Annotated in this window: 45 protein-coding genes and 2 tRNA genes (1 of these 47 cut by a window edge); 21 read left to right on the top strand and 26 right to left on the bottom strand. The window is 71.6% G+C overall.

What is annotated here, in order from left to right:
- The 7 genes from mreD to A4V12_RS13375 form a co-directional block, all read right to left on the bottom strand.
- Window positions 1-384 (bottom strand): rod shape-determining protein MreD (gene mreD, locus A4V12_RS38640; RefSeq protein ID WP_234372169.1); only part of this gene is annotated, 384 nt, incomplete at its 3' end.
- A gap of 2 nt (window positions 385-386) precedes the next feature.
- On the bottom strand, window positions 387-1,337 hold the full coding sequence (mreC, locus tag A4V12_RS13400; protein WP_064069524.1) for a rod shape-determining protein MreC: 951 nt from the start codon (window positions 1,335-1,337) through the stop codon (window positions 387-389).
- A 123-nt stretch (window positions 1,338-1,460) separates the two neighbouring features.
- A complete protein-coding gene (locus tag A4V12_RS13395; protein ID WP_064069523.1) occupies window positions 1,461-2,480 on the bottom strand; it encodes a rod shape-determining protein in 1,020 nt (339 codons plus the stop codon).
- A gap of 263 nt (window positions 2,481-2,743) precedes the next feature.
- Complete coding sequence (ndk, locus tag A4V12_RS13390; RefSeq protein ID WP_064069522.1) at window positions 2,744-3,157, bottom strand: nucleoside-diphosphate kinase; 414 nt, start codon at window positions 3,155-3,157, stop codon at window positions 2,744-2,746.
- A 99-nt stretch (window positions 3,158-3,256) separates the two neighbouring features.
- A complete protein-coding gene (locus A4V12_RS13385; RefSeq protein WP_064069521.1) occupies window positions 3,257-3,592 on the bottom strand; it encodes a DUF4233 domain-containing protein in 336 nt (111 codons plus the stop codon).
- Window positions 3,593-3,600: 8 nt separating this feature from the next.
- Window positions 3,601-5,109 (bottom strand): bifunctional tetrahydrofolate synthase/dihydrofolate synthase, encoded by a 1,509-nt coding sequence (gene folC / locus A4V12_RS13380; RefSeq protein WP_064069520.1) that lies wholly within the window; start codon window positions 5,107-5,109, stop codon window positions 3,601-3,603.
- Between the two features lie 93 nt (window positions 5,110-5,202).
- A complete protein-coding gene (locus tag A4V12_RS13375) occupies window positions 5,203-7,824 on the bottom strand; it encodes a valine--tRNA ligase (protein WP_064069519.1) in 2,622 nt (873 codons plus the stop codon).
- Window positions 7,825-7,962: 138 nt separating this feature from the next.
- On the opposite strand from A4V12_RS13375, the gene A4V12_RS13370 reads away from it, so the two are divergent.
- Window positions 7,963-8,913: a hypothetical protein gene (locus tag A4V12_RS13370; protein WP_064069518.1), complete on the top strand. Its 951-nt coding sequence runs from the start codon at window positions 7,963-7,965 to the stop codon at window positions 8,911-8,913.
- 79 nt (window positions 8,914-8,992) lie between these two features.
- Here the strand turns inward: A4V12_RS13370 and clpX are convergent, their stop codons facing one another.
- The 5 genes from clpX to A4V12_RS13345 all read right to left on the bottom strand — a co-directional run bounded on the left by clpX (window position 8,993) and on the right by A4V12_RS13345 (window position 13,641).
- Window positions 8,993-10,276 (bottom strand): ATP-dependent Clp protease ATP-binding subunit ClpX, encoded by a 1,284-nt coding sequence (gene clpX, locus A4V12_RS13365; protein ID WP_031070473.1) that lies wholly within the window; start codon window positions 10,274-10,276, stop codon window positions 8,993-8,995.
- A gap of 136 nt (window positions 10,277-10,412) precedes the next feature.
- Window positions 10,413-11,087, bottom strand: coding sequence for an ATP-dependent Clp protease proteolytic subunit (locus A4V12_RS13360; protein WP_031070475.1), 675 nt, complete (start codon window positions 11,085-11,087; stop codon window positions 10,413-10,415).
- A gap of 45 nt (window positions 11,088-11,132) precedes the next feature.
- Window positions 11,133-11,750, bottom strand: a complete 618-nt coding sequence (locus A4V12_RS13355; RefSeq protein ID WP_079137019.1) for an ATP-dependent Clp protease proteolytic subunit — start codon at window positions 11,748-11,750, stop codon at window positions 11,133-11,135.
- A gap of 253 nt (window positions 11,751-12,003) precedes the next feature.
- Window positions 12,004-13,389 carry a trigger factor gene (gene tig, locus A4V12_RS13350; protein WP_064069516.1) on the bottom strand — a complete coding sequence of 462 codons (1,386 nt, stop codon included), beginning with the start codon at window positions 13,387-13,389 and terminating at the stop codon, window positions 12,004-12,006.
- A 175-nt stretch (window positions 13,390-13,564) separates the two neighbouring features.
- Window positions 13,565-13,641: transfer RNA gene (locus tag A4V12_RS13345), tRNA-Pro, on the bottom strand.
- A gap of 136 nt (window positions 13,642-13,777) precedes the next feature.
- On the opposite strand from A4V12_RS13345, the gene A4V12_RS13340 reads away from it, so the two are divergent.
- Window positions 13,778-13,851, top strand: a tRNA-Gly gene (locus tag A4V12_RS13340).
- Window positions 13,852-13,914: 63 nt separating this feature from the next.
- Here A4V12_RS13340 and A4V12_RS13335 read toward each other — a convergent pair.
- Both A4V12_RS13335 and A4V12_RS13330 read right to left on the bottom strand, forming a co-directional pair.
- Window positions 13,915-14,280: a hypothetical protein gene (locus A4V12_RS13335; RefSeq protein WP_064069515.1), complete on the bottom strand. Its 366-nt coding sequence runs from the start codon at window positions 14,278-14,280 to the stop codon at window positions 13,915-13,917.
- Between the two features lie 73 nt (window positions 14,281-14,353).
- Window positions 14,354-14,548: a hypothetical protein gene (locus A4V12_RS13330; RefSeq protein WP_064069514.1), complete on the bottom strand. Its 195-nt coding sequence runs from the start codon at window positions 14,546-14,548 to the stop codon at window positions 14,354-14,356.
- Window positions 14,549-14,947: 399 nt separating this feature from the next.
- On the opposite strand from A4V12_RS13330, the gene A4V12_RS13325 reads away from it, so the two are divergent.
- Window positions 14,948-16,060 (top strand): acyltransferase family protein, encoded by a 1,113-nt coding sequence (locus A4V12_RS13325; protein ID WP_199831271.1) that lies wholly within the window; start codon window positions 14,948-14,950, stop codon window positions 16,058-16,060.
- Here A4V12_RS13325 and A4V12_RS13320 read toward each other — a convergent pair.
- Window positions 16,047-16,496 carry an HD domain-containing protein gene (locus tag A4V12_RS13320; RefSeq protein WP_064069513.1) on the bottom strand — a complete coding sequence of 150 codons (450 nt, stop codon included), beginning with the start codon at window positions 16,494-16,496 and terminating at the stop codon, window positions 16,047-16,049. The two genes, A4V12_RS13325 and A4V12_RS13320, sit on opposite strands and share 14 nt — an antisense overlap.
- Before the next feature lie 28 nt (window positions 16,497-16,524).
- Complete coding sequence (locus A4V12_RS13315) at window positions 16,525-17,670, bottom strand: PP2C family protein-serine/threonine phosphatase (RefSeq protein ID WP_064069512.1); 1,146 nt, start codon at window positions 17,668-17,670, stop codon at window positions 16,525-16,527.
- A 107-nt stretch (window positions 17,671-17,777) separates the two neighbouring features.
- On the opposite strand from A4V12_RS13315, the gene A4V12_RS13310 reads away from it, so the two are divergent.
- Window positions 17,778-19,010, top strand: a complete 1,233-nt coding sequence (locus tag A4V12_RS13310) for a GNAT family N-acetyltransferase (protein ID WP_064069511.1) — start codon at window positions 17,778-17,780, stop codon at window positions 19,008-19,010.
- Here A4V12_RS13310 and A4V12_RS13305 read toward each other — a convergent pair.
- Window positions 18,998-19,807 carry an Fpg/Nei family DNA glycosylase gene (locus A4V12_RS13305; RefSeq protein WP_064069510.1) on the bottom strand — a complete coding sequence of 270 codons (810 nt, stop codon included), beginning with the start codon at window positions 19,805-19,807 and terminating at the stop codon, window positions 18,998-19,000. The genes A4V12_RS13310 and A4V12_RS13305 overlap by 13 nt on opposite strands.
- A 307-nt stretch (window positions 19,808-20,114) precedes the next feature.
- Window positions 20,115-20,603 (bottom strand): ribose-5-phosphate isomerase, encoded by a 489-nt coding sequence (locus A4V12_RS13300; protein ID WP_064069509.1) that lies wholly within the window; start codon window positions 20,601-20,603, stop codon window positions 20,115-20,117.
- 149 nt (window positions 20,604-20,752) lie between these two features.
- Here A4V12_RS13300 and A4V12_RS13295 point away from each other — a divergent pair, with 149 nt between their 5' ends.
- On the top strand, window positions 20,753-22,186 hold the full coding sequence (locus A4V12_RS13295) for an amino acid permease (RefSeq protein WP_064069508.1): 1,434 nt from the start codon (window positions 20,753-20,755) through the stop codon (window positions 22,184-22,186).
- 123 nt (window positions 22,187-22,309) lie between these two features.
- Here A4V12_RS13295 and A4V12_RS13290 read toward each other — a convergent pair whose 3' ends face one another.
- Entirely contained in the window at window positions 22,310-22,894 is a 585-nt protein-coding gene (locus A4V12_RS13290; RefSeq protein WP_064069507.1) for a biotin transporter BioY, read from the bottom strand.
- A 251-nt stretch (window positions 22,895-23,145) separates the two neighbouring features.
- Here A4V12_RS13290 and A4V12_RS13285 point away from each other — a divergent pair, with 251 nt between their 5' ends.
- The 4 genes from A4V12_RS13285 (at window position 23,146) to A4V12_RS13270 (ending at window position 28,070) form a co-directional block, all read left to right on the top strand.
- Complete coding sequence (locus A4V12_RS13285) at window positions 23,146-24,567, top strand: amino acid permease (protein ID WP_064069506.1); 1,422 nt, start codon at window positions 23,146-23,148, stop codon at window positions 24,565-24,567.
- Window positions 24,568-24,730: 163 nt separating this feature from the next.
- Entirely contained in the window at window positions 24,731-26,143 is a 1,413-nt protein-coding gene (locus A4V12_RS13280; RefSeq protein ID WP_064069505.1) for an amino acid permease, read from the top strand.
- Window positions 26,144-26,287: 144 nt separating this feature from the next.
- Entirely contained in the window at window positions 26,288-27,349 is a 1,062-nt protein-coding gene (locus tag A4V12_RS13275) for a glycerophosphodiester phosphodiesterase family protein (RefSeq protein WP_064069504.1), read from the top strand.
- 76 nt (window positions 27,350-27,425) lie between these two features.
- Window positions 27,426-28,070: a superoxide dismutase gene (locus A4V12_RS13270; RefSeq protein ID WP_064069503.1), complete on the top strand. Its 645-nt coding sequence runs from the start codon at window positions 27,426-27,428 to the stop codon at window positions 28,068-28,070.
- A 122-nt stretch (window positions 28,071-28,192) separates the two neighbouring features.
- Here A4V12_RS13270 and A4V12_RS13265 read toward each other — a convergent pair whose 3' ends face one another.
- Window positions 28,193-28,834, bottom strand: coding sequence for a mycothiol-dependent nitroreductase Rv2466c family protein (locus A4V12_RS13265; RefSeq protein WP_064069502.1), 642 nt, complete (start codon window positions 28,832-28,834; stop codon window positions 28,193-28,195).
- Window positions 28,835-28,978: 144 nt separating this feature from the next.
- Here A4V12_RS13265 and pepN (A4V12_RS13260) point away from each other — a divergent pair, with 144 nt between their 5' ends.
- Together pepN (A4V12_RS13260) and A4V12_RS13255 are read left to right on the top strand one after the other, a co-directional pair.
- Window positions 28,979-31,528, top strand: coding sequence for an aminopeptidase N (pepN, locus tag A4V12_RS13260; RefSeq protein WP_064069501.1), 2,550 nt, complete (start codon window positions 28,979-28,981; stop codon window positions 31,526-31,528).
- Window positions 31,529-31,760: 232 nt separating this feature from the next.
- Window positions 31,761-32,747, top strand: coding sequence for a hypothetical protein (locus A4V12_RS13255; RefSeq protein ID WP_064069500.1), 987 nt, complete (start codon window positions 31,761-31,763; stop codon window positions 32,745-32,747).
- Window positions 32,748-32,766: 19 nt separating this feature from the next.
- Here A4V12_RS13255 and A4V12_RS13250 read toward each other — a convergent pair whose 3' ends face one another.
- The 3 genes from A4V12_RS13250 to A4V12_RS13240 are packed head-to-tail and all read right to left on the bottom strand — an operon-like array spanning window position 32,767 to window position 34,617.
- A complete protein-coding gene (locus A4V12_RS13250) occupies window positions 32,767-33,222 on the bottom strand; it encodes an NUDIX hydrolase (RefSeq protein WP_064069499.1) in 456 nt (151 codons plus the stop codon).
- 9 nt (window positions 33,223-33,231) lie between these two features.
- Window positions 33,232-34,125: a pyridoxamine 5'-phosphate oxidase family protein gene (locus A4V12_RS13245; RefSeq protein WP_064069498.1), complete on the bottom strand. Its 894-nt coding sequence runs from the start codon at window positions 34,123-34,125 to the stop codon at window positions 33,232-33,234.
- A 24-nt stretch (window positions 34,126-34,149) separates the two neighbouring features.
- Window positions 34,150-34,617, bottom strand: a complete 468-nt coding sequence (locus A4V12_RS13240) for a VOC family protein (RefSeq protein ID WP_064069497.1) — start codon at window positions 34,615-34,617, stop codon at window positions 34,150-34,152.
- Between the two features lie 130 nt (window positions 34,618-34,747).
- On the opposite strand from A4V12_RS13240, the gene A4V12_RS13235 reads away from it, so the two are divergent.
- From A4V12_RS13235 to A4V12_RS13195, 9 genes are all read left to right on the top strand, one after another.
- Window positions 34,748-35,299 carry a CGNR zinc finger domain-containing protein gene (locus A4V12_RS13235; protein WP_064069496.1) on the top strand — a complete coding sequence of 184 codons (552 nt, stop codon included), beginning with the start codon at window positions 34,748-34,750 and terminating at the stop codon, window positions 35,297-35,299.
- A gap of 196 nt (window positions 35,300-35,495) precedes the next feature.
- Window positions 35,496-38,810, top strand: coding sequence for a S8 family serine peptidase (locus tag A4V12_RS13230; protein ID WP_079137032.1), 3,315 nt, complete (start codon window positions 35,496-35,498; stop codon window positions 38,808-38,810).
- Window positions 38,811-38,987: 177 nt separating this feature from the next.
- A complete protein-coding gene (locus A4V12_RS13225; protein ID WP_064069495.1) occupies window positions 38,988-40,007 on the top strand; it encodes an aspartate-semialdehyde dehydrogenase in 1,020 nt (339 codons plus the stop codon).
- Between the two features lie 146 nt (window positions 40,008-40,153).
- Window positions 40,154-42,718: an aminopeptidase N gene (gene pepN / locus A4V12_RS13220; RefSeq protein ID WP_064069494.1), complete on the top strand. Its 2,565-nt coding sequence runs from the start codon at window positions 40,154-40,156 to the stop codon at window positions 42,716-42,718.
- Window positions 42,719-43,015: 297 nt separating this feature from the next.
- Window positions 43,016-44,587 (top strand): sensor histidine kinase, encoded by a 1,572-nt coding sequence (locus A4V12_RS13215; protein ID WP_064069493.1) that lies wholly within the window; start codon window positions 43,016-43,018, stop codon window positions 44,585-44,587.
- Window positions 44,584-44,991 (top strand): roadblock/LC7 domain-containing protein, encoded by a 408-nt coding sequence (locus A4V12_RS13210; protein ID WP_064069492.1) that lies wholly within the window; start codon window positions 44,584-44,586, stop codon window positions 44,989-44,991. Before A4V12_RS13215 ends, A4V12_RS13210 begins: the two co-directional genes overlap by 4 nt.
- Window positions 44,988-45,365 carry a DUF742 domain-containing protein gene (locus A4V12_RS13205; RefSeq protein ID WP_064069491.1) on the top strand — a complete coding sequence of 126 codons (378 nt, stop codon included), beginning with the start codon at window positions 44,988-44,990 and terminating at the stop codon, window positions 45,363-45,365. Before A4V12_RS13210 ends, A4V12_RS13205 begins: the two co-directional genes overlap by 4 nt.
- Window positions 45,346-45,966, top strand: a complete 621-nt coding sequence (locus A4V12_RS13200) for a GTP-binding protein (RefSeq protein ID WP_064069490.1) — start codon at window positions 45,346-45,348, stop codon at window positions 45,964-45,966. The genes A4V12_RS13205 and A4V12_RS13200 overlap by 20 nt, the downstream gene beginning before the upstream one ends.
- A 124-nt stretch (window positions 45,967-46,090) precedes the next feature.
- Entirely contained in the window at window positions 46,091-46,717 is a 627-nt protein-coding gene (locus tag A4V12_RS13195) for a TetR/AcrR family transcriptional regulator (protein ID WP_064069489.1), read from the top strand.
- A 37-nt stretch (window positions 46,718-46,754) separates the two neighbouring features.
- Here the strand turns inward: A4V12_RS13195 and A4V12_RS13190 are convergent, their stop codons facing one another.
- Genes A4V12_RS13190 through A4V12_RS13180 form a run of 3 tightly spaced genes read right to left on the bottom strand, consistent with a single transcriptional unit; the run spans window position 46,755 to window position 49,587 of the window.
- Window positions 46,755-47,657: a LysR family transcriptional regulator gene (locus A4V12_RS13190; RefSeq protein ID WP_064069488.1), complete on the bottom strand. Its 903-nt coding sequence runs from the start codon at window positions 47,655-47,657 to the stop codon at window positions 46,755-46,757.
- A gap of 10 nt (window positions 47,658-47,667) precedes the next feature.
- On the bottom strand, window positions 47,668-48,606 hold the full coding sequence (locus A4V12_RS13185; RefSeq protein WP_064069597.1) for a DMT family transporter: 939 nt from the start codon (window positions 48,604-48,606) through the stop codon (window positions 47,668-47,670).
- Between the two features lie 54 nt (window positions 48,607-48,660).
- Window positions 48,661-49,587, bottom strand: coding sequence for an EamA family transporter (locus A4V12_RS13180; RefSeq protein WP_064069487.1), 927 nt, complete (start codon window positions 49,585-49,587; stop codon window positions 48,661-48,663).
- A 105-nt stretch (window positions 49,588-49,692) separates the two neighbouring features.
- On the opposite strand from A4V12_RS13180, the gene A4V12_RS13175 reads away from it, so the two are divergent.
- Window positions 49,693-49,822, top strand: partial view of a MarR family winged helix-turn-helix transcriptional regulator gene (locus A4V12_RS13175; protein ID WP_064069486.1) — the 5' end (the start) only. It continues 383 nt past the right edge of the window; 130 of the gene's 513 nt are visible here — the first part of the coding sequence; its start codon is at window positions 49,693-49,695; the stop codon falls past the right edge of the window.

The following is a 49,822-nucleotide window of genomic DNA, read 5'->3' as shown; positions in this document are numbered from 1 at the left end:
GTCGCCGACGAGGGCGCCGACGCCCGCGTACAGCAGGGTCGAGCCGACGGCCGCGACGACCACCATGGCCATGGGGCCGGTCGCGGAGCGCAGCTGGCCGTTCTCGGGCTTGGCGAGGCCGACGAGGTAGCCGATGACGCAGAGCACCAGGGCGTACCGTCCGGCGGCGTGGTCGGCGGGCGGGGCGAGGTCGACGAGGAGGCCGGCCCCGAAGCCGATGAGGGCGCCGCTGACGTGCCCGTAGACCAGGGCGAGACCGACGACGACGAGCAGGAGCAGGTCGGGGACGGCGCCGGGGAGCTGGAGGCGGGCCAGGATGCACACCTGGACGACGAGGGCGACGACGACGAGCGTCGTGGAGAGCAGGATCCGGTTGAAGCGCATGGTCACTCCCCCTCCGGCTGCCCGCTCGGGGCACCGCTGGGCGCCCCGGTCGGGGACGGGGTCACCGTGACCGTGACGGTCGGCTCGGGCGCGGGCTTGGGCGGCAGGACGGCGTCGCGGGGATCGGTTCGCGGGGCTTGGACGACGACGCCGACGACGTCGAGCTTGCTGAAGCCGACGTACGGGCGCACGAAGATGTTGCGGGTGAGGTTGCCGGTGGAGGGGTCGACGCGGACGACCTCGCCGACCGGGACGCCGGGCACGAACGGCCGGTCGGCCCGCGAGCCGAAGGTGACGAGCCGGTCGCCCGGCTTGACCTTGGCCTTGCCGTTGAGGAGCTGCACGGACAGCGGGCGGTCGCCCTGCCCGGTGGCGAAGCCCAGTTCGTCGGAGCGCTCCATGCGGGTGCCGACGGTGAAGTCCGGGTCGCTGGCGAGGAGCACGGTGGAGGTGCCGGGGCCGACGGTGGTGACGCGGCCGACGAGCCCGTCCCCGTTGATGACCGTCATGTCCCGCTTGATGCCGTCGTCGGAGCCGGCGTCGATGGTGACGGTCCAGGAGAAGCCCTGGGCGGCTCCTATGGCGATGACCTCCGCCGCCTTGATGCCGTACTGCCCGGCGCCTGCCTTCTTCAGCAGGTTGTCGAGTTCGCGTACGCGGCTGCGGTTGCGGTCGTCGCTGCCGAGTTTCGCCTTGAGCGCGGCGTTCTGCCGTTCCAGTTCGGCGATGCGGTCGTGGCGTTCGCCGGAGTCCCGTACGGCGGCGATGGCGTTGCCGACCGGGTTGACGGCGGACGCGACGCTGTTCTCGACCGGGCCGAAGACCGTGGCGGCCGCCCGTCGGGCGCCGTCGACGGGTGACTCCTCGCCGCCGCGGATGTCCACCGTGATCAGCGCGAACGCGATGGCGACCAGCAGCACCAGGAGCAGCCGGCTCTCTCGTGTGTCCCTCACGTGGGGCGGCCGTGCCTTCCTCGTAGGAATCTCGTAGGAAATGTTTGTGCCGTTATACCAACCGGATCAACGATCAGCCGTACGGGTCCGACAGCACCCGTACGGCTGACCTGTGGGGCTCCGCTATCTGCGGGGCTGGGCGTCCAGCACCTGCTGGAGCGCCTCGAACTCCTCGACGCACTTGCCGGAGCCGAGCGCCACCGAGTCCAGCGGGTCCTCCGCGATGTGGATCGGCATGCCGGTCTCCCGGCGCAGCCGCTCGTCGAGGCCGCGCAGCAGGGCGCCGCCGCCGGTGAGGACGATGCCCCGGTCCATGACGTCGCCGGACAGCTCCGGCGGGCACTTGTCGAGGGTGGTCTTCACGGCGTCGACGATCGCGTTGACCGGCTCCTCGATGGCCTTGCGGACCTCGGCGGCCGAGATGACGACCGTCTTGGGGAGCCCGGAGACCAGGTCCCGGCCGCGGATCTCGGTGTGCTCGTCGGTGTCCAGGTCGTACGCCGACCCGATGGTGATCTTGATCTGCTCGGCGGTCCGCTCGCCGAGGAGGAGGCTGTACTCCTTCTTGACGTGCTGGATGATCGCGTTGTCCAGTTCGTCACCGGCCACCCGGATGGACTGTGCCGTGACGATTCCGCCGAGCGAGATGACGGCGACCTCCGTGGTGCCGCCGCCGATGTCGACGACCATGTTGCCGGTGGCCTCGTGGACGGGGAGGCCGGAGCCGATGGCGGCGGCCATGGGCTCTTCGATGATGTGCACCTGACGGGCGCCCGCCTGGGTGGACGCTTCGATGACGGCGCGGCGCTCGACGCCGGTGATGCCCGAGGGCACACAGACGACGACACGCGGGCGGGCGAGGTAGCGGCGCTTGTGGATCTTGAGGATGAAGTAGCGGAGCATGCGCTCCGTGATCTCGAAGTCGGCGATCACGCCGTCCTTCAGTGGCCGGACCGCCACGATGTTGCCGGGCGTCCGGCCGATCATCTTCTTCGCTTCGGCGCCGACCGCCAGGATGCCGCCGGTGTTGGTGTTGATCGCGACGACGGACGGCTCGTTGAGGACGATGCCGCGACCCCTCACGTACACCAGCGTGTTGGCGGTCCCGAGGTCGACAGCCATGTCACGGCCGATGAACGACATTGAGTTCCCCTTGTTTCCCATGAGGATGCGTCGGGCCTTCCCAATTAGAGCGTTGACGGCTTCTCAGGTCGGCGAGGTGGGTGGTGTGGCGAGGAGATTCACATCGTAGTCCCGCCTGCGCGGACACGGCGCGGTGGCCCGCCTCTGTATAGGTGACGAAGTGTCGGAGCGATGCGTTCCCGGTCGTGGCGTTCATATGCCGAAGGGCGACCGAAATTCCTTCGGTCGCCCCAGGTCATGAGCGCTGTATGGCTGACAGCGGGTCAGGAAATGCCGGGGAAGAAAATCTTCAGTTCCCGAATGGCGGACTCCTCCGAGTCCGAGGCGTGAATCAGGTTCTCCCGGACGATGGTGCCGAAATCACCACGGATGGACCCGGGTGCCGCGGCAATCGGGTCGGTCGGTCCCGCCAGCTGGCGTACGCCCTCGATGACCCGCTCGCCCTCGACCACCAGCGCGACGACCGGCCCGGAGGACATGAAGGCGACCAGCGGCTCGTAGAAGGGCTTGCCCTTGTGCTCGCCGTAGTGCTGCTCCAGCGTGTCCTGGTCCAGGTGGCGCAGCTCCAGCGCGGTGATGGCCCATCCGGCCTTGCGCTCGATACGACCGATGATCTCGCCGATCAGGCCGCGGCGGACGGCGTCGGGCTTGAGAAGGACGAGCGTGCGCTGGGTCATGTGTTTACGGCTCCTTGCAGGCATACATGTGCGGTGAGCCGAGGCTACAGGGGCCGTACGGCGCAACGGCACCCGGTCCCGCGTTCCCCGGCCGCCCGGTCAGGGGGTCTGGGCCGCCCACCTGGCCTTGGCCTCGTCGATCTTGCGGCCGAAGTGGACCGACGCCCACCACAGGCCCGCGAACACGGCGCCCAGGAAGAACATCACCGGCACGACGAAGCCGCTCAGGACCAGCGCCACCTGGAGCGCCCATCCGAGTGCGGTCCCACCCGGCCGGGTGATCATGCCGCACAGCAGCACGCTCAGGGCCATCAGGATGCCGCAGACCGTCCAGACGGTGCCCATGGAGAGGCTGTCGTCCTTCATGGCCACCAGCCCGGCGAAGCCGATCACGAAGAACTCGCCGATCAGGGTGGACGCGCAGAGCGTACGCATCAGGAACCTCAGCCCTTTCCGAGCAGCAGCCGGGCCTCGCCGACCGTGATCACCGAACCCGTCACGAGGACGCCCGCCCCCGCGTACTCGTCCTCCTCCTCCGCCAGGGTGATCGCCGCCTCCAGCGCGTCGTCCAGCCGCGGCTCGACCACCACCCGCTCGTCGCCGAACACCTCGACGGCGATCGCGGCCAGCTCGTCGGCGTCCATCGCCCGGTGGCTGGAGTTCTGCGTGACGACGACCTCCGCGAAGATCGGCTCGAACGCCTCCAGCAGGCCCCGCACGTCCTTGTCGCCGCTCGTGCCGACGACGCCGACCAGCCGGGAGAAGCCGAACGCCTCGCTGATGCCCTCCGCCGTGGCCCGCGCGCCGGCCGGGTTGTGCGCGGCGTCCAGCACCACGGTCGGGCTGCGCCGCACCACCTCCAGGCGGCCCGGGGAGGCCACCGAGGCGAACGCCGCACGGATGCGGTCCAGGTCCAGCGTCCGCGCCTCCTGGGCGCCCACGCCGAAGAACGCCTCCACCGCCGCCAGCGCCACCGCCGCGTTGTGCGCCTGGTGCGCGCCGTACAGCGGGAGGAAGATCTCCTCGTACTCGCCGCCGAGCCCGCGCAGGGTGAGCAGCTGGCCGCCGACGGCCACCTCGCGGGAGACGACACCGAACTCCATGCCCTCGCGGGCCACCGTCGCGTCGACCTCGACGGCCTTCTTCAGCATCACCTGCGCCGCGTCCACCGGCTGCTGCGCCAGGACGACGGTGGCGCCCTGCTTGATGATCCCGGACTTCTCGCCGGCGATCTCGGCGTGCGTCGAGCCCAGCCGGTCCGTGTGGTCCAGGTCGATGGGGGTGACGACGGCGACGTCCCCGTCGATCACGTTCGTGGCGTCCCAGCTGCCGCCCATGCCGACCTCGACCACCGCCACGTCCACCGGCGCGTCCGCGAACGCGGCGTACGCCATACCGGTGAGGACCTCGAAGAAGGAGAGCCGGTATTCCTGGGACGAGTCGACCATCTCGACGTACGGCTTGATGTCCTGGTACGTCTCGATGAACCGCTCGTGGGCGATCGGCGCGCCGTCCAGGCTGATCCGCTCGGTGATCGACTGCACGTGCGGCGAGGTGTACCGCCCGGTGCGCAGGTCGAACGCGCCGAGCAGCGCCTCGATCATCCGGGCGGTGGACGTCTTGCCGTTGGTCCCGGTGATGTGGATCGAGGGGTACGCGCGCTGCGGCTCGCCCAGCACGTCCATCAGCGCCGCGATGCGCGTCACCGACGGCTCCAGCTTGGTCTCGCCCCAGCGGGTGGCCAGCTCCTGCTCGACCGTGCGGAGCGCCTGGTCCACCTCGGGGTCGGCGGGGCGCCCGGGCACCGCCTCGGCGGCCGCGGGCGGGCCGGCCTGGGCGCGCAGCGTACGGCTGCCGGCCTCGATCACCGCCAGGTCGGGGTCTCTGTTGGTCTCGACGTCCACGATCTCGTCGAAGTCGTCGCTGTCGCTGGACGAGGGCTGCTCACTCACAGGGCCAGTCTACGGAGCCCCACCGACAGCGCCGGGACCGGTGCCGGTACGGCGGGGGTGCGGGGCACATGCCCCGCGCCCCCGCCGTCCGGGTCACGCCTCGGGGAGGTTCGCCAGCTGGTTCTCGATGCGGGCGATGTCCTCGTCGGCCTTGGCCAGACGCGTGCGGATCTTGTCCACGACGTTGTCGGGCGCCTTGGCGAGGAAGGCCTCGTTGCCGAGCTTGGCCGTCGCCTGGGCCTTCTCCTTCTCCGCCGCCGCCAGGTCCTTGGCGAGGCGCTTGCGCTCCGCCGCCACGTCGATGGTGCCCGACAGGTCGAGCGCGACGGTGGCGCCGGCGACCGGCAGGGAGGCGGTGGCGTGGAAGCCCTCGCCCTCCGGCTGGAGCCGCAGCAGCTGGCGGATGGCGGCCTCGTGCGGCGCCAGCGCCGTGCCGTCCAGGTCCAGGCGGGCCGGGACCTTCTGACCGGGCTGGAGGCCCTGGTCGGAGCGGAAGCGGCGGACCTCGGTGACGACCCGCTGGACGAGCTCGATCTCGCGCTCGGCGGCCTCGTCGCGGAAGCCCGAGTCGGCGGGCCAGTCGGCGACGACCAGGGACTCGCCGCCGGTGAGGGAGGTCCACAGCGTCTCGGTGACGAACGGGACCACCGGGTGCAGCAGCCGCAGCGTCACGTCCAGGACCTCGCCGAGGACGCGGGCCGAAACCCGGGCCGGCTCGCCGCCGCCGAAGAAGGTGGTCTTCGACAGCTCGACGTACCAGTCGAAGACCTCGTCCCACGCGAAGTGGTACAGCGCGTCGGAGAGCTTGGCGAACTGGAAGTCCTCGTAGAACGCGTCGACCTCGGCGACCGTGGCGTTCAGCCGCGACAGGATCCACCGGTCGGTGGCGGACATCACGGACGGCTCGGGCAGCGGGCCCTGAACCGTGGCGCCGTTCATCAGCGCGAAGCGGGTGGCGTTCCAGATCTTGTTGGCGAAGTTCCGGGAGGCCTGGACCCAGTCCTCGCCGATCGGGACGTCGGTGCCGGGGTTGGCGCCGCGGGCGAGGGTGAAGCGGACGGCGTCGGAGCCGTACGCGTCCATCCAGTCCAGCGGGTCGACGACGTTGCCGAAGGACTTCGACATCTTCTTGCCGCGCTCGTCACGGACGAGACCGGTCAGCGCGATGGTCTTGAACGGGACCTCGCCGTCCATCGCGTACAGGCCGAACATCATCATCCGGGCGACCCAGAAGAAGATGATGTCGTGGCCGGTGAGGAGGACGTCGGTGGAGTAGAACTTCTCCAGGTCCGGCGTCCGCTCCGGCCAGCCGAGCGTGGAGAACGGCCACAGGCCGGACGAGAACCAGGTGTCCAGGACGTCGGTGTCCTGGGTCCAGCCCTCGCCGGTGGGCGCCTCGTCGTCCGGTCCGACGCAGACGACCTCGCCGTCCGGGCCGTACCAGACGGGGATGCGGTGGCCCCACCACAGCTGGCGCGAGATGCACCAGTCGTGCATGTTGTCGACCCAGTCGAAGTACCGCTTCGACATGTCCTCCGGGTGGATGCTCACGCGGCCGTCGCGGACGGCGTCGCCGGCGGCCTTCGCCAGCGGGCCGACCTTGACCCACCACTGCATCGACAAGCGCGGCTCGATGGTGGTCTTGCAGCGCGAGCAGTGGCCGACGGAGTGGACGTACGGCCGCTTCTCGGCGACGATCCGGCCCTGCGAGCGCAGCGCGCCGACGACGGCGCTGCGCGCCTCGAACCGGTCCAGGCCCTGGAAGGGGCCGTGGACGGTGAGGACACCGCGCTCGTCCATGATCGTCATGGACTCCAGGCCGTGGCGCTGGCCGATGGCGAAGTCGTTCGGGTCGTGCGCCGGGGTCACCTTGACGGCGCCGGTGCCGAACTCGGGGTCGACGTGCGTGTCGGCGACGACCGGGATGGTGCGGTCGGTCAGCGGCAGCTTGATGCGCTTGCCGACGAGGTGCTTGTACCGCTCGTCGTCCGGGTGGACGGCGACCGCGGTGTCACCGAGCATCGTCTCGGCGCGGGTGGTCGCGACGACCAGCGACTCGTCGCCCTCGCCGTACCGGATGGAGACGAGCTCGCCGTCGTCCTCCTGGTACTCCACCTCGATGTCGGAGATGGCGGTCAGGCAGCGCGGGCACCAGTTGATGATGCGCTCGGCGCGGTAGATCAGCTCGTCGTCGTAGAGCCGCTTGAAGATGGTCTGGACGGCCTTGGACAGGCCCTCGTCCATGGTGAACCGCTCGCGCGACCAGTCGACGCCGTCGCCGAGGCGGCGCATCTGGCCGAGGATCTTGCCGCCGTACTCCTCCTTCCACCGCCAGACGCGCTCGACGAACTCCTCACGCCCCAGGTCGTGGCGGGACTTGCCCTCCTCGGCGAGCTGCTGCTCGACCTTGTTCTGGGTGGCGATGCCGGCGTGGTCCATGCCGGGCAGCCACAGCGACTCGAAGCCCTGCATCCGCTTGCGGCGGGTGAGGGCGTCCATCAGCGTGTGCTGGAAGGCGTGGCCCAGGTGGAGGCTGCCGGTGACGTTCGGCGGCGGGATGACGATGGTGTACGGGGGCTTCTCGCTCTTCGCGTCGGCCGTGAAGTAACCGCGCTCTACCCAGCGCTCGTACAGCTTCCCCTCTACCTCGGCCGGCGCGTACTGGGTCGGCAGTTCGGGGACGGATGCTGGCTGCTGCTGAGTGTTCTCGGTCACGGGCCACAGTTTAGAGGTGTCACAGGCCCGTACTGAAACGGGAATGTTCGGTAACGGTGTGACCCCCGCCGTGCCGTAAGACGAGGGTTTCGGCCAGGATGTGAGGAACGCATAAGCATTCGGAGGGGGAACCCCTTAATGAGTTACAACCAGCCGGGCCCGTACGGCGGACAGCCCCAGCAGCCCGGACCGTACGGTCAGCCGGGTCCTTACGGCCAGCAGCCGCAGGCACCCCAGCCCGGCTACGGCTACCCGCAGCAGGCCCCGCCCCCGCAGGGTGTTCCGCAGCAGGGTTACGGCTACCCCCAGCAGCCCGGCCAGCCGGCCCCCTACGGCCAGCCCCCGCAGCAGCCCCCGTACGGCGCCGGCCCCGGCGCGTTCCCGCCGCCCCCGCCGGCCGCGGGCGGCGGCAAGAAGAAGACGGGCCTGATCCTCGGCGCGGTGGCGGCGGTGGCCGCGATCGGCGTGGGCGCCTACTTCGTCCTCGGCGGCTCGGGCGGCGGCGCCGACATCGCGAACGACGGCCCGCACAAGCTGGTGACCCCGGAGACGGTGCTCGGCGAGTACAAGAAGGGCAAGGGCGACAGCGGTTCGTCGTCCGGCGACGAGGACCTCCTCAAGGAGGCCGAGAAGTGGGGCGTGAAGAACGCCAAGGAGGTGGAGGCGGGTTACCAGTCCGGCGACGAGAGCAACCCCTTCGCGTCCAAGATGCTCCAGTTCGGCGGCGTCTACGGCGAGATCGAGGACCCCGAGAAGGTGGTGGACGCCTTCTTCGCGCACATGAAGACGGAGTCGGAGAAGGACGCCGACTCGGAGGCGAAGCTCGTCGGCAGCCCGAAGGCCTACGAGCCGGCCGGGCTGGAGAACGCCGTCCTCAAGTGCCAGCAGATGAAGGGCCCCACCGGCGCGTCGGCGGGCCAGGGTCCCAAGGACGTCACGCTCACCGTCTGCGTCTGGGGCGACCACAGCACCCTCGGCATGGTGATGCCGATCGACATGGCGGGAGCCCTGACCGGCAAGGGCGGCGACCCGTCGGCGGCCGCTGACACGACCGTCAAGCTCCGCAAGGAAGTCCGCGTCAAGGCCTGACGCACCAGCAGGACGCGGAAAGGGCGCCCACCGGTTCGCGGAACCGGGTGGGCGCCCTTCTGGCGCGCGGTGGGTGCTGTCAGGCGGACTTCTCGTGGCGGCCGGGGTCCTTGACGACCCGGGGCACCAGCGTCGGGTTGACGTTGTTGTGGACCACGTCCTCCGTGATGACCACGCGGGCCACGTCCTTGCGGGAGGGGACCTCGTACATCACCGACATCAGGACCTCCTCCATGATGGCGCGCAGGCCGCGCGCGCCGGTGCCGCGGAGGATGGCCTGGTCAGCGATGGCTTCGAGGGCCGGGCGGTCGAAGTCCAGCTCGACGCCGTCGAGTTCGAAGAGGCGCTGGTACTGCTTGACCAGCGCGTTGCGCGGCTCGACGAGGATCTTCAGCAGGGCCTCGCGGTCCAGGTTGTGGACCGAGGTGATGACGGGAAGACGGCCGATGAACTCCGGGATCATCCCGAACTTCACCAGGTCCTCCGGCATGACCTCCTGGAACTGGTCGCTCGCCTCGATCTCGCGCTTCGAGCGGATCGTCGCGCCGAAACCGATGCCCTTGGCACCCGCGCGCGACTCGATGATCTTCTCCAGGCCGGCGAAGGCACCGCCCACGATGAACAGCACGTTCGTCGTGTCGATCTGGATGAACTCCTGGTGCGGGTGCTTGCGGCCGCCCTGCGGGGGCACCGAGGCGGTGGTGCCCTCCAGGATCTTCAGCAGGGCCTGCTGCACACCCTCGCCGGACACGTCACGGGTGATCGACGGGTTTTCGCTCTTACGGGCGACCTTGTCGATCTCGTCGATGTAGATGATGCCCGTCTCGGCCTTCTTGACGTCGTAGTCGGCGGCCTGGATGAGCTTCAGCAGGATGTTCTCGACGTCCTCGCCCACGTACCCCGCCTCCGTGAGCGCCGTCGCGTCGGCGATGGCGAACGGGACGTTGAGCATCCGGGCGAGGGTCTGGGCCAGGAGCGTCTTGCCGGAACCCGTGGGGCCCAGCAACAGGATGTTGGACTTGGCGAGTTCGATCGCGTCGTCCCGGCCCTGCGCGCCGCCGTTCTCACCGGCCTGGACGCGCTTGTAGTGGTTGTACACAGCGACGGAGAGGGCCTTCTTCGCGGGCTCCTGCCCGACGACGTACCCCTCGAGGAACTCGTAGATCTCGCGCGGCTTGGGGAGTTCCTCCCACCGCACCTCGGAGGTCTCGGCGAGCTCCTCCTCGATGATCTCGTTGCAGAGGTCGATGCACTCGTCGCAGATGTACACACCGGGGCCTGCGATGAGCTTCTTCACCTGCTTCTGGCTCTTTCCGCAGAACGAGCACTTGAGCAGGTCGCCGCCATCACCGATGCGTGCCACGAGGTGCTTCCCCTTCGCCTGGGAGCGGCTTGGTTCAGCCGACTCCTGGTGCCTCATAAACGACGGTACCTTGCCGGGCCCCGTGTTCGGGCCCCCCTTGGCACGGTTCACACCGTGCCAAGGGAAGGTCGGGCCGTCAGGCCGCCGCCGCCGCGGTGCTCTTGCGGGTGGAGACGATCTGGTCCACCAGGCCGTACGCCAGGGCGTCCTCGGCCGTGAGGATCTTGTCGCGCTCGATGTCGTCGCGGATCTTCTCGATCGGCTGGGTGGAGTGCTTCGCCAGCATCTCCTCCAGCTGCGTGCGCATGCGCAGGATCTCGTTGGCCGCGATCTCCAGGTCGGAGAGCTGCTCACGACCGGTGCCGCCGGACGGCTGGTGGATCAGCACGCGCGCGTTGGGCAGGGCCATCCGCTTGCCGGGGGTGCCGGCGGCCAGCAGGACGGCCGCGGCGGACGCCGCCTGGCCCATGCAGACCGTCTGGATGTCCGGCTTCACGAACTGCATCGTGTCGTAGATGGCCGTCAGCGCGGTGAAGGAGCCACCGGGGCTGTTGATGTAGATGGAGATGTCCCGGTCCGGGTCCATCGACTCCAGGCACAGCAGCTGGGCCATGACGTCGTTGGCGGAGGCATCGTCGATCTGCACGCCGAGGAAGATCACGCGCTCCTCGAAGAGCTTCGCGTACGGGTCGTACTCGCGCACGCCCTGCGAGGTGCGCTCGACGAAGCGCGGGACGACGTACCGGTTGTCCACCTGCGGGCCGGTGTAGAGGCCGCTCGCGGAGAAGTTGCTCATATGGGTGTTCACCATCCTGGTGGCGTTCGGCGGGGCTGTGAGGCGGGAGGGCGGGCCGGCTCAGGCGCCGGTGCCGCCACCGCCCGGAACGCCCGCGGCGGCAGACATGATGTCGTCGATCAGGCCGTACTCCTTGGCCTCCCCCGCGGTGAACCAGCGGTCGCGGTCACCGTCGCGGATGATCGTCTCCACGCTCTGGCCGGAGTGGCGCGCGGTGATCTCGGCCATGCGCTTCTTGGTGCGCAGGAGGTACTCGGCCTGGATCTTGATGTCCGAGGCGGTACCACCGATGCCGGCGGAGCCCTGGTGCATCAGGATGTCGGTGTTCGGCAGCGCGAAGCGCTTGCCGGGGGTGCCGCCGGTGAGCAGGAACTGGCCCATGGAGGCCGCCATGCCCATACCGATGGTGACGACGTCGTTCGGGATGTACTGCATGGTGTCGTAGATGGCCATGCCGGCCGTCACCGAGCCACCCGGGCTGTTGATGTACAGGTAGATGTCCTTGTCCGGGTCGGCGGCAAGGAGCAGCATCTGCGAGGTGATCTTGTTCGCGATCTCGTCGTCGACCTGCTGGCCGAGGAAGATGATCCGCTCGCCGAGCAGCCGGTTGTAGACATGGTCGCCGAGGCCACCACCGATGGACGGCTCACCCGCGGCGTAAGGCATCAGATTCGTCACGTATCCACCTGCTCGTCTCTGACGGCTCCGGCCGTCTCAGCGTGTTGCGTACTGGGGGCGCGGGTACTCCCCTGCCCTCGTATTCATGGACCCTAACGCGCTGGTCGGCGGGCGCCATCCCGGTTCCCGAACTGTTCGCTGGGAGCGCAAGGTAGTTGGGCCGGCGAGGGCGGGCGAGGGCGTTACGGCGACGGGCCCGATCGCACGCGGGTGCGGATCGGGCCCGTCGGACCGTTCATGCCGGGGCCGTGGCTCAGGCCTCGGTCTTGCCCTCGGCCTCGTCCTCGGTCTCGTCGGCGGAGGCCTCGACCGTCTCGGCGGTCTCGTCCTCGTCGTCGAGCTCGACCGGCTCACCGTTGGTGTCGACGACCTTGGCGGCCTCGACGACGACCGCGAGGGCCTTGCCGCGGGCGACCTCGCCGACGAGCATCGGCACCTGGCCGCCCTCGACGACGGCCTTGGCGAACTGGTCGGGGCTCATGCCGGAGGAGGCCGCACGCCGCATGAGGTGCTCGGTGAGCTCCTCCTGGTTGACGTTGAGCTTCTCCTGGTTGACCAGCTCGTCCAGGATGAACTGGGTCTTGATGCCCTTGACCGCCTGCTCGCGGGTCTCGGTCTCGAACTCCTCGACGGTCTTGCCCTGGAGCTCCAGGTACTTCTCGAGGGTCAGGCCCATCTGGCCGAGCTGGTGGTGCTCGAGGTTGTGCTTGCGGGTGTTGACCTCGTCCTCGAGGAGCTTCTCGGGGATCGGCACCTCGGCCAGCTTCAGCAGCTCGTCCAGGACGCGCTCCTGGGCCTGGGTGGCCTGGTCGTACTGCTTCATGTTCTCGAGGCGCTTGCGGCTGTCCGCGCGCAGCTCCTCGAGGGTGTCGAACTCGGACGCCATCTGGGCGAAGTCGTCGTCGAGCTCGGGGAGCTCACGGGCGGCGACCTGGGTGACCTTGACGGTGACCTCGGCCTCCTTGCCCTCGGCGGAGCCGCCCTTCAGCTCGGAGGTGAAGGTGGCCTCGCCGCCGGCCTCCAGGCCGGTGACGGCCTCGTCGATGCCGTCGAGCAGCTCACCGGAGCCGATGGTGTACTGCACGCCGTCGGCGACGCCGTCGGGGAGGACCTCGCCGTCGACCTTGGCCTCGAGGTCGATCGTCACGACGTCGCCCTCGGCGGCGGCGCGCTCGACCGGGTTGGTGGACGCGAAGCGGTCGCGCAGCTGCTGCACGGACTTCTCGACGTCCTCGTCGGTGACCTCGACCGCGTCGACGGTGACCTCGATGCCGGAGTAGTCCGGGATCTCGACCGTCGGGCGGATGTCGACCTCGGCGGTGAAGGCCAGCAGCTCGCCGTCCTTCAGCTCGGTGATGTCGACCTCGGGCTGACCCAGCGGGTTGACCTCGGCCTCGTTGACGGCCTCGGTGTAGAACTTCGGGAGGGCGTCGTTGACGGCCTCCTCCAGCACCGCACCACGGCCGAACCGCTGGTCGATGACACGAGCCGGGATCTTGCCCTTGCGGAAGCCCTTGACCGTGACCTGCTGGTTGATCTTCTTGTACGCCGCGTCGAGGCTGTCCTTGAGCTCCTCGAAGGGCACCTCGACAGTGAGCCGAACCCGGGTCGGGTTCAGGGTCTCCACGGCGCTCTTCACGGTTCGGTCTCCTTGGTGGCTGATTCTTGTGATTCTGCCGGTGCCGCTTGCGGCGGTTCCGGCGGATTCGGCCCGGTCAGAGAGACACACGGGCACGCAGCTTGCATAGTAACCGCAAGCGGGATGAGGCCCACAATGTGATCTTGGTAGCGCACGTGATCCGGCGCTTCCGGTGTGGTCGGGGTGGCGGGATTTGAACCCACGGCCTTCCGCTCCCAAAGCGGACGCGCTACCAAGCTGCGCCACACCCCGTCGGTGCGACACGTAGGGTACATGCCCCACGGCGGTGCGTCGGCACGATTAAGGGGTGTGCGACGACCGGGCGCGACCCGCTACGATGACCGTGCGTTCGCGCCGAGGTCCTGTTGTGGCCCGCGGTGCGTTGCTCGCGGGCGTAGCTCAATGGTAGAGCCCTAGTCTTCCAAACTAGCTACGCGGGTTCGATTCCCGTCGCCCGCTCCATCCGGCCGCGGTCCGGGCGAGAGGCGCCTCTCCCCGGGCCGTGTCGCGTTTCCGGGCCCGGTTTCAGCCCATGTTCGCCTTCACGTGCGCGATGACCTCGTCGAAGTCCTTGGTCGGCGAGAAGTCGAGGTACTCGCAGTCCTCCAGCGCCTCGGGCGCGTGGCCGGGGCCCCAGTAGAAGGCCTGCCCCGCCTCGTAGACCTCTTCGCCGTCCTCGGTGCGCATCATCAGCCGGCCCTTGAAGAGGTAGCCCCAGTGCGGGCACTGGCAGAGGTCGCCGGGCAGGCCCTTGAGGGCGGGCCCCATGTCCGTGCCCTTGGGGAAGCGCACGAAGGCGACGGTCATGTCGCCCCCGGCCTCCCGCATCCGCAGCTCCACGCCGTCGCCCTGGATGGCGACGGGGGTGTCCTCACGCGTCGTTCCCGTCATGGGTCCCTCCTCGACGAGTTCCCCCCTTCCCAGTCTGGCCCCGGCCGAGAGGCGCTGCGACCCGGTGGACGGCTCAGAAACTGATCTGGTTGATCGTGGACGCGATGGAGTCGAGGAATCGCTGTATGGACGGCGCCATGCCGGAAGAGGCGAGGAAGAAGCCGAAGAGCACGGCGACCACCGCGGGGCCCGCCTTGAGGGAGCCGCCGCGGATCAACACCACGAGGATGATCGCCAACAGCAGCACCACGGACAGTGAAATGGCCACAACTGATCACACACCCTCGGTCGGTCCGCCTTGCCGGCCCCGGGGTGCGCGGCCGTGCGCCCCCCGTTCGGTCCATCGTGCCACCAACATCTCCCCGTGTGAGGGCTGCTGACACATCGTTCACACGAGCATGTCGCGCCACCGCCGCGGCCCGGAGGGGCGGCGGAATGACGGACGGTGAATTCCACGGTGATCGTTTCACGTCGCACACATCGCGGTCACAGGAAATCCGCAGCGTGCCCGCCACGTAATTCTCCGTCGAAGACGGCGTAATGATATGCACCATTTAAGAGGGTTAAATTGGGGCATAGAGTGCGGTTGGGGGTGGTGTCAGAAACGAATGTGCGGAACTTCCGGCGTGTTTTACGAATGCGCGGAAACGTGGCTAGGGTGCCTCAGATGTTCCACGCTCCGCATGGAAATCAGCAGACCCTGCTCCCTCCGGCCGGGGAGCCCGAGACCACCACGAGCGCCCGCCCCGGCGGGGCGGACAGACCCGGCCGGGACGCGTTCTTCGACAACGCCAAGTACCTGGCGATCGTGCTCGTCGCCGTCGCCCACGCGTGGGAGCCCGTCATGGACGGCAGCCGCGCGACCAGGGCGCTCTACATGTTCGTCTACACGTTCCACATGCCGGCGTTCATCCTGATCTCCGGGTACTTCTCGCGGAGCTTCACCGGCCGGCCCGACCAGCTCAGGCGCCTGGTCACCGGGCTCGTCGTGCCCTACCTGGTGTTCGAGGTGGCGTACTCGCTCTACCGGCGCTGGGCCGGCCACACCCCCGACCAGGCGATCAGCCTCACCGACCCGATCTACCTCACCTGGTTCCTGATCGCGCTGTTCGTCTGGCGGCTGTCCACACCCCTGTGGCGGAGCCTGCGCCACCCGCTCCCCGTCGCCCTGGCCATCGCCGCGCTCGGCTCGCTCACCCCCGGCATCGGCCAGGACCTCGACCTCCAGCGGATCCTGCAGTTCCTGCCCTTCTTCGTGCTGGGGCTGTCGCTGAGGCCCGAGCACTTCGAGCTGGTCCGGCGCCGCGCGGTCCGGCTGGCGGCGGTGCCGGTGGCGCTGGGCGCCCTGGTGTTCACGTACGCGATCGCGCCGGACGTCCGGATGAGCTGGTTCTACCGCAGCACCAGCGCCGAGGAACTGGACGCGCCCTGGTGGGCGGGGCCGGTCATGACGTTCGCGCTGTTCGGCTGCGCCCTGGTCCTCACCGCCGCCTTCCTCGCCTGGGTGCCCCGCCGGCGGACCTGGTACACCGCCCTGGGGGCTGGCACCATCTGCGGCTACCTGCTGCACGGGTTCCTGGTGAAGGCCATGGACTACTGGGCGCTCGTCCCCGGGTACGGGCTCGGCACCCCGTCCGGCAGGGTCGTCGTCACGGTGGTGGCCGCCGTCGCGGTGACGGCCATGTGCACCCCGCCCGTGCGGCGGGCGCTGCGCTGGGTCACCGAGCCGCGGATGGAGTGGGCGTTCCGGCGGGAGGCGTCCGGTCTCAGTCGCCGCTGAGGCCCAGCAGGGCCCGGGTGCGCGCGTACTTGGCCGTCAGCCGCGCCCGGGTCGCCCCGTCCAGCACGGCGAGGCGGTCCGGGTCGGCGTTGTGCGCCAGGTCGGCCTCCTTGACCAGGCGGGCGCCCGGCACGGCCAGCACCCGGGCGGTGTACGCCTCCAGGTCCTCGCCCGGCCGCTTGGTGAGCGCCAGGACCATGTCCTTGACGGCCCGCGGCAGCGCGGCGCCCGCCAGCCAGGCCTCGGAGAGCCGGTCGTCCTCCACGGCGTCGTGCAGCCACGCGGCGGCCACCTGCTCGTCGCTGCCGCCCCGGGACCGCACGCCCTCGGCCACCGCCTTCAGGTGCTCGGCGTAGGGGCGGCCCGCCTTGTCGGTCTGGCCCGCGTGGGCCTCCCGGGCGATCGCCTCGATCTCGGCCACGGTCAGATACGGCACGGGTGCCCCCCTCGGAGTGTTCGTCGGATCATGCCTCACGGGTGAGGAGCAGCAGCGCGCGGTCGTCGTTGACGTCCTTCGCGCACGCCTCGATCAGGTGCCAGGCGGCGCCCTGGAACCCGGACGCCACGAAGCGGTCGGCCTCGCCGGTGAGCCGGTCGATGCCCTCGGCGATGTCCCGGTCCGCGGCCTCCACCAGGCCGTCGGTGAAGAGCATCAGGACGTCACCGGGCCTCAGCGAGCCCTTGACCGGGTGGAAGTCGGCGCCGTCGTACACGCCCAGCAGCGGGCCCTCGCCGGACTTCTCCTCCCACCGGCCGCTGCCGGCGTGCAGCTGGAGCGCCGGGAGGTGTCCGGCGGACAGCAGCTCGTAGTCGCCCGATTCGAGGTCCAGGACCAGGTGGATGGAGGTGGCGAAGCCCTCGTCCCAGTCCTGGCGCAGCAGATAGCCGTTGGCGGCGGGCAGGAAGCCGTGCGGCGGCAGTGAGCCGAGCAGCCCGCCGAAGGCGCCGGACAGCAGCAGGGCGCGGGACCCGGCGTCCATGCCCTTGCCGGACACGTCGGTGAGGACGACCTCCAGGGTGCGGCCGCCGTGCGTCCGGGCCGCGACGACGAAGTCCCCCGAGAACGACTGGCCGCCCGCCGGGCGCAGCGCCATCTCGTGGTGCCAGCCCTTGGGCAGCCGGGGCAGGGCGCTTTGCACCCGGATCCGCTCGCGCAGGTCGAACAGCATCGTCCCGCCGCGCCGCCAGGGCACGCCGACCCTGGCGCGGAACTGGGCTATCAGCAGCCCGAACAGCCCGCAGGCGGCCACCACCAGCACCGTGCCGGGCGTGACGCGGGCGGCGCCCTGCGGGTAGGGGCCGAGGACGGCGGACTCCACGATCAGGGCGCCGGCGGCCGCCGCGTACAGGGCCAGCAGGCTCGCCGGGCGCAGCAGCAGGCCGCCCGCCACGATGGGCAGGACGAGCGCCGCCGGGGCCGCCCAGACGGGGGTGGCGACGGTGAGGAGCGTGATCGCCGGGACGGTGAGCAGCAGGCCCACCAGGGCGATCCAGTCGGAGCCGTCGCCCCGGAAGTAGTCGACGCCGGATTTGCGCAGGCCGACCTTGACCCGGCGGGCGGACCTCCGCAGCCGGGCCGGGTACGCGTCCATTCGTGCGCGACGGGCCATTGGCCTGGACCCTATCCATCCGGCCGGGTCCCGCGCAGGGGGACCCCTGTGACATTGCGTTCGATATTGGGTCGCCCTGGTGGCGCAGGCCCTGGTACGCATGGCATATGACGACTGAGTTACGGGTGCTTCGGGCGGCCGAATGGGACCACTGGTACGGGCAGTTGGAGGTGGCGTTCGGCGCGGTGCCGGAAGCGCCGCAGGAGCGTGAGCTGTGGCGGGCGCTCACCGAGTGCGAGCGCTCGATCGGCGTCTGGGACGGCGGCGTCTGCGTCGGTACGGCCGGGGCGTTCTCCTTCCGGCTGTCGGTGCCGGGCGGGGGCGAGCCGGTGCCCGTGGCCGGCGTGACGATGGTCGGGGTGGTGCCGACGCACCGGCGGCGCGGGATCCTCACGTCGATGATGCGGCGCCAGCTCGACGACGTGTTCGCGCGGGGCGAGCCGCTGGCCGTGCTCACGGCGTCGGAGCCGGTCATCTACGGACGGTTCGGCTACGGCATCGCCACGCGGCAGATGCGCGCGCGGATCGACACGGACCGCGTCCGGCTGTCCGTGCCGCGGGGCACGGACGACGTGGCGCTGCGGCTGGTGGCGCCGGCGGACGCGAGCGCCGCCTGCGAGGCCGTGTACGGGCGGCTGGTGCCGCGGCGGCCGGGGATGCTCGCCCGTCGCCCCGGCTGGGAGCGGTTGCCGCTGCTGGATCCGCCGGGCACCCGGGACGGGGCGTCACCGCTCCAGTGCGTGCTGGCGGAGCGGGACGGCGAGGTGGTCGGGTTCGCGCTGTACAGCACCAGGCCGGAGTGGGAGCCGGCGGGCCCGAAGGGGACGGTGCGCCTGGGGCACATGGGGGCGCTGGACCCGGCGGCGTACGCGGCGGTGTGGCGGTTCCTGTGCGAGATCGACCTGACGTCGGCGGTCCAGGTCCAGAACCGGCCGGTGGACGACCCGTGGCAGCACCTGGTGTCCGACGTGCGGCGCTGCGAGCTGCGCGTCCAGGACGGCCTGCACGTGCGGCTGGTGGACCTGCCCGCCGCGCTGGAGGCACGGGCCTACCAGGCGCCGGTGGACGTGGTCCTGGAGGTGGACGACGCCTTCTGCCCCTGGAACACGGGACGGTGGCGGCTGTCGGGCGACCCCAAGGGCGCGGTGTGCTCCCGCACGGACGACGCCGCGGACCTCGCGCTGTCGGTACGGGAGCTGGGCGCGGCGTATCTGGGCGGGGTGTCGCTGGCCTCGCTGGCGGGGGCCGGTCTGGTGCGGGAGCTGCGGCAGGGCGCCCTGGCCGAGGCGTCCCTGGCCTTCGGCTCGGCGGTGGCGCCCTGGCTGCCTCACGGCTTCTGACAGCCGGGGCACCAGAAGAGGTTGCGGGCGGCGAGGTCCGCGGTGCGGATCTCGCCGCCGCACAGGTGGCAGGGCAGGGTCGCCCGGCGGTAGACGTACACCTCGCCGCCGTGGTCGTCGACGCGCGGCGGGCGGCCCATGGCCTCGGGGGTGTGCTCGGGGCGGACGGTGTCGATGCGGTTGTTGCGCACGCCCTCGCGCATCAGCGCCACCAGGTCGGCCCAGAGGGCGTCCCATTCGGGGCGGGTGAGGTCCCGGCCGGCGCGGTAGGGGTCGATGCCGTGCCGGAAGAGGACCTCGGCGCGGTAGACGTTGCCGACGCCCGCGACGACCTTCTGGTCCATGAGCAGGGCGGCGATGGTGGTGCGGCTCGCGGAGATCCGCCGCCACGCCTTGTCCGGGTCGTCGCCGTCCCGCAGCGGGTCGGGGCCCAGCCGCTCGTGTATCGCCCGCTTCTCCGGCTCGGTGATCAGCGCGCAGGTGGTGGGCCCGCGCAGATCCATGTACGCCCCGGCACCGGCGATCCGCAGCCGAACCGTGTCGGTGGGCGGCGGAGCGGGCGCGTCCCCGAAGCCCGCCTTGCCGAACAGCCCGAGGTGGATATGCACCCAGCCGGTGTCCTCGAACCCGAGGAACAGGTGCTTGCCGTGCGCCTCGGCGGCGCCGAGGACGCGGCCGTCGAGGAGGGCGGCACTGTCCGAGAACTTGCCCTGGGGGCTGGTGACGCGGACGGGGTGCCCGCCGAAGCGGGCGAGGTGATCCTCGGCGAGGCGGTGGATCGTATGCCCTTCGGGCATGGCTGAGCGTCTCCTCGTGTGTGAGTCCCGCACCCGGCGTACCGCCCGGGTGTGGCCGTGCAGGGTCGCCCCCGCAGAGATCGGCGGCGAGGGGCGGGCTCCCTTTCCCGCACCCAAGGCCGCCGGCCTCGAGGAGGTGGGCCCGGAGGGGCCGCGCCCCCACCCACCGGGCGGGGCCGCCGCGCCACCGGCCCGCACCCGGGAACAGGCACCGCCCCGTCCCGCTCACAACGGGGGGACCACAGCGGGGCGACTGCCCGCAACGGGGAAGCGCCCCGCGGAGTGGCTGCCGCGAACCGGCGGGGGGTCAGTCCTGCTGGGGGTGGTGGGCCGGGATCGCGGGGAGCTCGCCGGTGGTCTCGTAGGCCGAGAGCATCTCGATGCGGCGCGTGTGACGCTCCTCACCCGAGTACGGGGTGGTGAGGAAGGTCTCCACGAACTTCGTGGACTCCTCCACCAAGTGCATGCGGCCGCCGATCGCGATGACGTTGGCGTTGTTGTGCTCGCGGCCGAGCGCGGCCGTCTGCTCGCTCCAGGCCAGCGCGGCCCGGACGCCCTTCACCTTGTTGGCGGCGATCTGCTCGCCGTTGCCGGAGCCGCCGATGACGATGCCCAGGCTGTCCGGGTCCGCGGCGGTCCTCTCGGCCGCACGCAGGCAGAACGGCGGGTAGTCGTCCTGGGCGTCGTAGATGTGGGGCCCGCAGTCGACGGGCTCGTGGCCGTGGGCCTTGAGCCACTCGACGAGGTGGTTCTTGAGTTCGAAGCCGGCATGGTCGGAGCCGAGGTACACGCGCATGGGTCCGAGTGTGGCACGGGGGCCGGGGGCCGGGGGCCGGTGGGGCCCGCGTATCACGATCCGGAATCGGGTCTTTCGACCTCTCCCCCTCTCGTGTTTGCATGCACGGGCTCGTGACCCGAGTGCACCTCACACGTAAGGAATCGTCCATGACGACGCAGCAGACCCTGCAGAAGGAAGGCGGAAGCACCGGGGAACCCGGTACTCCGCAGTCCTCCGACGGTCTCAAGGCCGGACTCAAGAACCGCCACCTGTCCATGATCGCCATCGGCGGAGTGATCGGCGCCGGCCTGTTCGTCGGGTCCTCCGGCGGCATCGCCAAGGCCGGCCCCGCCATCCTCGTGTCGTACCTGCTCGTGGGCGCGCTGGTCGTGTTCGTGATGCGGATGCTGGGCGAGATGGCGGCCGCGAGCCCCAACTCCGGCTCCTTCTCCGCCTACGCCGACCGGGCGCTCGGCCGCTGGGCGGGCTTCTCCATCGGCTGGCTGTACTGGTTCTTCTGGGTGGTCGTGCTGGCGGTCGAGGCGACCGCGGGCGCGGTGATCCTGGAGGGCTGGATACCGGCCGTGCCGCAGTGGGCCTGGGCGCTCATCGTGATGGTGGTGCTGACCGCCACCAACCTGGTCTCGGTCTCGTCGTACGGCGAGTTCGAGTTCTGGTTCGCCGGCATCAAGGTCGTCGCCATCGGCGCCTTCGTGGTCATCGGCATGCTGGCCGTGTTCGGCTTCCTGCCGGGCTCGGACAACCCGGGGGCGGGCCTCGCCCACCTGACGGACGCCGGGGGCTTCATGCCGAACGGCGCGGGCGCCATCCTCACCGGTGTCCTGATGGTCGTCTTCTCCTTCATGGGCAGCGAGATCGTCACGCTGGCCGCCGGCGAGTCCGAGGACCCGCGGCGCGCGGTCACCAAGGCCACGAACAGCGTGATCTGGCGCATCGCCGTCTTCTACCTGGGCTCGATCTTCGTCGTCCTGACCCTCCTGCCGTGGAACGACAAGTCGATCGTGGAGAAGGGCTCGTACGTCGCCGCCCTGGACTCCATCGGCATCCCGCACGCCGGCCAGATCATGAACGTGATCGTCCTGACCGCCGTGCTGTCCTGCCTGAACTCCGGCCTGTACACCGCCTCCCGCATGGCGTTCTCGCTGGGCGAGCGCGGTGACGCGCCGAAGGCGTTCGCCAAGGCCAACGCCAAGGGTGTGCCGACCGCCGCGATCCTGGCCTCGGTCGCCTTCGGCTTCGCCGCCGTGTACTTCAACTACGCGTTCAAGGACACGGTCTTCGACTTCCTGCTCAGCTCCTCCGGCGCGGTGGCCCTCTTCGTCTGGCTGGTCATCTGCTTCACGCAGCTGCGGATGCGCGGCATCCTGATGCGCGAGGTGCCCGAGAAGGTCACGGTGAAGATGTGGCTCTTCCCGTACCTGACGTGGGCGACCGCCGCGATGATCACCTTCGTGCTGGCCTACATGGTCTACGACAAGGACAACCGCGAGGTCGTGCTGCTGTCGACGCTGGTCGCGGCCGTCGTGGTGGCCGTCGGCGTGGTGCTCGACCGGGTTCGCAAGGCTCGCTCGGCGAGCTGAACGGACAGCAGGGACGCCTGACGGTCCCGTCGGGCGGACGCGAGAGGCCCCCCGTGCGCAGCGGATGCGCGCGGGGGGCCTCTCCCGTCGGGTCGCCCGCCGGACGGCGGCGGGGCCGGGGTGTCAGCCCTTCCGGCCGAGGGCCTTCCACGCCGTGGGCAGCACGCCCATGGCCAGCGCCGCCTTGAGCGCGTCGCCGATGAGGAAGGGCGTCAGGCCGGCGGCCACGGCCTGCGGCAGCGACATGCCGGTCGCCAGGGCCAGGTACGGCACGCCGACCGCGTAGATGATCAGGGAGCCGAGCGCCATGGTGCCGGCCATGCGGAGCACGGACCGATCGGCGCCGCGCCGCGCCAGGGCGCCGACGACGGTGGCGGCGAGCATCATGCCGAGGATGTAGCCGAAGGAGGGCATGGCGTACCCGGACGTGGCCTGGGCGAACCACGGCATGCCGGCCGCGCCCGCCACCGCGTACAGGGCGAGGGAGAGGAAGCCGCGCCGGGCGCCGAGGGCGGTGCCGACGAGCAGGGCCGCGAAGGTCTGGCCGGAGACCGGGACGGGCGAGCCGGGAACCGGCACGGCGATCTGGGCGGCTATGCCGGTGAGCACGGCGCCACCGGCGACGAGCGCGATGTCGCGGGCGCGGGTGGCGGGGAGGAGGTCGGCGAGGACCACTCCGTGACGGATGGGGGCGGCGGCAGTGCTCATCGGGACTCCGGCGGGGCTGAGGGTGGTTCGGAACAGCCCGACCGTAGCCCACGGGTGAACGCTCGATCACCGTCGGTCGACCACAAAGCGGTTGACGGGCCGTTGGTGGGATTCGCACAAAGACGCGGGATACACCGCGATCGGCGTGATGCTCGTCACGGGGAACGCCGAGCGAACGGTCCCTTTTGCGCCGGGCGGGCTCCAGTGGGGAGACTGTGGGGTCCTTCCAAATGTCTGAGAGTACGAGTGCCATGCCCGACGCCCCGCCCACGCCGCTCGCCCCGGCCTCCGAACCCCTTGCCCACGGGCTGAAGCAGCGGCATCTGACGATGCTCGGGCTGGGCGGGGTGATCGGCGCCGGGCTGTTCGTGGGCTCCGGCGCGGGGATCGCGGTCGCCGGCCCCGGGATCGTGCTGTCGTATCTGATCGCCGGTGCGCTCGCGATGCTGATCATGCGGATGCTCGGGGAGATGTCGGCGGCGATGCCGGCGTCGGGCGCCTTCTCGGTGCACGCGGAGCGGGCGCTCGGCCGGTGGGCGGGGTTCTCGGTCGGCTGGCTGTACTGGTTCCTGCTGGTGGTCGTGCTCGCGGTGGAGGCCACCGGCGCGGCGCGGATCGCGAACGGCTGGGTGCCGGGCGTGCCGCAGTGGACATGGGTGCTGATCTTCATGGTGGTGTTCACCGCCGCCAACCTGGCGTCGGTGCGGAACTTCGGCGAGTTCGAGTTCTGGTTCGCCGCCCTCAAGGTCGGCGCGATCGTGCTGTTCCTGGGCCTCGGGGTGCTGGCGATCGGCGGGTGGCTGCCGGACACCGAGCCGGTGGGGCTCGCGAACCTGACCGGGCAGGGCGGCTTCCTGCCGGGCGGCTGGGACGGCGTGGTCTCCGGGGTGCTGGCGGTGGTGTTCGCGTTCGGCGGGCTGGAGGTCGTGACGATCGCCGCCGCCGAGTCCGAGGACCCGGCGCGCAACGTGGCGCGGGCGGTGCGCAGCGCGGTGTGGCGGATCCTCCTCTTCTACGTCGGGTCGATGCTGGTGATCGTGACGCTGCTGCCGTGGACCTCGATCGAACCGGGGCAGAGCCCGTACGTCGCGGTGCTCGACGCGATCGGGGTGCCGGGGGCCGGGCAGATCATGAACGCGGTGGTGTTCGTGGCGCTGCTGTCGGCGCTCAACGCCAACCTGTACGGCTCGTCGCGGATGGTCTTCTCGCTCGCTGAACGGGGTGAGGCGCCCAGGTGGCTGCTGGCGGTATCGGGAGGGGGGTCCCCACCCTCGGGCGAAGCCGAGGGTGGGGGAGGGGTGCCGCGCCGGGCGGTGCTGGCGTCGGTGGCGTTCGGCTTCGTCTCGGTGCTGCTCAACCTGAAGTGGCCGGATTCGGTGTTCCTCTACATGCTGAACGCGGTCGGTGCCGTGCTGCTGTTCGTGTGGAGCCTGATCGCGGTGTCGCAGTTGCGGCTGCGGCGGCGCATCGAGCGCGAGACGGCGGGGAAGCCGACCCTCCGCATGTGGGGGTTCCCGTACCTGACGTGGGCCGCGCTGGCCGCCATGGCGGCGGTCCTGGTGCTCATGCTGCTGGACGACGGAACACGGCCTCAGGTGCTCTGGTCGGGGGCCGCGACGGGAGCCGTGCTGGTGGTGGCGTGGGTGCGGGAGTGGCGCAGCCGACGCGTGTGATGGTTTTGTGCGTGTTCCTTCACCTTGTGTGAGCACGGTGTCCGTATAGCGGGCGGATGTTCCCTGTGAACGGTGCCCCCGCCCAGACTGTGTGGCCGCGCCCCGACCCGTTCGGGCGCGACCGCACACCGCACCGGTCTCAGCTACTGAACAGGGCACGCCCATGTCTCGGACCTCCGCGCCCGCCGACTCGACCCCGGTCGAGCAGACGCCGGCCGACGCGCCGCTCACCCACGGCCTCAAACAACGCCACCTGTCGATGATCGCCCTCGGTGGTGTCATCGGCGCCGGTCTGTTCGTCGGCTCCGGCACCGCCATCGCGGCCGCCGGACCCTCGATCGTCCTCGCGTACGCGCTCTCCGGCGCGCTCGTGATGCTGGTGATGCGCATGCTGGGCGAGATGTCGGCGGCCAACCCGGCGTCCGGCTCCTTCTCCGTGCACGCCGAGCGGGCCATCGGGCCGTGGGCGGGCTTCACCGCCGGCTGGTCGTTCTGGTTCCTGCTCTGCGTGGCCGTCGGCCTGGAGGGCATCGGCGCGGCGAAGATCATGACGGGCTGGTTCCCCGGCACGGCCGAGTGGGCCTGGGTGGCCCTCTTCATGGTCGTGTTCTGCGTGACCAACCTCGCGGCCGTGAAGAACTTCGGCGAGTTCGAGTTCTGGTTCGCCGCCCTCAAGGTCGCCGCGATCGTGATCTTCCTGGCCATCGGCACGCTGGCGATCACCGGCCTGCTGCCCGGCACGGAGGCCCCCGGCACGACGAACCTCACCGGTCACGGAGGGTTCCTGCCCAGCGGCTCCGAGGGCCTGATCGTCGGCCTGCTCGCCTCCGTCTTCGCGTACGGCGGCCTGGAGACGGTCACCATCGCGGCGGCCGAGTCCGAGCACCCGGTGCAGGGCGTCGCCAAGGCCGTCCGTACGGCGATGTGGCGGATCGGCGTCTTCTACATCGGCTCGATGGCCGTGGTGGTCACCCTGCTGCCGTGGACCGACAAGGCGGTCGCCGAGAAGGGCCCGTACGTCGCCACGCTGGAGCACCTGGACATCCCCTACGCCGGCCAGATCATGAACGTCGTGGTGCTGGTCGCCCTGCTCTCCGCGATGAACGCCAACATCTACGGCGCGTCCCGCATGGCCAACTCGCTGGTGGCCCGCGGGCAGGGCCCGAAGGCCCTCGGCAGGATCTCCGGCGGGGTGCCGCGCATCGCGGTCCTGATGTCGTCGGTGATCGGCTTCGTCTGCGTGCTGCTCAGCTACTGGCGGCCCAACGACGTCTTCCTGTGGCTCCTCAACATGATCGGCGCGATCATCCTGGTCGTCTGGATCTTCATCGCCGTCTCGCAGCTGGTGCTGCGCCGCCGGCTGGAGCGCGAGGCGCCCGAGAAGCTGGTCGTGCGGATGTGGGCGTACCCGTACCTGACGTACGCGGCGCTGGCGGGCATGGCGGCGGTCTTCGTGCTGATGGCCCGCGAGGAGGGCACCCGCAACCAGCTGTACGCCACGGGCGCGCTGACGCTGGCGCTCGCGGTGGCCGGCTACGTCCTGCAGCGCACCCGCAAGGATTCCCGCGAGGTCTGAGGGTGACGGAAGGGAGGGGCCCCGGCGCACGACGCGCCGGGGCCCCTCCCTTCGCGTTCCGGTGGCGTACGGCGGGTGACGCCCCGCCGCACCGGGCGTGAACCTGTCCGTGTGCGCCCTCGGACACCCCTAGCGTCCGGTTCCATGAGACGTCGCTCGGTACTCCTCGCGGCGGGCGCCACCGCCGCCGCCTCCCTGCCCGCCGCCGCCCTGCCCGCCGCCGCCCGCGCCGCCGGGGCCCCCGGGCCGCTGGTGATCGGCCACCGGGGCGCGGCCGGCTGGCGCCCGGAACACACCGCCGCCTCCTACACGCACGCCGTCGAGACCGGTGCCGACTGGATCGAGCCGGACCTCGTCGCCACGCGGGACCACCACCTCGTGGTGCGCCACGAGAACGAGATCTCCGGCACCACGGACGTCGCCCGGCGGCCCGAGTTCGCCGGGCGCCGCACCACCAGGACCGTCGACGGGCGGTCCGTGACCGGCTGGTTCACCGAGGACTTCACCCTCGCGGAGCTGAAGACCCTCCGGGCGGTCGAGCGCCTGCCCCTCGTACGGAACCGGAACACCGTCTTCGACGGCCATCAGCACGTGATGACGTTCCAGGAGGTGGTCGACCTGGCGCGGCGGCTGTCCCGGCGCCACGGGCGGACCGTCACCGTCTTCCCCGAGACCAAGCACCCGGCCCACTTCCGCGCCCTCGGCCTGCCCCTGGAGCCCGTTCTCGCCGCCGCGGTGCGCCGCAACCGGCTGGGGCCGCACGAGTGCGTGATCCAGTCCTTCGAGCCGTCGAGCCTGCGGCTGCTCGCCCGCGAGCGGCTGCGCGTGCCGCTCTGGCAGGCCCTCGGCACCACCGGCGGCCCGTACGGGCACCCCCTGACGTACCGGGACATGGCGACGCCCGCCGGGCTGCGCGCCGTCGCGGAGTACGCGCAGTGGATCGGCCCCGACAAGTCGTCCCTGCTGCCTCCCTCGACGCTGGTGGCGGACGCCCACGCGGCGGGGCTGCGGGTCGGGGCGTACACCTTCCGCGCGGAGAACCGGTACCTCCCCGCCGGGCTGCGGCGGGGCACCGACCCCGACGCCTTCGGCGACACGCTGGCCGAGTACGCCCAGCACTTCGCGCTCGGGGTGGACGCCGTGGTGACCGACTTCCCCGACCAGGCGGTCTTCGCCCGCGACGCGTGGCGGGAGACCACCCGCTGATCAACGACCCCGACTTACTGCTGTTAGCCTGCACTTGCATATAGTTCGCAATAAGCAGCAGTCGAAGGGCTCGGACATGGCGATCTACACACTCCCCGAACTTCCGTACGACTACGCGGAGCTCGAGCCGGTCATCAACCCGCAGATCATCGAGCTGCACCACGACAAGCACCACGCCGCCTACGTCAAGGGCGCCAACGACACCCTGGAGCAGCTGGAGGAGGCGCGGGACAAGGAGCAGTGGGGCTCCATCAACGGCCTGGAGAAGAACCTGGCGTTCCACCTCTCCGGCCACATCCTGCACTCGATCTACTGGCACAACATGACCGGCAAGAAGAACGGCGGCGGCGGTGAGCCGCTGGCGGCCGACGGCGTGGGCGAGCTCGCCGACGCGATCGCCGCGTCCTTCGGCTCCTTCGCCAAGTTCAGGACCCAGCTCTCCAAGGCCGCCGCGACCACCCAGGGCTCGGGCTGGGGCGTCCTCGCGTACGAGCCGGTCAGCGGCCGCCTCATCGTCGAGCAGGTCTACGACCACCAGGGCAACGTGGGCCAGGGCTCGGTCCCGATCCTGGTCTTCGACGCCTGGGAGCACGCCTTCTACCTGCAGTACAAGAACCAGAAGGTGGACTTCATCGAGGCGATGTGGGAGGTCGTCAACTGGCAGGACGTGGCGAGGCGTTACGCGCAGGCCAAGGAGCGCACGCCGCTGATCGCGCCCTGACGAAGGCGCCGTGAGTCGTCCTGCTCGTGATCGTCTTCTCAGCCTTCACGGGGCAGGCGGATGGAGGAAGGCCCCCCGTGAGGACGTGACTCGCGGGGGGCCTTCCGTACGCGCGCGGGCGGCTACAGGTTGCTGAAGTCGGGGCCCTGGGTCCGGGTGCGCTTGATCTCGTAGAAGCCCGGGACGGACGCCACCATCACCGTGCCGTCCCAGAGGCGGGCCGCCTCCTCGCCCCTGGGGGCGGGGGTGACGACCGGGCCGAAGAAGGCGATCTGCTCGCCGTCCGCCCCGGGCACCGCGATGACCGGGGTGCCGACCTCCTGGCCCACCTTGCTGATGCCCTCGTGGTGGGAGGCGCGCAGCTCGGCGTCGTAGGTGTCCTTGTCCGCGTACTCGGCGAGGGACACGGGCAGGCCGACGTCCTCCAGCGCCTCGCGGATCGCGGTGTGCGTCGGGCCCTCCCCCTTGTTGTGGAAGCGGGTGCCGAGCGCGGTGTAGAGCTTGCCGACGACCTCGTCGCCGTGCAGCTGCTGGGCGGCGACGACGACCCGGACCGGGCCCCACGCCTGCGTCTCCAGCATCTCCCGGTACTCCGGCGGCACCTGGTCCAGCTTGTCCTCGTTGAGGACGGCCAGGCTCATCACGTGCCAGCGCACGTCGACCGGGCGGACCTTCTCCACCTCGAGCATCCAGCGGGAGGTCATCCAGGCCCAGGGGCACAGCGGGTCGAACCAGAAGTCGGCGGTGATCCTGCTCTCGGACATGCGTCTCCTCGGTAAGGGTGACAACGGGGTGCGCCTGGACAGGGGCAACGTCACGGGAGCGCCCGGCATTCCCGCGTCTGCCGGGCGTCAGTTCCGCATGGCAGGATCACTCCTGTACCAACGAGCCACGAAGGAGTGCCGCCCGTGCCCGGTGAGAATCTGTCCCGCGACGAGGCCCGCGAACGGGCCGAGCTGCTGTCCGTCGACGGGTACGAGGTCGCGCTCGACCTGCGGTCCGCCGTCGGGGGGAGCGAGTCCGAGCCGCGTACGTTCCGCTCGGTGACGACCATCCGGTTCCGCCGGACCGCGCCGGGTACCACCACCTTCGTGGACCTGATCGCCCCGTCGGTGAACGCGGTGACGCTCAACGGGCGGGAGCTGGACCCGGCGGCCGTCTTCGACGGCTCCCGGATCGCGCTGGACGGCCTCGCCGACGAGAACGTGCTGGTGGTGGACGCGCAGTGCGCGTACAGCCGGACCGGCGAGGGCATGCACCGGTTCGTCGACCCGGAGGACGGCGAGGTCTACCTCTACACCCAGTACGAGCCGGCCGACGCGCGGCGGGTGTTCGCCAACTTCGAGCAGCCCGACCTGAAGGCGCCCTTCCGTTTCGAGGTGACGGCGCCCGAGGGCTGGTCGGTGTGGAGCAACGGGGCGGAGGAGTCGCGGGACGGCGAGGTCCGGCGCTTCGCCCGGACGGCGCCGATCTCCACGTACATCACCTGTGTCGTGGCCGGCCCGTACCACCGCGTGACGGACACCTACCGGCGCGGTGACCTGGAGATCCCGCTGGGCGCGATGTGCCGCAGGAGCCTGGCCAGGCACTTCGACCCCGAGGACGTCTTCCTCGTCACCAAGCAGGGCTTCGACTTCTTCCACGACAACTTCGACTTCCCGTACCCCTTCGGCAAGTACGACCAGGCGTTCGTGCCCGAGTACAACCTGGGCGCCATGGAGAACCCGGGCATGGTGACCTTCCGGGAGGAGTACATCTACCGGGGCAAGGTGACGCAGGCCGCGTACGAGCGCCGGGCGAACGTCATCCTGCACGAGATGGCCCACATGTGGTTCGGCGACCTGGTCACCATGAAGTGGTGGGACGACCTGTGGCTGAAGGAGTCCTTCGCGGACTTCATGGGCTCCTTCTCGCTGGCCGAGGCCACCCGCTTCACCAACAGCTGGGTGACCTTCGCCAACAGCCGCAAGGCGTGGGCGTACCGCGCGGACCAGCTCCCCTCGACGCACCCGGTCACGGCCGACATCCGCGACCTGGAGGACGCCAAGCTCAACTTCGACGGCATCACCTACGCCAAGGGCGCGGCGGTGCTCAAGCAGCTGGTGGCGTACGCCGGGCGGGACGCCTTCATGGAGGGCGCCCGCCGTTACTTCAAGCGGCACGCGTACGGCAACACGCGCCTGGGCGACCTGCTGTCGGTCCTGGAGGAGACCTCGGGCCGCGACATGAAGGCCTGGTCCCGTTCCTGGCTGGAGACGTCGGGCGTCAACGTCCTGACGCCGGTCGTCGCGTACGGCGAGGACGGCCGGATCGCCGAGCTGGCCGTGCTCCAGGAGGGCGGCGAGCTGCGGCCGCACCGGGCGGCGGTGGGCCTGTACCGGCTGTCGCCCGGAGGCGAGCTGGTGCGGTACGCCCGCGCGGAGGCGGACATCACCGGCGAGCGGACCGTGGTGGCGGAGCTGGCGGGCGAGGAACGCCCGGCGCTGGTGCTGGTCAACGACGACGACCTGACCTACGGCAAGGTCCGCTTCGACGAGGACTCGCTCGCCACGCTCCGGGCGCACCTGGGCGATCTGACGGACCCGCTCGCCCGGGCGCTGTGCTGGTCGGCGCTGTGGAACCTCACCCGGGACGCGGTGCTGCCGGCGCGGGACTTCACGGCCCTGGTGCTGGCCTTCGCGGGGCGCGAGTCGGACATCGGGGTGCTGCAGATGCTGCACGCCTGGACGCGGTCCGCGCTGGTGCACTACGCCTCGCCGGCGTGGCGGGAGGAAGGCGGCCGGCTGCTGGCCGAGGGTGCCCTGCGGGAGCTGCGGGCGGCGGAGCCGGGCAGTGAGCACCAGCTGACGTGGGCGCGGTTCTTCGCGGCGGCGGCCGCGTCGGAGGCGGACTTCCAGCTCCTGGAGGGGCTGCTGGAAGGGACCGCGGAGATCGACGGACTGGACGTGGACCAGGAGCTGCGCTGGTCGTTCCTGGAGCCGCTGGCCGCGCACGGCCGGGCGGACGAGGCGGTGATCGCGGCGGAGCTGGCGCGGGACGACACGGCGTCGGGCAAGCGCCACCAGGTGCGCGCGCTGGCGTCCCGCCCGTCGGAGGCGGTCAAGGCGCAGGCGTGGGCGCAGGTCGTGGAGTCCGACGCCCTGTCGAACGCGCTGGTGGAGGCGACCATCGCGGGGTTCTCCCAGCCGTCGCAGCGGGCGCTGACCGCTCCGTACGCGGCGAAGTACTTCGAGGCGATCGAGCGCGTGTGGGCGGAGCGGTCCATCCAGATCGGGATGGACGTGGTGCGGGGCCTGTTCCCGTCCCTCCAGGACGACCCGTCGACCCTGGAGGCCACCGACGCGTGGCTCGCCGCCCACGAGTCGGCGGCCCCGGCGCTGCGGCGGCTGGTCCTGGAGGCCCGCGACGACCTGGCGCGCGCCCTGCGCGCCCAGGCCCGCGACGCCTCGGCGGGCTGACGGCCGCCGGCCTCTCCCCCGCCCGGTCCGGGCGGGGGGGTGACGGGAATCCGCGCAGGCGTTCCCCGGACGTACACCGGTCCGGGCCGGGGGTCGCCGCGCAGGTCGGGGGCGTGATCGGGGCCCCTGATCGGCACTCGAACGCCCGTACTTTAGGACGGGGTCGTCCCGAAATGTCGACGGGCGTGTAACAGCGGTTAGCGGTGGCGCGGTTGGCGGGAACCTGCGGGGCATGACCAACACCCCGCTCTCCCCCCGCCCCCTGTCCCACCTGGCCGCCGAGCGCCGCCGCGTGATGTCCGCCGCGCAGCTGCGGGCGCACGGCGTGCCCGCCGCCGAGGTGGGCGCGCACTGCCGGCCCGGTGGGGCCTGGCGGCAGCTCCTGCCGGGCGTGTACCTGCTGCACCCCGGCGCGCCCACCAGCGAGGAGCGGCTGCACGCCGCCCTGCTGTACGCGGACCGGCGGCCGCAGCCGTCCGACGCGATGGTCACCGGGCTCGCCGCGCTGGCGCTGTACCGGTTCGCGGCCGCGCCGCCGCTGCTGTCGCTGGACCGGGTGGACGTCCTGGTGCCCCGCACCCGGCGGCTGCGGTCCACCGGGTACGTACGGATCGTGCGGGCGCAGGAGATGCCGAACCCGGTGGAGGTCACGGGTGTGCCGGTCGCCCCGGTGGCGCGCGCGCTGGCGGACGCCGTCGCGCAGGTCGACGACGCCCTCCTCGTACGGCGGCTGCTGACGGAGGCGGTGCGCGGCGGGCACTGCGAACCTGCGGCGGTGGTGCGCGAGTTGAACCGGCTGCGGCTGCTGAACCGGCCGCACGTGGTGGACGCCGTCGACTCGCTGCTCGCCGAGGGGCGGGCGCTGGCGGAGGACCGGCTGTACGAGCTGGTGCGGGTGCACGACCTGCCCGAGCCCCTGTGGAACGTGGACCTCCGGCTGCCGGGCGGCCCGCACCTGGGCGGCGTGGACGCCTACTGGCCCGACCAGGCGGTCGCCGTGGAGCTCGACACCCGTTCGCCGCGCCAGGACGACGGCGACGCGTGGTCGGAGTGCACCCGCAAGCGCGAGCACCTGGAGCGGCTCGGCATCACCGTCATCCACATCACGCCCCGCAAGCTGCGCGACGCGGTGGAACAGCAGGCCGTGGTGGTGCGTACGGCCCTGATGGCGGCCGGCGACCGGGCCCCGGCCGCCTACGTGGTGGTCCTGCCGCGGTAGGCGGGAGCCGGCCGCCGTGTCAGCCGTCGTGCGCGAGGCGCCCCGCTGCGGGCCGTTCCCGCCACAGCCGCAGGCCGACGTCGACGACCCCGACCCGGGTGAGGGAGGGGACCGAGTCCAGCGGGTGCCAGGCGGCCAGGTCGGTGGAGCCGCCCACCTCGGGACGGAGCTCGCCGCCGGTGATCCGGCCCTCGTAGAGGATCCGCAGGGCGTGGAAGTCGGTGCCGGCGCCGAGGCGGCGGGGGTGGTGGCGCCGTTTCGAGTCCAGACCGAGGAGCGCGGTCACCTCGGAGAGGTAGCCGGTCTCCTCCTCGACCTCCCGTACGACGGTGTCGAGGGGATCTTCCCCGTGGTCCATGCCGCCGCCCGGCAGCGTCCACTCCTTGGTGCCGTCGAAGGCGGTGCCCCGGGCCAGCAGCAGGTGTCCGTCCCGGACGCAGACGGCGTAGGCCGCGACTCTCAACCTCTGGTTCATGGGCAGAGGTTAGTGCGGCAGTGACGGATTCGCCGGTGAGTATGCGGGCGCGGACCAGCGGAGCGGGCTGGCGCCCCGGGCCTCGGCGACGCGGTCGGCGGTGAAGCGGACGGTGCGGGCACCGCCGTCGTACAGGGTGCGGGCGGTTCCGGTGAGCTGGAGGGTGGTGCCGGTGGTCCACTCGAGGAAGAGCAGCCCGGCGCGGGGGTCGGCCTCCAGGTTGCCGAGGGTGAGGAACATGGCGTTGCCCGGGTAGTCGGGCCAGCTCAGTTCGGTGGGCGAGGAGACGGTCACGAAGCCGGGGTTGCCGCCGCGGTGGCTGGCGTCGGCGCCGTGGCCCGGTGCCGCGGTGGCCACGAAGAAGGTGTCGGCGCCGCGGACGAGGTCCGCCTGGGCGGGGGTCATCGCCGTGCCGTATTTGACGGTGGGCGCGGCGGGGGCGGCGGGTTCGCGCAGCTCGCGCAGCTGGAGGTACTTGGGGCAGTTGGAGAAGACCTCGTGGGCGTCGATCACCAGGCCGTGCACGGTGGGCCGGGCGGTGCCGTTCAGCCGCATCCGGCGCCGGGTGCGCGGGTCCAGGGCGATGGTGCCGACGGGGGTGCCGCCGCCGGCCAGGGCGGCGGCCAGCGGGTCGCCGCCGGGTACCCCGCCGGTGACGGACACGGAGGCGGGCCCCGTGGCCCGGACGAAGCCGGGGCGGCCGGTCAGCAGCGAGCTCCAGACGCGGCCGTCCCCGTCCGCCGCCCCGATCACGAGCATGGGCTGGAGCTCCAGGAAGGCGGCGGCGACCGGGCGGATGCCGGCGCCGACGGAGCGGCCGACATGGTCGGCGAGCTCCCGTACGCCGACCCGCTCCTGCACGGCGAGCGAGCCCTGGTGGTACGGGCCGACGGGGCCGTTCATGGTGGGTCCTCCTCCGTAGCAGGTTTAGAAGAAACCGCAGGTGGGGGCGGTCGCGTGCGGGGCTGCCGCACCCTCGGCGCCGGTCGTGGCGTAGATCTCCAGGCGGGTGCCGTCCGGGTCGTGGAAGAAGATCCCGCCGGAGGGGGCGCCCTCCCCGTGGGGGACGACGCCCTCGTACGCGAAGTCGACCCCGTGGCGCTTCAGTTCGGCCTCGGCGGCCCGCACGTCGTCCATGGTGCCGGCCTCCAGGGCGAGGTGGTGGAGTCCGGCGAGGGCGGGGGCGTACGCGCCGTCGGCCTGCTGCCAGAGGGCGATGGTGAGCCGGCCGTCCCGGCCGAGGAGGGCGTAGCGCCGGCCGTCCTCCTTGCCCTCGTGGAGGACCTGGAAGCCGAGGACGCCGCCGTAGAAGGCGAGGGACCTTTCGAGGTCGGTCACATTGAGGCCGACGTGACCGAGACGGCCGGTGCGCAGCGTGCTGGTGGTCGCCGACATGGCGAACCCCTTCCCTGGACGAGTTCTAACTTTTCAACGCGACCTTAGGGGTTAGATCGGGGAGCGTCAACCGGTCACGTACGCTTGAGGGGTTAGCACGGTCGCGACAGGCGCGAGGAGACGACCAGAGATGACCGCCCCCGACCCCCGCCCGCTCGTCGGCGAACCGGTCAGCATGGACCTGCTCAACACCCGCTGGATCCATGACGGCGCCCCGCGGGACCTGCTGACCGACACGGCGGGGCTGGCCGTCTGGCTGGCGAGCACCGGCCTCTCGGCCCGCTTCACCGCCGACGCGCCGACCCTGGAGCACACCCTCGCCGCCCGTGACGCCCTCGCCGCGCTCGTGGACCCGCCCGGCGACCGGCCCGCGCGCGACCGGCTGAACGCCGTCCTCGACCACGGCCGCATCCGCGCCACGCTCACCGCCGAAGGGCCGGGCGAGGAGCCGGAGTTCGCCGACCCGTCCTGGGGGCCGGCATGGACGGCCGCCCGCGACTACCTGGACCTGCTGCGCACCGCGCCCGACCGGATCAGGGCCTGCGCGCACGAGGCGTGCGTCCTGCACTTCTTCGACACCTCGCGCAACGGCACGCGCCGCTGGTGCTCCATGGCGGTGTGCGGGAACCGGGCGAAGGCGTCCCGGCACTACGCGCGGACGACCCGCCCGAAAGAGGCGTAGATGGTCGAACACTCAACCACATAGGGGCATTTGAGCCCGGTTCGTTCCTCATGGCGTACATCCCGCAGTGGCGGATGTGCGCCATGACCGCATCCCGGCCACCGGCAACCCTCCACAAAAGCCCCTCACTTGCGAAAGGGTGAGCGGTCATCCGGCACCGAATTCCGGACTCTCTCTTTCACATACAGGGATGCAGATGACCACCCCCGAATCCCAGGGCTCCATATCAGGGAGCCCGACCCCCGGCCACAGACGGGCGGCCCGCGTGGCCGCCGCCGCCGGCCTGGTGGCCGCGCTCGTCGCGGCCGGCACCGCCCCCGTCCTCGCCGCCGACGCCACGGACCCGGCGCCGCCCAAGCCCGCCCCCTCGTCCGCCACCGCGGACAAGCTCGGAGCGGCCGACGCCGAGCGGCTCGCCGAGGCGGAGGCCACGGGCAAGAAGTCCGTCACCGTCATGGTGGCCACCGCCCCCGGCCAGACCGAGCAGGTCGCCGCGCAGCTGGACGGCGTCGCGGGCGCCACGGTCGGCACGACGTACGACAAGCTGGGCTACGTCCGCGCCACCCTGCCCACCCCGAAGGCGGAGTCGGCGCTGACCCAGGCGGCCAAGCTGCCGTCCGTCAAGGGCATCGACCTCCAGTACGAGATCAAGCTGGACGACCCGTCGCCCGACGCGGGCCAGTCCGCCGCCCGGGACGCGGCCACGGCCGGCACGACGACCACGTACTCCGGCCCGGGCGCCAGGACCCCCGCGAAGAACCCGTACAACCCGTCCTTCGAGACGGGCGCGGTCGACTTCGTGAAGAAGTACCCCAGGGCCGACGGCCGGGGCGTGACCATCGGCATCCTCGACTCGGGTGTCGACCTGGACCACCCGGCGCTGCAGAAGACCACCACCGGTGAGCGCAAGATCACCGACTGGGTCACCGCCACTGACCCGGTCGGCGACGGCGACGGCACCTGGCGGCGGATGAACGTGGCCGTGGAGGGGCCCACGTTCACCGCCGACGGGCGCACCTTCACCGCCCCGGCCGGCACGCACGCGTACAGCCGGTTCGCCGAGGCCGTCACGCGCGGCGGCGACATGGCCGGTGACCTCAACCGGGACGGCGACACCACCGACGCGTGGGGCGTGCTGTACGACGCCGCGGCCGGCACCGTCCGGGTCGACCTCAACGACAACGCCGACTTCACCGACGACGTGGCGATGAAGCCGTACAAGGACGGCCACCAGATCGGCCACTTCGGCACGGACGACCCGGCGACCCAGGTCGCCGAGCGCATCCCGTTCGTGGTGGAGATCCGCAAGGACGTCGCGTACAACGAGGCCGGCGACAAGGCCGACTACGTCAACATCGGCATCGTCGAGTCCGACCACGGCAGCCACGTCGCCGGCATCACCGCCGCGCACGGGCTGTTCGGCGGGAAGATGAACGGCGCGGCGCCCGGCGCCAAGCTCGTCTCCTCGCGCGCGTGCACCTGGTCCGGCGGCTGCACCAACACCGCCCTGACCGAGGGCATGGCCGACCTGGTGATCAACCGCGGCGTGGACATCGTCAACATGTCCATCGGCGGTCTGCCGGCGCTGAACTCCGGCGACAACGCGCGCGCCGAGCTGTACGGCCGGCTCATCGACACCTACGGCGTCCAGCTGGTCATCTCGGCCGGCAACGAGGGCCCCGGCATCAACACCATCGGCGACCCCGGCCTGGCCGACAAGGTCATCTCGGTCGGCGCGGCCATCTCCAAGGAGACCTGGGCGTCCAACTACAACTCGGTCGTCGAGAAGAAGTACGCGATGTTCCCCTTCTCCTCGCGCGGCCCGCGTGAGGACGGCGGGTTCACCCCGACGATCTCCGCGCCCGGCTCGGCGGTCAACACCATCCCGCTGTGGATGGCGGGCGCCGGCGTCCCGGAGACCAGCTACAAGCTGCCCGCCGGGTACGGGATGCTCAACGGCACCTCGATGTCCTCGCCGCAGGCGGCGGGCGCGAGCGCGCTGCTGATCTCGGCCGCCAAGCAGCGGAGGACCGAGCTGTCGCCGCTGACCCTGCGCACGGCGCTCACCAGCACCGCCAACCGCATCCCCGGTGTCGCCGCGCACGAGCAGGGCTCGGGCCTGATCGACATCGTGGACGCCTGGGAGTCGATCAAGGACGGCGCGACCGCGCACGACTACAAGGTCGCCGCCCCCGTCGACACCGCGCTGGACCAGCACCTGAACAAGCCGGGCACGGGCATCTACGACCGTGAGGGCGGCCTGAGGGCCGGCCAGAAGAAGGTCTACGACGTCACCATCACGCGCACGACCGGCCCGGACCGGCCGATCGAGCACGAGCTGAACCTGAAGTACGGCGACGGCACGTTCCGCATCCTCGGCGACGACGAGGTGGACCTGCCGCTGAACAAGCCGGTCACCGTCAAGGTGCAGGCCAAGCCGGGCTCCGCGGGCGTGCACAGCGCCATCCTGGAGGCCGACGACGAGGACACCGAGGGCGTCGACAAGCAGATCCTCGCCACGGTGGTCGTCTCGCACCAGCTGACGAAGCCGTCGTTCTCCTTCTCGGCGAGCGGCAGCGTGCAGCGCAGCAGCCACAAGTCGTACTTCGTGACCGTGCCGCAGGGCGCCAAGGCACTGGAGGTCGCGATCGGCGGGCTGAAGGAGAAGAGCCAGACCCGGTTCATCGCCATCCACCCGTACGGCGTGGCCGTCGAGGACACCGCGTCCAACCTGTGCTACCCGCACTACAACCCGGCCAACACCTGCCGCCCGGACGTGCGCTCGTACGCCGACCCGGCGCCGGGCGTCTGGGAGATCGAGGTCGAGTCGCGGCGTACGTCGCCGGACCTGGACAACCCGTACAAGCTGGACGTGACGCTGCTGGGCGCCGCGTTCGACCCCGCCGTGAAGACGGTCCCCGAGGCGAAGGTCGGCACGCCGGCCGCGGTCGACTGGAAGGTCACCAACACCCTCGCGGCGATCGACGGCCGGCTGAAGGGCGGCTCGCTCGGCTCCGCGAAGGTGGCCACGCCGACGATCGCGAACCACGAGTCGCAGACCAGCACGGTGACCGTCGGTGAGGGCGTCGAGCGCCTCGACGTCGTGATCGGCAACACCTCCGACAAGGGCGCCGACCTGGACCTGACCGTCCTGAAGGACGGCAAGGTCGTCGGCACCTCCGCGGACGGCGACTCGGAGGAGTCGGTCTCGGTCGCCAAGCCGGCGGCGGGCACGTACACCGTCGTCGTGGACGGGTACGCGGTGCCGTCCGGGACGACCACGTACGACTACAAGGACGTGTACTTCTCGTCCGCGCTCGGCACCCTGAAGGTCGACGAGTCCAAGCCGGTCGCCCTCGCGAGCGGCGCCTCGGCGCAGGTCTCGGCGGAGGTGCTGGTGAACGGCGCGGCCCCCGAGGGCCGGCGGTTCTTCGGCGAGGTGTCCCTGCTGACGGCGCGCGGCACGGTCGCGGGCAGCGGCAGCGTGGTGATCGAGAAGGTCACTCCGTGACACCGTACGCACGGTGAGTGAGGGCGGGCGTCCGGACCGGGCGCCCGCCCTTTCCGTCGCCTCGCGTGCTGCTTCTCACGTCCCGGACAATGAATTGGACAAGCCGGGCCAGGTGATACGCATCATGGGGGCGGCACCCAGGCCGCCAGGCCCGCAAGCACGTACGGAGGAGTCCCCGTGAAGGTCGGAATCGTCGGAGCCACCGGTCAGGTCGGCACGGTCATGCGCAGGATCCTCACCGAGCGGAACTTCCCCGTCGACGAGCTGCGGCTGTTCGCCTCCGCCCGTTCCGCGGGCACCGTCCTGGACGGCGTGACCGTCGAGGACGCCTCCACGGCCGACTACACCGGCCTGAACATCGTGCTGTTCTCCGCCGGTGGCGCCACCTCCCGGGCCCTGGCCGAGAAGGTCGCCTCGCAGGGTGCCGTGGTGATCGACAACTCCTCCGCCTGGCGGAAGGACCCCGAGGTGCCGCTGGTCGTCTCGGAGGTGAACCCCCACGCGATCAAGGACCGCCCCAAGGGGATCATCGCCAACCCGAACTGCACCACCATGGCCGCCATGCCGGTGCTCAAGCCGCTGCACCAGGAGGCGGGCCTCACCGCCCTCGTCGCCACCACCTACCAGGCCGTCTCGGGCTCGGGCCTGGCGGGCGTCGCGGAGCTGGACGGCCAGGTCAAGGCCGTCGCCGAGAAGGCCGCCGAGCTGACCCACGACGGCGAGGCCGTGGCCTACCCGGAGCCGGGCGTCTACAAGCGCCCCATCGCCTTCAACGTGCTGCCGCTGGCCGGCGCGATCGTCGACGACGGCTCCTTCGAGACGGACGAGGAGCAGAAGCTCCGCAACGAGTCCCGCAAGATCCTGGAGATCCCGGAGCTGAAGGTCTCCGGCACCTGTGTGCGCGTCCCGGTGTTCTCCGGCCACTCGCTTCAGGTGAACGCCCGCTTCGAGCGCCCGATCAGCGTGGAGCGCGCCTACGAGCTGCTGAAGGACGCCGACGGCGTGGAGCTGTCGGAGATCCCCACCCCGCTCCAGGCGGCCGGCAAGGACGCGTCCTTCGTGGGCCGCATCCGGGCCGACGAGACGGTCGAGAACGGCCTGGCGCTGTTCGTCTCCAACGACAACCTCCGCAAGGGCGCGGCGCTGAACGCCGTCCAGATCGCGGAGCTGGTGGCCGAGGAGCTCAAGGGCGCCTGACGCCGGTAGGTACGCGAGGAGGGCGGTCACCGCGACGGTGGCCGCCCTCCGCCGTGCCCGGCCGCGCCGGACGGTAATCGGTCGTCGCCTTCCGCACCCGCCGTGGAAGGATGACCGGAAACGTCACACAACGAGGAGATGACCGGGTGCCTGGCACGAACCTGACCCGTGAAGAGGCCCAGCGGCGGGCGGAGCTGCTGAGCGTGGACTCGTACGAGATCGACCTCGATCTCCGTGGCGCGCAGGAGGACGCGACCTACCGGTCCGTGACCACCGTGCGCTTCGACTCCGCCGAAGAGGGGGCCGGGACCTTCATCGACCTGGTGGCCCCCGCCGTCCACAAGGTCACGCTGAACGGGCACGACCTCGACGTGGCGGCCGTCTTCCGGGACTCGCGGATCACGCTGAAGCACCTGAAGCAGGGCCGCAACGAGCTGACGGTCGTCGCCGACTGCGCGTACACCAACACCGGCGAGGGCCTGCACAAGTTCGTCGACCCGGTCGACGACCAGGCGTACCTCTACACCCAGTTCGAGGTGCCGGACGCGCGGCGGGTGTTCGCGAGCTTCGAGCAGCCGGACCTGAAGGCCACGTTCCGGTTCACCGTGAAGGCGCCGTCCGGCTGGACGGTCATCTCCAACAGCCCGACCCCGGAGCCCGAGGGCGACGTCTGGGCCTTCGAGCCGACGCCGCGCATCTCGACGTACATCACCGCCCTGATCGTGGGCCCGTACCACGCGGTGCACAGCACGTACGAGGGCCCGGACGGGCAGGTCGTGCCGCTGGGCATCTACTGCCGCCCGTCGCTGGCCGAGTACCTGGACGCGGACGCGATCTTCGAGGTGACGCGGCAGGGCTTCGACTGGTTCCAGGAGAAGTTCGACTACGCGTACCCCTTCGCCAAGTACGACCAGCTCTTCGTGCCCGAGTTCAACGCGGGCGCCATGGAGAACGCGGGCGCGGTCACCATCCGCGACCAGTACGTCTTCCGCTCCAAGGTGACGGACGCGGCGTACGAGGTGCGCGCCGAGACGATCCTGCACGAGCTGGCGCACATGTGGTTCGGCGACCTGGTCACCATGGAGTGGTGGAACGACCTGTGGCTGAACGAGTCGTTCGCCACGTACACCTCGATCGCCTGCCAGGCCGCGGCGCCCGGCTCGCGCTGGCCTCACTCGTGGACGACGTTCGCCAACTCGATGAAGACCTGGGCGTACCGGCAGGACCAGCTGCCGTCCACGCACCCGATCATGGCCGAGATCAACGACCTGGACGACGTCCTGGTCAACTTCGACGGCATCACCTACGCCAAGGGCGCCTCCGTCCTCAAGCAGCTGGTGGCGTACGTCGGCGAGGACGCCTTCTTCCGGGGCGTGCAGGCCTACTTCAAGCAGCACGCGTTCGGCAACACCCGCCTGTCGGACCTGCTGGGCGCGCTGGAGGAGACCTCCGGGCGGGACCTGCGGACCTGGTCGAAGGCATGGCTGGAAACGGCCGGCATCAACATCCTCCGCCCGGAGATCGAGGTCGACGGCGACGGGGTGATCACCTCCTTCGCGGTCCGGCAGGAGGCCCCCGCGCTGCCGGCCGGCGCCAAGGGCGAGCCCGTGCTGCGCCCGCACCGGATCGCGATCGGCCTGTACGACCTTCAGGACGGCAAGCTGGTCCGCACCGACCGGCTGGAGCTGGACGTCACGGCGACCGGGCGGACCGAGGTGGCCCAGCTGGTGGGCCGGCGGCGCCCGGCCGTGGTGCTCCTCAACGACGACGACCTGTCGTACGCCAAGGTCCGCCTGGACGAGGTGTCGCTGGAGAACGTCACCAGGCACCTGGGTGACTTCACCGAGTCGCTGCCGCGCGCCCTGTGCTGGGCGTCGGCCTGGGACATGACGCGGGACGGCGAACTGGCCACCCACGCGTACCTGGAGCTGGTGCTCTCCGGCATCGCCAAGGAGTCCGACATCGGCGTGGTGCAGTCGCTGCACCGCCAGGTGAAGCTCGCCCTGGACCTGTACGCGGCACCCGACCGGCGCGAGGCGGCGCTGGGGCGCTGGACCGAGGCCACCCTCGCCCACCTGCGCACCGCGGAGCCGGGCAGCGACCACCAGCTGGCGTGGGCGCGGGCGTTCGCGGCGACCGCCCGTACGCCGCAGCAGCTGGACCTGCTGTCGGGCCTGCTGGAGGGCACGGAGACGATCGACGGGCTGGTCGTCGACACCGAGCTGCGCTGGGCGTTCGTGGAGCGGCTGGCGGCCACGGGCGTGTACGACGAGGCGGAGATCGCCGCCGAGTACGAGCGGGACCGGACGGCGGCCGGTGAGCGGCACGCGGCGACCGCGCGGGCGGCCCGGCCGACCGAGGAGGCCAAGGCCGAGGCGTGGGCGTCGGTGGTGGACTCCGACAAGCTGCCGAACGCCGTGCAGGAGGCGGTGATCGGCGGCTTCGTGCAGACCGACCAGCGCGAGCTGCTGGCCCCGTACACCGAGCGGTTCTTCGCGGTGGTCAAGGACGTCTGGGAGTCCCGCTCGCACGAGATGGCCCAGCAGATCGCGGTCGGGCTCTACCCGGCGCTCCAGGTGTCGCAGGAGACCCTGGAGGCGACGGACGCCTGGCTCGCGAGCGCCGGGCCGAACGCGGCGCTGCGGCGCCTGGTGTCGGAGTCGCGCTCCGGGGTGGAGCGCGCGCTGAAGGCCCAGGCCGCCGACGCGTAGGCGAGACATCGGGGTGACGCGCCCCGGACCCGGTCGCCCGGGTCCGGGGCGTCTTCGTGCCGGGGCGTCTTCGTGCCGGGGCGTCTTCATGCCGGGGCGTCTTCATGCCGGGGCGGCCGGGTGCGGTCGGGGGACGGCGCGGCGGCGGTCCGGTGGACGGCCCGGTGGCGGCCTTGGGGGGAGGGGGCGGCGGCGGTCCGCATGCTGACCCACTGTCAAGAGGCGTGCTCAACAACCGATAAGCTTCCGGGCCGTTGTGTCCTTTGATCTTTCGCTTTCGATCGTTTGAGGGTTCTGATGGTTCGAGAGGGATCGTCGCCCGGTAGTCCAGGGCCCGCCTCACCCGTCATATGGGCGTTGCCCGCCATCGTGATCGCAGCGGGCACCGCCGTCGCCGTGGCCCTGGTCTCCGCACCGGCCCGCACCCCGGTCGCCTGGCTCGGGGCCGCCGCGTTCGCCGCGGTCGCGCTCGCCTGCGGTACGGCGGCCAGGCGCGGCCGGGAGCTGGCGCACCTGCGGGCCACGACGGCCGAGCAGCGGTCGGCCCTCGCCCGCCAGGAGGCCGAGACGGTACGGCTCGCCGACACGCTCCTGCCGGACGTGGTGCGGCGGCTGCGCGAGGGCGAGTTCCCCGAGGACGTCCTCGCCTCGCTGGAGGCGCCCGACGCCTACGGGCCCGGCCTCACCCCGGAGTTCCGGGCGGCCCACCTGGCGGTCCTGCGCTCCGTGCTGGACGCCGTGGTCGCCGAGGAGGACCTGCGCGAGTCCGCGCAGCGGGCCTTCGTGAACATCGCCCGCCGCGTCCAGGCCATCGTGCACCAGCAGGCGCAGGAGCTGCGCGAGATGGAGGACCGGCACGGCCAGAGCCCCAGCGTCTTCGGCGACCTGCTGCGGCTCGACCACGGCACCGCGCTCATCGGCCGGCTCGCCGACTCCATCGCCGTGCTCGGCGGTGCGCGGCCGGGCCGCCAGTGGAACAGGGCCGTGCCGCTCTACAGCGTGCTGCGCGGCGCGATGTCCCGGATCATCGACTACCAGCGCGTGGAGCTGCACTCGGTCTCCGAGGTCGCCGTCGTCGGCCCCGCCGTCGAGCCCCTCATCCACGCGCTGGCCGAGCTGCTCGACAACGCCACCCGCTACTCCCCGCCGCAGACCCGGGTCCACCTCACCGCGGTGGACGTGAACGCCGGCATCGCCATCGAGATCGAGGACGGCGGCGTGAGCATGAGCGAGGAGGCCCGCGACCGGGCCGAGCGCATGCTCCGCCAGGCACAGCAGGGCATCGACCTCAACGACCTGGGCGAGACGCCGCGCCTGGGCCTCGCCGTGGTGGGCCGGCTGTCGCAGGCGTACGACTTCCAGGTGTCGCTGCGCTCGTCGGCGTACGGCGGTGTCCGCGCCGTCCTCGTCGTCCCGCAGGAACTGATCACCACCACCTCCGCCGCGACGGGCATCGCCCACGGCATCGGCACCTCCTCCGGGCCCCGCGGAGCCCTCGCGCCGTCCGCCGGGTCCGCCGCCGCCACGCCCGCCGGCCCCTCCCGCACGGTCACCGGTCCGTCCGGCACCGACGCGCCCGTCGTGACCGAGCGGACGCCCAGCGGCCTGCCGCAGCGGCGCCGCAAGACCCGTGTGACGGCACCGGCGGCCCCCGCCGCCTCCGACGGGGCCCCGGAGACCACGGGCACCACCACGACCACCCGGACCGCGACCACGACGGCACCCACCGGGCCGGAGCAGGCACCCCAGGTGCAGCCCGGCATGTGGCTGGCCGCCTTCCAGAGCGGCCTGTCCGGGGAACGCCAGACCGGCGCAGACCAGAACAGCGACGCCTCGCCGGCCTCGGCGAGCAAGGGGGAACAGCCATGAGTCAGCAGCGGCCCGACATGGACTGGATGCTCAAGGACCTGGCCGAGAGCGTTCCGCAGACCCGCCACGTCATCGTGCTCTCCGCCGACGGCCTGCGCATGGCCCAGTACGGCACCGAGACCGACACCGCCGACCGGCTGGCCGCCGCCTGCGCCGGCCTCCAGAGCCTCGCCGGCGCGGTCGCCGCCGAACTCCCGCACAGCGAGGGCCGGATGCGGCTCGTCGTGATCGAGATGGACGGCGGTTTCTTCTACCTGATGGCGGCCGGCGCGGGGGCCTACCTCGCCGTCCTGGCCGGCGAGGGCGTCGACGCGGGCCTGATGGGCCAGCGGATGCGCGACCTGGTGGCACGGATCGGAGAGCATCTCAGCAGCCCGCCCCGCCGCGACGGGCAGCCCGCGTGAGCGACCCGGGCCACCGGAGCGGTGCGGGCCACGACTGGGAGGACGGCAGTCCCGAGCGGCTCTACGTGATCACCGGTGGGCGCAGCGGTTCATTAGCGTCCGGCGAACTGGACCTGGTCACACTGATCGTGGCCAGGTCGGCGCCCCGGGCCGGTATGCAGCCCGAACACGCGGCGATCATGCGGATGTGCCGGGCTCCGCTGTCGGTGGCCGAGATCTCCGCGTACCTCTCCCTGCCGGTGAGCGTGGTGACCGTCCTGGTGGGCGACCTGCTCGCCGGCGGGGACGTGCTGGCACGCGCGCCCGTCGCCCGCGCCCAACTCCCCGACCTGGCACTGATTGAGGCAGTGATCGATGGACTTCAGAAGCTCTGAGCCACCCTCCGGGCCGTCCCTGGCGGACGCCCTGCCGGAGACGACCACCGCCGCGGTCAAGGTGGTGATCGTCGGCGGCTTCGGGGTGGGCAAGACCACCCTCGTCGGCTCGGTGAGCGAGATCCGGCCGCTGACCACCGAGGAGACGATGACCCAGGCCGGGGTCGGCATCGACGACACGGCGGGCGTGGAGCGCAAGAGCTCCACCACCGTGGCCATGGACTTCGGCCGGATCAGCATCAACGAGGAACTGGTGCTGTACCTCTTCGGCACACCCGGCCAGGAGCGCTTCTGGTTCCTGTGGCGCGGGCTGTTCGAGGGCGCGCTCGGCGCGGTGGTCCTGGTGGACACCCGCCGGCTGGAGGTCAGCTTCGACGTGATCGGCAGGCTGGAGGAGCGCGGCGTGCCGTTCGTCGTCGCCGTCAACTCCTTCCCCGGGGCGCCCGAGCACCCCCTGGAGGAGCTGCGGGCCGCCCTCGACCTGCCCGGCTCCGTGCCGATCGTCGTGTGCGACGCCCGTCGGCGCGACTCCAGCCGCGACGTCCTGATGACGCTGATGCGCTACCTGCACTCCCTCGCCGTGACCCCGGAGGCCTCGTGACCTTGCCGTACGGGCAGACGTCGCTGTCGCGGCCGGCGAGGCGGCCGGCCGCCCCGGTGCGGGCCTGGACCGGGATGCGGGACGGAAACGGATAGCTATCCGTTACGGGGTCTATGCTGGGTACATGGACGCGCCGCAGCCGCAGCACGGGGACCGTCCGGGACGCGGCCCTCGCACCGGGCGGGCCGAGCGGGCCGACGCCGCCGGCAACCGGCGCAGGATCCTGGAGGCCGCCGCGCGGATCGTCGCCGAGAAGGGCCCGGACGCGCTGACGATGAACGCCGTCGCCCACGAGACCGGCATCGGCGTGGGAACGGTCTACCGCCGCTTCGGGGACGTCGCCCAGCTGCTGTTCGCGCTGCTCGACGAGCGGGAGAAGCGGTTCCAGGAGGCGTTCATGACCGGCCCGCCGCCCCTGGGCCCCGACGCACCGCCCCTGGAGCGGCTGCGCGCCTTCCTGCACGCCCTCGCCGACCGGGTCACCGACCAGCTGGACCTGATGCTCGCCGCCGAGACGGCCGCGCCCAGCGCCCGCTACAGCAGCGGGGCGTACGCGACCATGCACACGCACGTGACGGTGCTCGTCACCCGCGTCCGGCCCGAGGGCGACGCCGCGCTGCTGGCGCACATGCTGCTCGCCCCGTTCGTGCCGAGCCTGACGCACCATCTGACCCGTGACGGCGGGCGGACGGTGGACGAGATCAAGGCGGCCGCGGACGACCTGCTCCTGGGCCTCGCCCGGCCGCGCTGACCGGCCGGCGGCCCACCGCCGCGCCGCCGCCCACCCCCTACCGCCGCGCCGCCGCCTCCCGCAGCGCCGCCAGCAGCCGGGCCACCGCCGGGGCCGTCTCCGCGCCCCGGCGCACCGCAGCCACGACGTGCCGGCGCGGCTGGTCCGCCTCCAGGACCCGCATCACCACCCCCGACGCCCGCTCGGCCGCCGCCATGCGGGGCACCAGCGCGATGCCCATCCCGGCCTCCACCATCGCGAGGATGGCCGTCCACCCGGCGGCCGAGTGCGCCTGCTCCGGCACGAACCCGGCCGCCTCGCACGCCGCCCGGGTGATCTCCGACCACGGCCCGCTGCCCCCGAAGATCCACCGCTCCCCCGACAGGTCGGCCAGCCGCAGCCCGGGCGCCCCCGCCAGCGCGTGACCCGCCGGGAGGGCCACGTCCAGCGGGTCGGCGAGCAGCGGTACGCGGCTGAACCGCGGGTCACGGGCCGTCGGGGCGTGCGCCGCCAGTGACAGCGCCAGGTCCACCTGCCCGGCCGACAGCAGTTCGTACGCCTCGGCGGCCTCGGCCTCCCGGACCCGCACCTCCAGGCCCGGGTGCGCGGCGCGCAGCCGCAGCACGGCCGGCACGACCAGCGCGGGGACCGCGGTGGAGAACGCCCCCACCCGCACCTCCCCGGCGTCGCCCCGCAGGTAGCCCGTCAACTCGGCGTCCGCCCGCTCCAGTTGCGCGAACACCGCCTCGGCGTGCCGCAGCACCAGGTGCGCCGCGTCCGTGAGCCGCACCCGCCGGCCGTCCGCCTCCAGCAGCCTGACCCCGAGCTGCTTGGAGAGGTTGGTCAGCTGCTGGGACACGGCGGAGGGGGTCATCAGCAGCGCCTCCGCGGTCGCGGTCACCGTCCCCCGGTCGCGCAGGGTGCGAAGGACATGGAGCTTCTTGACGTCCCACTCGGTCATGTCCCGCAACCTACCCGCGGCCGCCCCCGCGGCCGGCCCGGGCCGTCCCGAGGACCACGCCGCCCAGGACCAGCGCCATGGACAGGATCCGCGCCGGCCCCGTCTCCTCGCCGAGCAGTGCGCCGGCCAGCAGCGCCACGCACACCGGCTGGAGATGGTAGACGACCCCCGCGCGGGCCGCGCCGATCAGCGCGACGGCCTTGTTCCAGGCGAAGAAGGCGACGGCGGAGGAGAAGACGCCGACGTACACCAGGGGGCCTCCCGTCCCTGCCGTGGGCTCGAACCCGCCCTGGAGGACGAGGCTCACCGCGTACGCCGGCAGGAGCATCAGCGCGCCGGCCACGAAGGTGGCGAGGAGGAAGGCCGGTCCGCCGAGCGCGGCGGGCCGCCGCCTCAGCAGGGCGCTGTAGGAGGCGAAGCAGACGGCGGCGGCGACGATCCACAGGTCGCCGGGCGCCGGGTCCGGCACCGGGGACCCATTGCCGACCAGGAGGAGGACACCGGTGCAGGCGATCAGCATGCCCGTGACGCGGCGCGCGCCGAGGTGGGCGCCGCCGAGCCGTTCGTACACCGCCATCAGGACGGGGGAGGCGGCCATGACCATGCCCATGGTGCCGGCGGAGGTGGTGAGACCGGCCTGGTTGACGAGGGTGTTGTAGAGGGTCACCCCGAGCAGGGCGGCGAGGGTGACGAAGCCCGCGTGGCGCCGGATCAGGCGGCGCCGGCGCCAGGCCGCGCGGCCGGCGAAGGGGGCGACGGCGAGGATCGCGACGATCCAGCGCCAGAAGGCGGCCTGGACCGGCGGCACGGAGTCGTGCAGGGCGCGGGAGGTCACGAAGCTGCCCGACCAGACGACCGTCGCGAGGGCCGCGAGGAGGAGGCCGGGGCCGGCGAGCCGGACCCCCGCGCCGCTCGCGCTCCCCGCTCCGCCGACACCGGTCCGGTCCAGGACTGCCACGGTCTCCCCCGCCTCTCTCCCCCTCGCGGGGCTCGGTCACGGGGACTACCGTCGCAGCGCTCGATCCGTCAGGTCCATCGAAACTTTCTGACTGTTTTCTTCAGCTGAGCTGAACGTTCGGTGGGGCGTCCACTGCCCGGCGAGCGTCGCCCCGAAGGCGATGGCCATCCCGGCCAGCTGCACGGGCCCCAGCGCCTCCCCCAGCGCCAGCCACCCGATGACGGCCGCGGTGATCGGCGAGAGCGGCCCGAGGAGCGTGACGGAGGTGGCGGGCAACCGTTCGATGCCGCGCAGCCAGAGCCAGTACGACACGGCGGTGTTGGCGAGGGCGAGGTAGGCGTAGCCGGCGGCGCCCCGCCCGTCGAGGGCCGGCGGCGCGCCCTCCACCAGGAAGGCGACCGGTGCGATCAGCAGCCCGCCCGCGGTGAGCTGCCAGCCCACCATCGCCAGCGGGCCCACTCCTCGCGGCCGCCCCCAGCGCTTGGTGAGCACCGTGCCCGCCGACATGGACGCGGCCGAGGCGAGCCCGGCGGCCACCCCCACGGCATCGAACGCCGCACCCGCCCGGAGGACGACGAGGCTGACGCCGAGGGCGGCGGCGACGGCGGCGAGCAGGGCGCGCACGGTCGGCCGCTCGCCGAGCACCAGCGCGGCGAGGCCGACGACGAAGAGCGGCCCGGCGGAGCCGACGACGGCGGCGACCCCGCCCGGCAGGCGGTAGGCGGCCAGGAACAGCAGGGGGAAGAACGCTCCGATGTTGAGCGCCCCGAGCACCGCCGCACGCCACCACCATGTGCCGTGCGGCAGCGTCCGGGTGAGCGCCAGCAGCGCCAGCCCGGCGGGCAGGGCGCGCATCAGGCCGGTGAACAGCGGTCGGTCGGGCGGGAGGAACTCGGTGGTGACCGCGTAGGTCGACCCCCAGGAGATCGGCGCGAGGGCGGTGAGCCCTATGACGGCGGCTTTCCGGGACATCGGACGTCCCCCTTCAGTAGCTCGGCACTAAGTAGCTTAGCGCTAAGCTACTTAGCGTCAAGCAACTTTCTTGCGAACGAGGGAAACCGGCTCCAGACTGCGTCCATGACCTCCGCGACACCCGCGCCCCAGGACCCCGTCGACGCGATCACCGCCCAGTGGGCGCTCGTCCGCCCCGACCTGGAGACCGTGCCGATGGCCGTCTTCGGGCGGATCTACCGGCTCAGCAGCGCCA

The organism is Streptomyces noursei, from assembly GCF_001646665.1.
Lineage (GTDB): Bacteria > Actinomycetota > Actinomycetes > Streptomycetales > Streptomycetaceae > Streptomyces > Streptomyces lavendulocolor.
Note: the sequence above shows the minus strand (reverse complement) of the source record. Positions and strands in the feature narration are given on the sequence as shown.

Excerpts from the sequence above, each read along its gene's own strand:
- A4V12_RS13285 (WP_064069506.1), top strand. The coding sequence starts at position 23,146 with ATGCCCGACGCCCCGCCCACGCCGCTCGCCCCGGCCTCCGAACCCCTT.
- A4V12_RS13325 (WP_199831271.1), top strand. The coding sequence starts at position 14,948 with ATGTTCCACGCTCCGCATGGAAATCAGCAGACCCTGCTCCCTCCGGCC.
- A4V12_RS13360 (WP_031070475.1), bottom strand. The coding sequence starts at position 11,087 with ATGGTGAACACCCATATGAGCAACTTCTCCGCGAGCGGCCTCTACACC.
- A4V12_RS13280 (WP_064069505.1), top strand. The coding sequence starts at position 24,731 with ATGTCTCGGACCTCCGCGCCCGCCGACTCGACCCCGGTCGAGCAGACG.
- A4V12_RS13235 (WP_064069496.1), top strand. The coding sequence starts at position 34,748 with ATGACCGCCCCCGACCCCCGCCCGCTCGTCGGCGAACCGGTCAGCATG.
- A4V12_RS13305 (WP_064069510.1), bottom strand. The coding sequence starts at position 19,807 with ATGCCCGAAGGGCATACGATCCACCGCCTCGCCGAGGATCACCTCGCC.
- A4V12_RS13265 (WP_064069502.1), bottom strand. The coding sequence starts at position 28,834 with ATGTCCGAGAGCAGGATCACCGCCGACTTCTGGTTCGACCCGCTGTGC.
- A4V12_RS13180 (WP_064069487.1), bottom strand. The coding sequence starts at position 49,587 with ATGTCCCGGAAAGCCGCCGTCATAGGGCTCACCGCCCTCGCGCCGATC.
- A4V12_RS13250 (WP_064069499.1), bottom strand. The coding sequence starts at position 33,222 with ATGAACCAGAGGTTGAGAGTCGCGGCCTACGCCGTCTGCGTCCGGGAC.
- A4V12_RS13385 (WP_064069521.1), bottom strand. The coding sequence starts at position 3,592 with ATGCGTACGCTCTGCGCGTCCACCCTGATCGGCGAGTTCTTCGTGATC.
- ndk (WP_064069522.1), bottom strand. The coding sequence starts at position 3,157 with ATGACCCAGCGCACGCTCGTCCTTCTCAAGCCCGACGCCGTCCGCCGC.
- A4V12_RS13335 (WP_064069515.1), bottom strand. The coding sequence starts at position 14,280 with ATGACGGGAACGACGCGTGAGGACACCCCCGTCGCCATCCAGGGCGAC.
- A4V12_RS13295 (WP_064069508.1), top strand. The coding sequence starts at position 20,753 with ATGACGACGCAGCAGACCCTGCAGAAGGAAGGCGGAAGCACCGGGGAA.
- A4V12_RS13240 (WP_064069497.1), bottom strand. The coding sequence starts at position 34,617 with ATGTCGGCGACCACCAGCACGCTGCGCACCGGCCGTCTCGGTCACGTC.
- A4V12_RS13275 (WP_064069504.1), top strand. The coding sequence starts at position 26,288 with ATGAGACGTCGCTCGGTACTCCTCGCGGCGGGCGCCACCGCCGCCGCC.
- A4V12_RS13270 (WP_064069503.1), top strand. The coding sequence starts at position 27,426 with ATGGCGATCTACACACTCCCCGAACTTCCGTACGACTACGCGGAGCTC.
- A4V12_RS13195 (WP_064069489.1), top strand. The coding sequence starts at position 46,091 with ATGGACGCGCCGCAGCCGCAGCACGGGGACCGTCCGGGACGCGGCCCT.
- A4V12_RS13255 (WP_064069500.1), top strand. The coding sequence starts at position 31,761 with ATGACCAACACCCCGCTCTCCCCCCGCCCCCTGTCCCACCTGGCCGCC.
- A4V12_RS13310 (WP_064069511.1), top strand. The coding sequence starts at position 17,778 with ATGACGACTGAGTTACGGGTGCTTCGGGCGGCCGAATGGGACCACTGG.
- A4V12_RS13210 (WP_064069492.1), top strand. The coding sequence starts at position 44,584 with ATGAGTCAGCAGCGGCCCGACATGGACTGGATGCTCAAGGACCTGGCC.
- A4V12_RS13245 (WP_064069498.1), bottom strand. The coding sequence starts at position 34,125 with ATGAACGGCCCCGTCGGCCCGTACCACCAGGGCTCGCTCGCCGTGCAG.
- A4V12_RS13370 (WP_064069518.1), top strand. The coding sequence starts at position 7,963 with ATGAGTTACAACCAGCCGGGCCCGTACGGCGGACAGCCCCAGCAGCCC.
- A4V12_RS13200 (WP_064069490.1), top strand. The coding sequence starts at position 45,346 with ATGGACTTCAGAAGCTCTGAGCCACCCTCCGGGCCGTCCCTGGCGGAC.
- A4V12_RS13290 (WP_064069507.1), bottom strand. The coding sequence starts at position 22,894 with ATGAGCACTGCCGCCGCCCCCATCCGTCACGGAGTGGTCCTCGCCGAC.
- A4V12_RS13190 (WP_064069488.1), bottom strand. The coding sequence starts at position 47,657 with ATGACCGAGTGGGACGTCAAGAAGCTCCATGTCCTTCGCACCCTGCGC.
- A4V12_RS13395 (WP_064069523.1), bottom strand. The coding sequence starts at position 2,480 with ATGTCGTTCATCGGCCGTGACATGGCTGTCGACCTCGGGACCGCCAAC.
- A4V12_RS13230 (WP_079137032.1), top strand. The coding sequence starts at position 35,496 with ATGACCACCCCCGAATCCCAGGGCTCCATATCAGGGAGCCCGACCCCC.
- A4V12_RS13215 (WP_064069493.1), top strand. The coding sequence starts at position 43,016 with ATGGTTCGAGAGGGATCGTCGCCCGGTAGTCCAGGGCCCGCCTCACCC.
- A4V12_RS13300 (WP_064069509.1), bottom strand. The coding sequence starts at position 20,603 with ATGCGCGTGTACCTCGGCTCCGACCATGCCGGCTTCGAACTCAAGAAC.
- A4V12_RS13315 (WP_064069512.1), bottom strand. The coding sequence starts at position 17,670 with ATGGCCCGTCGCGCACGAATGGACGCGTACCCGGCCCGGCTGCGGAGG.